The sequence below is a fragment of the Rhodanobacter sp. MP7CTX1 genome, from assembly GCF_014205795.1.
Taxonomy (GTDB): Bacteria; Pseudomonadota; Gammaproteobacteria; order Xanthomonadales; family Rhodanobacteraceae; genus Rhodanobacter.
In genome coordinates, this window is the sequence record NZ_JACHCN010000022.1 from 1 (window position 1) to 57,671 (window position 57,671).

The 57,671-nt window shown below is 62.0% G+C and carries 47 protein-coding genes and 1 pseudogene (1 of these 48 running past the window's edge); 17 read left to right on the forward strand and 31 right to left on the reverse strand.

Annotated features, from left to right (window positions below; translation table 11 throughout):
- Positions 1–101: 101 nt before the first annotated feature.
- Positions 102–479, forward strand: a complete 378-nt coding sequence (locus HDE77_RS18915; protein WP_343206140.1) for an SDR family oxidoreductase — start codon at positions 102–104, stop codon at positions 477–479.
- A 112-nt stretch (positions 480–591) separates the two neighbouring features.
- Here the strand turns inward: HDE77_RS18915 and HDE77_RS18920 are convergent, their stop codons facing one another.
- Entirely contained in the window at positions 592–1,935 is a 1,344-nt protein-coding gene (locus HDE77_RS18920; protein WP_221444375.1) for a M48 family metallopeptidase, read from the reverse strand.
- 184 nt (positions 1,936–2,119) lie between these two features.
- On the opposite strand from HDE77_RS18920, the gene HDE77_RS18925 reads away from it, so the two are divergent.
- The 5 genes from HDE77_RS18925 to HDE77_RS18945 all read left to right on the forward strand — a co-directional run bounded on the left by HDE77_RS18925 (position 2,120) and on the right by HDE77_RS18945 (position 10,605).
- Entirely contained in the window at positions 2,120–5,710 is a 3,591-nt protein-coding gene (locus HDE77_RS18925) for a patatin-like phospholipase family protein (protein WP_184419478.1), read from the forward strand.
- A gap of 316 nt (positions 5,711–6,026) precedes the next feature.
- Positions 6,027–6,671, forward strand: a complete 645-nt coding sequence (locus HDE77_RS18930) for a GIY-YIG nuclease family protein (protein WP_184419479.1) — start codon at positions 6,027–6,029, stop codon at positions 6,669–6,671.
- A 125-nt stretch (positions 6,672–6,796) separates the two neighbouring features.
- The gene (locus HDE77_RS18935) at positions 6,797–7,543 is read left to right on the forward strand and encodes a DUF1223 domain-containing protein (protein WP_221444376.1); all 747 of its coding nucleotides are present in this window, start codon (positions 6,797–6,799) and stop codon (positions 7,541–7,543) included.
- A gap of 355 nt (positions 7,544–7,898) precedes the next feature.
- The gene (locus tag HDE77_RS18940; protein WP_184419480.1) at positions 7,899–8,951 is read left to right on the forward strand and encodes a class I SAM-dependent methyltransferase; all 1,053 of its coding nucleotides are present in this window, start codon (positions 7,899–7,901) and stop codon (positions 8,949–8,951) included.
- 241 nt (positions 8,952–9,192) lie between these two features.
- The gene (locus HDE77_RS18945) at positions 9,193–10,605 is read left to right on the forward strand and encodes an Hsp70 family protein (protein WP_184419481.1); all 1,413 of its coding nucleotides are present in this window, start codon (positions 9,193–9,195) and stop codon (positions 10,603–10,605) included.
- Between the two features lie 43 nt (positions 10,606–10,648).
- Here the strand turns inward: HDE77_RS18945 and HDE77_RS18950 are convergent, their stop codons facing one another.
- From HDE77_RS18950 to HDE77_RS18965, 4 genes are all read right to left on the reverse strand, one after another.
- Complete coding sequence (locus HDE77_RS18950; RefSeq protein ID WP_184419482.1) at positions 10,649–11,350, reverse strand: cytochrome C; 702 nt, start codon at positions 11,348–11,350, stop codon at positions 10,649–10,651.
- A gap of 119 nt (positions 11,351–11,469) precedes the next feature.
- A complete protein-coding gene (locus HDE77_RS18955; RefSeq protein WP_184419483.1) occupies positions 11,470–11,643 on the reverse strand; it encodes a hypothetical protein in 174 nt (57 codons plus the stop codon).
- A gap of 165 nt (positions 11,644–11,808) precedes the next feature.
- Positions 11,809–12,030, reverse strand: coding sequence for a TonB-dependent receptor (locus tag HDE77_RS18960; protein ID WP_184419484.1), 222 nt, complete (start codon positions 12,028–12,030; stop codon positions 11,809–11,811).
- A gap of 265 nt (positions 12,031–12,295) precedes the next feature.
- On the reverse strand, positions 12,296–13,186 hold the full coding sequence (locus tag HDE77_RS18965) for a LysR family transcriptional regulator (RefSeq protein ID WP_184419485.1): 891 nt from the start codon (positions 13,184–13,186) through the stop codon (positions 12,296–12,298).
- A 120-nt stretch (positions 13,187–13,306) separates the two neighbouring features.
- Between HDE77_RS18965 and HDE77_RS18970 the strand changes: the two genes are divergently transcribed.
- Both HDE77_RS18970 and HDE77_RS18975 read left to right on the forward strand, forming a co-directional pair.
- Positions 13,307–14,047 (forward strand): SDR family oxidoreductase, encoded by a 741-nt coding sequence (locus tag HDE77_RS18970; protein ID WP_184419486.1) that lies wholly within the window; start codon positions 13,307–13,309, stop codon positions 14,045–14,047.
- A 55-nt stretch (positions 14,048–14,102) separates the two neighbouring features.
- Positions 14,103–15,006, forward strand: a pseudogene (locus HDE77_RS18975) (SDR family oxidoreductase).
- A gap of 147 nt (positions 15,007–15,153) precedes the next feature.
- Here the strand turns inward: HDE77_RS18975 and HDE77_RS18980 are convergent.
- From HDE77_RS18980 to HDE77_RS18995, 4 genes are all read right to left on the reverse strand, one after another.
- Positions 15,154–15,897, reverse strand: coding sequence for a TlpA disulfide reductase family protein (locus HDE77_RS18980; protein WP_184419487.1), 744 nt, complete (start codon positions 15,895–15,897; stop codon positions 15,154–15,156).
- Positions 15,898–16,009: 112 nt separating this feature from the next.
- Entirely contained in the window at positions 16,010–16,555 is a 546-nt protein-coding gene (locus tag HDE77_RS18985; protein ID WP_184419488.1) for a cytochrome b/b6 domain-containing protein, read from the reverse strand.
- Positions 16,552–17,664 carry a catalase family peroxidase gene (locus HDE77_RS18990; protein WP_184419489.1) on the reverse strand — a complete coding sequence of 371 codons (1,113 nt, stop codon included), beginning with the start codon at positions 17,662–17,664 and terminating at the stop codon, positions 16,552–16,554. Before HDE77_RS18990 ends, HDE77_RS18985 begins: the two co-directional genes overlap by 4 nt.
- Positions 17,665–17,768: 104 nt before the next feature.
- Positions 17,769–17,951, reverse strand: coding sequence for a hypothetical protein (locus HDE77_RS18995; RefSeq protein ID WP_184419490.1), 183 nt, complete (start codon positions 17,949–17,951; stop codon positions 17,769–17,771).
- Positions 17,952–18,249: 298 nt separating this feature from the next.
- Here HDE77_RS18995 and HDE77_RS19000 point away from each other — a divergent pair, with 298 nt between their 5' ends.
- Complete coding sequence (locus HDE77_RS19000) at positions 18,250–18,924, forward strand: type 1 glutamine amidotransferase domain-containing protein (protein ID WP_184419491.1); 675 nt, start codon at positions 18,250–18,252, stop codon at positions 18,922–18,924.
- Between the two features lie 161 nt (positions 18,925–19,085).
- On the opposite strand, the gene HDE77_RS19005 is transcribed toward HDE77_RS19000, so the two are convergent.
- From HDE77_RS19005 to HDE77_RS19040, 8 genes are all read right to left on the reverse strand, one after another.
- On the reverse strand, positions 19,086–20,015 hold the full coding sequence (locus HDE77_RS19005; protein ID WP_184419492.1) for a M14 family metallocarboxypeptidase: 930 nt from the start codon (positions 20,013–20,015) through the stop codon (positions 19,086–19,088).
- A 601-nt stretch (positions 20,016–20,616) separates the two neighbouring features.
- Positions 20,617–22,110: a glycoside hydrolase family 30 beta sandwich domain-containing protein gene (locus HDE77_RS19010; protein WP_184419493.1), complete on the reverse strand. Its 1,494-nt coding sequence runs from the start codon at positions 22,108–22,110 to the stop codon at positions 20,617–20,619.
- A gap of 41 nt (positions 22,111–22,151) precedes the next feature.
- Entirely contained in the window at positions 22,152–22,541 is a 390-nt protein-coding gene (locus HDE77_RS19015) for a GFA family protein (protein WP_184419494.1), read from the reverse strand.
- Positions 22,542–22,616: 75 nt separating this feature from the next.
- Complete coding sequence (locus HDE77_RS19020; protein WP_184419495.1) at positions 22,617–23,273, reverse strand: DUF6629 family protein; 657 nt, start codon at positions 23,271–23,273, stop codon at positions 22,617–22,619.
- A 384-nt stretch (positions 23,274–23,657) separates the two neighbouring features.
- Complete coding sequence (locus HDE77_RS20630) at positions 23,658–25,283, reverse strand: hypothetical protein (RefSeq protein WP_255482821.1); 1,626 nt, start codon at positions 25,281–25,283, stop codon at positions 23,658–23,660.
- Between the two features lie 158 nt (positions 25,284–25,441).
- Entirely contained in the window at positions 25,442–26,197 is a 756-nt protein-coding gene (locus tag HDE77_RS19030; protein ID WP_184419522.1) for an NrdJb, read from the reverse strand.
- Positions 26,198–26,329: 132 nt separating this feature from the next.
- On the reverse strand, positions 26,330–27,220 hold the full coding sequence (locus tag HDE77_RS19035) for a hypothetical protein (protein ID WP_343206139.1): 891 nt from the start codon (positions 27,218–27,220) through the stop codon (positions 26,330–26,332).
- 6 nt (positions 27,221–27,226) lie between these two features.
- On the reverse strand, positions 27,227–29,389 hold the full coding sequence (locus tag HDE77_RS19040; RefSeq protein ID WP_184419497.1) for an adenosylcobalamin-dependent ribonucleoside-diphosphate reductase: 2,163 nt from the start codon (positions 29,387–29,389) through the stop codon (positions 27,227–27,229).
- Positions 29,390–29,738: 349 nt separating this feature from the next.
- On the opposite strand from HDE77_RS19040, the gene HDE77_RS19045 reads away from it, so the two are divergent.
- Positions 29,739–31,136 (forward strand): Do family serine endopeptidase, encoded by a 1,398-nt coding sequence (locus tag HDE77_RS19045; RefSeq protein ID WP_184419498.1) that lies wholly within the window; start codon positions 29,739–29,741, stop codon positions 31,134–31,136.
- A gap of 145 nt (positions 31,137–31,281) precedes the next feature.
- Here the strand turns inward: HDE77_RS19045 and HDE77_RS19050 are convergent, their stop codons facing one another.
- On the reverse strand, positions 31,282–31,545 hold the full coding sequence (locus HDE77_RS19050) for a hypothetical protein (RefSeq protein WP_184419499.1): 264 nt from the start codon (positions 31,543–31,545) through the stop codon (positions 31,282–31,284).
- Here HDE77_RS19050 and HDE77_RS19055 point away from each other — a divergent pair.
- The 6 genes from HDE77_RS19055 (at position 31,544) to HDE77_RS19080 (ending at position 42,236) form a co-directional block, all read left to right on the forward strand.
- On the forward strand, positions 31,544–32,791 hold the full coding sequence (locus tag HDE77_RS19055; RefSeq protein WP_184419500.1) for a substrate-binding domain-containing protein: 1,248 nt from the start codon (positions 31,544–31,546) through the stop codon (positions 32,789–32,791). The genes HDE77_RS19050 and HDE77_RS19055 overlap by 2 nt on opposite strands.
- Before the next feature lie 17 nt (positions 32,792–32,808).
- Positions 32,809–33,510 (forward strand): HAD family hydrolase, encoded by a 702-nt coding sequence (locus HDE77_RS19060; RefSeq protein WP_343206141.1) that lies wholly within the window; start codon positions 32,809–32,811, stop codon positions 33,508–33,510.
- An 87-nt stretch (positions 33,511–33,597) separates the two neighbouring features.
- The gene (locus HDE77_RS19065) at positions 33,598–34,980 is read left to right on the forward strand and encodes a leucyl aminopeptidase family protein (RefSeq protein ID WP_184419502.1); all 1,383 of its coding nucleotides are present in this window, start codon (positions 33,598–33,600) and stop codon (positions 34,978–34,980) included.
- A gap of 884 nt (positions 34,981–35,864) precedes the next feature.
- On the forward strand, positions 35,865–38,765 hold the full coding sequence (locus HDE77_RS19070; RefSeq protein WP_184419503.1) for a TonB-dependent receptor: 2,901 nt from the start codon (positions 35,865–35,867) through the stop codon (positions 38,763–38,765).
- A 134-nt stretch (positions 38,766–38,899) separates the two neighbouring features.
- Complete coding sequence (locus HDE77_RS19075; protein WP_184419504.1) at positions 38,900–40,783, forward strand: sulfotransferase; 1,884 nt, start codon at positions 38,900–38,902, stop codon at positions 40,781–40,783.
- 133 nt (positions 40,784–40,916) lie between these two features.
- The gene (locus HDE77_RS19080) at positions 40,917–42,236 is read left to right on the forward strand and encodes an aspartyl/asparaginyl beta-hydroxylase domain-containing protein (protein WP_184419505.1); all 1,320 of its coding nucleotides are present in this window, start codon (positions 40,917–40,919) and stop codon (positions 42,234–42,236) included.
- A 69-nt stretch (positions 42,237–42,305) separates the two neighbouring features.
- Here the strand turns inward: HDE77_RS19080 and HDE77_RS19085 are convergent, their stop codons facing one another.
- The 12 genes from HDE77_RS19085 to HDE77_RS19140 form a co-directional block, all read right to left on the reverse strand.
- Positions 42,306–44,564 carry a carboxy terminal-processing peptidase gene (locus HDE77_RS19085; RefSeq protein WP_184419506.1) on the reverse strand — a complete coding sequence of 753 codons (2,259 nt, stop codon included), beginning with the start codon at positions 44,562–44,564 and terminating at the stop codon, positions 42,306–42,308.
- Between the two features lie 8 nt (positions 44,565–44,572).
- The gene (gene lipA / locus HDE77_RS19090) at positions 44,573–45,583 is read right to left on the reverse strand and encodes a lipoyl synthase (protein WP_184419507.1); all 1,011 of its coding nucleotides are present in this window, start codon (positions 45,581–45,583) and stop codon (positions 44,573–44,575) included.
- Positions 45,584–45,594: 11 nt separating this feature from the next.
- A complete protein-coding gene (gene lipB / locus HDE77_RS19095; RefSeq protein ID WP_184419508.1) occupies positions 45,595–46,263 on the reverse strand; it encodes a lipoyl(octanoyl) transferase LipB in 669 nt (222 codons plus the stop codon).
- A gap of 98 nt (positions 46,264–46,361) precedes the next feature.
- Positions 46,362–46,652: a DUF493 family protein gene (locus HDE77_RS19100; protein ID WP_184419509.1), complete on the reverse strand. Its 291-nt coding sequence runs from the start codon at positions 46,650–46,652 to the stop codon at positions 46,362–46,364.
- A 127-nt stretch (positions 46,653–46,779) separates the two neighbouring features.
- Positions 46,780–48,039, reverse strand: coding sequence for a D-alanyl-D-alanine carboxypeptidase family protein (locus tag HDE77_RS19105; RefSeq protein ID WP_184419510.1), 1,260 nt, complete (start codon positions 48,037–48,039; stop codon positions 46,780–46,782).
- Between the two features lie 61 nt (positions 48,040–48,100).
- A complete protein-coding gene (locus HDE77_RS19110) occupies positions 48,101–49,027 on the reverse strand; it encodes a septal ring lytic transglycosylase RlpA family protein (protein ID WP_184419511.1) in 927 nt (308 codons plus the stop codon).
- Positions 49,024–50,034: a lytic murein transglycosylase B gene (gene mltB, locus HDE77_RS19115; RefSeq protein WP_184419512.1), complete on the reverse strand. Its 1,011-nt coding sequence runs from the start codon at positions 50,032–50,034 to the stop codon at positions 49,024–49,026. The genes HDE77_RS19110 and mltB overlap by 4 nt, the downstream gene beginning before the upstream one ends.
- Before the next feature lie 109 nt (positions 50,035–50,143).
- Positions 50,144–51,259: a rod shape-determining protein RodA gene (gene rodA, locus HDE77_RS19120; protein ID WP_184419513.1), complete on the reverse strand. Its 1,116-nt coding sequence runs from the start codon at positions 51,257–51,259 to the stop codon at positions 50,144–50,146.
- The gene (mrdA, locus tag HDE77_RS19125) at positions 51,256–53,235 is read right to left on the reverse strand and encodes a penicillin-binding protein 2 (protein ID WP_184419514.1); all 1,980 of its coding nucleotides are present in this window, start codon (positions 53,233–53,235) and stop codon (positions 51,256–51,258) included. Before mrdA ends, rodA begins: the two co-directional genes overlap by 4 nt.
- Positions 53,236–53,245: 10 nt before the next feature.
- Positions 53,246–53,731: a rod shape-determining protein MreD gene (mreD, locus tag HDE77_RS19130; protein WP_184419515.1), complete on the reverse strand. Its 486-nt coding sequence runs from the start codon at positions 53,729–53,731 to the stop codon at positions 53,246–53,248.
- Positions 53,728–54,723: a rod shape-determining protein MreC gene (mreC, locus tag HDE77_RS19135; protein ID WP_184419516.1), complete on the reverse strand. Its 996-nt coding sequence runs from the start codon at positions 54,721–54,723 to the stop codon at positions 53,728–53,730. Before mreC ends, mreD begins: the two co-directional genes overlap by 4 nt.
- Positions 54,724–54,732: 9 nt before the next feature.
- A complete protein-coding gene (locus HDE77_RS19140; protein ID WP_184419517.1) occupies positions 54,733–55,779 on the reverse strand; it encodes a rod shape-determining protein in 1,047 nt (348 codons plus the stop codon).
- A gap of 305 nt (positions 55,780–56,084) precedes the next feature.
- On the opposite strand from HDE77_RS19140, the gene HDE77_RS19145 reads away from it, so the two are divergent.
- Positions 56,085–57,020 carry a carbohydrate kinase family protein gene (locus HDE77_RS19145; RefSeq protein ID WP_184419518.1) on the forward strand — a complete coding sequence of 312 codons (936 nt, stop codon included), beginning with the start codon at positions 56,085–56,087 and terminating at the stop codon, positions 57,018–57,020.
- Between the two features lie 75 nt (positions 57,021–57,095).
- On the opposite strand, the gene glpK is transcribed toward HDE77_RS19145, so the two are convergent.
- Positions 57,096–57,671: the 3' portion of a glycerol kinase GlpK gene (glpK, locus tag HDE77_RS19150; RefSeq protein ID WP_184419519.1), read on the reverse strand. It continues 924 nt past the right edge of the window; 576 of the gene's 1,500 nt are visible here — the last part of the coding sequence; the start codon falls outside the window, past its right edge; it ends in the stop codon at positions 57,096–57,098.

Below are 57,671 nucleotides of genomic sequence, written 5' to 3' on the forward strand. Positions count from 1 at the left end.
AACGGTGGCTCAGGTGAATGTTTGGTCGCACAAACATCTTTACCTGAAGTCACCGTTCTTTTTTATCCGGGCTCCCCGGACTTCCGCGAAGAACCATTTTCATCTCCAGCGAATCCGGCGTGATGACGCCGCCGGAAATGGTGCATTACGGCGTGACCAAGTCCTCGCAACTGGCGGTGTCGCGCGGCATGGCCGAGCTGACCAAGGGTACCGGCGTCACCGTCAACGCGGTGCTGCCCGGACCGACGCGCTCGGAAGGCATCGTCGAATTTCTGCAGAAAGTTGCCAGCCCCGGCGTCAGCGCGGCCGAGGCGGAACACGAGTTCATCGAAAAGCATCGCACCAGCTCGCTGCTGCAACGCCTGATCGAGGACCACGAAGTCGCCAACCTGGTCGCCTATCTCGCCAGCCCATTGTCGGCGGCGACCAATGGCGCCGCGCTGCGTGTCGAGGGCGGCCTGCTTCGCTCGATCGTCTGATCGACCTTGGTTCGGGCCGATACGTTGCAAAAAAAAAGGGTACAGAATCACCGAGTGACTCTGTACCCCTGTTTGCCGACCCGGAGCCTTCCGTGTCAGCGCTGCCAATACCTCAACGCGCGCCTGCGGGCACGACGGCGTCCGTGGCCCGGATATCCGCATCGTCGAGATGTTCGGCCTTCCAGATCATGGCGCGGTGGATGCGATTCCAGCCGCTCGGATGATCGAAGAACACGAACTCCTCCACCGTGCCTGGGTGCATCTTGCGATACTCGGACAGCTGCACGGCCGCCCGCGCGAAGCCGTCCGGCTCGCGTGCGGCATTGAGGCCAAACGCATCGGCCTCCGCCTCCATGCTGCGCGTAATCGTGCTGTTCACCGGCGTCATGAAGAACATGAAGATCGCGAACAAAGCCGCCAGTAGCGGCAGCCCGGCCACATCGCCGGCGCCGCGAATATCCCAGCGCGCACCCCGACGACGCTCAACCCAGCCAAAACTCCAGTACACGAAGGCAAATCCAAACACGATGATGACGGCGAAATACAGGATGCCCTTGTACTCATGGTTGAGCACGTAGTGACCCATCTCATGTCCCAGCACCGCCTTGATCTCCGCTGGCGTACTGCGGTTCATCAGATTGTCGTTGAGGCTGATGCGCGTGGTGCCGAACATGCCGCTGACATTGGCACTGATGCGCTTGCTCTGGCGGGACGCATCGAACCAGTACACATCGGTGGCGGGGATGCCGTTGGCGCGCGCCATCGACAGGATTTTCGCCTTGAGCGGGCTATCCGGCAGCGACTTGTAGGTGTTGAAGATCGGCGCGATGTACACCGGCTCGACCGTGCCAAGAAATACGACAAACAGGATCGACACCGCGGCACCCCATAGCCACCAGCTGCGGGTGGCCTTGCGGATCACCGCATAGATGATCACCAGCGCGATGGTGCCCAGGATCAACCCGACCAACAGCTCTTTTGCCTGATCGCCGAGCCACTGCATCAGGTTCTGGGTGGACAGTCCGTACTGGCGTTCGCGCACGAAGTTTTCGTACACGTTCCAGGGCAGGATCAGCAACGTCGTCAGGATGATGTATTGCACTGAGTAGATCGCGGTTTGCAGCCAACGCAGGCGCGTCATGCGCTCGGCGAGGTTGCGCATGCGTGCCGACAGCCGCGTGCCGAGCAACAACCAGGCGATGCCCAGGGCCCACAGGCAGTCCCACAGGATCAGCCAGTAACCACCTTCGAAGTACGCATCGGATTTCGCCCGGGCTGCCGGTGACAGCTCATCCATGTAGGCCGTGGTGGCGGTATCCACATCGAAGTGCGTCGCGATGCTGGGTGCTGCTGTCGCGCTGGCTGCTGGCGCGGATTCAGGCGTCTGGATGGCCTGAACAGAGGTCACACCCAACGTCAGGACCGCCAAAAAAAGGATGGCAAGGACACGCTTCATATACGACTCCCCCGGTTGAAGTTGTCCAAACGTAGCGGAACCGGGTGACCGCCGCCAGCCGGCCACCCTCGGCATGTTGGCTAGCGGACGAATCGCAGGCACTTGCCCGGACGACCAAACCGGCGCATAACGGCGGCCGCTGCATACCTGCTGGTTTTATGCGCGTGTCCAGGGGAGGCCGATCATGGATCAGGCAAGGGAAACTCGGGCGCCGCGCCGCAATATCCCCGCGCACGAGCAAGCCGCGCTGGCACACCGGCGAAAACTCAACAAGATCGATCTGGAAAAGCCCGCTATCGGGCTGGCGCTGTCCGGTGGTGGCGTGCGCAGCGCCACGTTCTGTATCGGTCTGCTGCGGGCGCTGGCTAAAAACGGTGTGCTGCATCGCTTCGACTACCTGTCGACGGTATCGGGAGGCGGCTATGCCGGCTCAGCATTCGGACGTCTTTTCAGTCCCAAGGTAAGCCCGGCCGACGTCGAGAAAGGACTGGCCGATGATGGGTCGTTGCTGCTCTGGTGGCTACGCAGCAATGGTCGCTATCTCGTGCCCGCTGGCGCGCGCGATCTGTTGCAGACGTGGGCCAGTCAACTGCGCGGCTTCATCGCAACGCAGTTCGAGGTCACCACGCTGCTCGGGCTGTTGTCATGCCTGATCGTACTGCCCCATATGCTGGGCCACCGATGGGATGCCTCCTCCGTGCTGCTGCTGCAAAGCACCCTGTGGTGGGTGTTGATGTCGATAGCGCTCTGGGCGGCGATCGTCACGGCTTTCGTCTACTGGTGGTCGCGCGACCCCGGCGATGGCTCCGCCTGGGGGGATGTCGTGATCTGCCTGAGCACATCGGCGATGGCCGTCTATCTGCTGGGTCCGATCTTGCTCACGACCGATGGCGGTCAAGGCAAAACCGTGATGGTGGTGCTCGGCAGCATCCTTCTGGCCGTGCCCGTGGCCAGGATATGGTTATTGATCCGCGGCACGCACCCGGCTCAGGACCGGGTTCACTACACGATCGAACTCAGCACGGCACTGAAGTATGTCCTGCTGTTTTTTGCCCTGGGCATGGCTGACCTGATCAGCTGGTTTCTGGCGGATCAGGTCGGACAAGGCGCAGTGCACAGCTCGGTGCTGACCAGCGCCGGACTCGCCGCCATGCTGGTCGCCGTCGCCCGCTTTGCGCTGCCCATGCTGCAGTCACGCGTCGGCAAGACCAGTCTTGCCCAGCTTCCCCTCGCCTTTATGGCGAACCTCTGCGGCCTCATCCTGATCGCGCTGCTGGTGTTGTTCTGGCTCAGCGCGTTGCAGTACTTCGTGTTTATCGCGCGGCTTTCGGCCATCAATACCTGGATGCACTGGTTGACTGCCATCTTTCCGGGCATCACGCACGTATCGGCGGCCGATACATGGCTGCGCTGGCTGACGGTGTGGATCCCTTGTCTTGCCTATGTCTGCCTGACCGGCAGCAATCTGCAGCTGATCAATCGCTCGTCGCTGCATTCGTTTTATCGCTCGCGGATTGCGCGTACCTACGTCGCCGTAGGCAACAGTCCGGACGCCGAAAAGAAAGAAGGACCAACTCGCTTCCAGGTATCGCCGCTGGCACCGAAGAGCCCCGGCAATGCCGACAAGGTAAGGAAGCTGACGGAACTGCTGGACGGCGACGATATCGATTTGCCCAGCTACGTCCCGCACGCCTACGGCGGACCGATTCATCTGATCAACTGCTGCATCAACCAGACCATCGACGATCGCACCGATACCTACAATGCCGACCGCAAGGGTATTTACCTGACCGTGAGCTCGCTCGGGCTGGAGACCGGCACCAAGCTGCCGCAATTGCACGAAGCGAGCACCAATCCGCTCAAGGACAACACGCTGTCGGAATGGATAGCGATCTCCGGAGCGGCGGCCGGTTCGGGCATGGGATCGTTGACCCGCACCGGCACCGCGGCGATGTTTTTCCTCAGCGGCTTCCGCCTCGGTTACTGGTGGCGCAACCGGCTCAACATGAAGAATTTCTGGTGGTCGTACCTGGGCAAGTCGCGCGCCGCCATGCAGGAAATGCTGGCCCGTTTTCCGGGACTGCAGAGCCCGGTCTGGTATCTGTCCGATGGCGGTCACTTCGACAACAGCGGCGTCTACAGTCTGCTCAAACGCGAGCTGGGGCTGATCGTCCTGGCCGATTGCGGCGCGGATCCAGCCTATGTGTTCGCCGACATGGAGAACCTCATCCGCAAGGCGCGCATCGACCTGGAGACGACGATCGATTTCATCGATCCGGATAGCCTGCCAATCGGCATCGGCGAAGCGCTTTGCGATCGCTTCGGCACTCCCGACAGCATCATGCCCACTCCGGGCAATCAGCACCTGCTGCTCGCGCGGATCACTTATCCGAGCGGCGCGTCAGGTTGCCTGCTGGTGGTCAAGCCGCGGCTGTACTGCGAGCTACCGCTGGATGTTGCCGGTTATGCCGACCGGCATCGCGATTTTCCGCAACAAAGCACGGCCGAACAGTTCTTCGACGAATCGCAGTGGGAAAGCTACTGCCGGCTTGGCGAAGTGCTTGGCATGTCGATCGACGCGCGCTTGCTCAACGTGCTTCCTTCGCTGGCGGTAAACGGTACGATCACCCGCTCGAGCGCGGTCTCCGACGAAGAGCAGAAAAGCACGCTCACGCGACGCCAGCGTGTCGGTGCAACCATCGGCGCCTCACTCAGTTTTGGCGCGCTGGCAACAGTCGCCATAAGCGCCTGGCAAGCCTGGGATTCGCATCTCCAGCAAGACCAGAGTGGCCAACGGCAGCTCAATGCCACCCAGCGCGATGCCGACACGCTGCAAACCGAGCTTGAAGCGAACGCTCCGTATAACGCACAGATGCACGTCAAGCTCTACGCGCTGCTGCAGGAGTTCGACGCTGCCCGAAACCTGGAGGGTTCGGCCGCGGCCGTGAACGAGCTGGCCGACACCCTGAATCGAGCGTGCGGGCATCTCGACAAGGCCAATCCACTGGCGGAGCGCTGCCTGACGGATTACTCCGCGTTGCGGGCGGCGGCGACGGCTCCGTCGAGCTGGCAAAAGTCCATGCAGGACTACCTGAGCGCGACACCGAGCTCGATCTTCCCCGTCACCAGCTTGTTCCCATCGATCGGACACAAGCCGCCAGAGAGTATCGCCGAGACATCCAGCGCGCCTGCACCGGGTGCAGCCGCTCCTGCTACGACCCAGGTCATGAACAGTGCGGCTCCGGAAGTCAGCGAGGCGCCGTCGCCACCGCCGCCGCCAGCCGAACCCGTGCCAGAAAACGCACCGCCACCCCCGCCCGAACGCGCGACAAAAAGCGCGCCTGCGGCAGCTGCACTATCCCAGGCTGCGCTCGACACGATCGCCCAGGCCTGCAAGGGAACGTCGCTTGCGCAGCCCCAGCAGCTCATTGTCTACACACACATCTACAGCAATAGCCAACTCGAGACTGCCACGAACCTGCTTCAACAGTTCGGCAAGTTCGGCCTGACGACACCCGGCATCGAAAACGTGTCCACGACGGCCGCACGCAAAGGCCGCGGAGCGCTCGCGGCGTGGAACAAGCCGGTATTCCTCTACAGCAGCTTCAACGATCAGGCGCAAACCTGCGCGCGTTCCCTGGCCAGCTGGCTGGGTACTCAAGGGGGATTCCAGAGCGCGACACCCGCCGCGATACCGCTGCACATGCGACTACACGGCGACCCCAACGTGATCGAGTTCTGGATCCCCGCTCCCGGCAATCAACCATCGCCTTGAGCATGCTCCGGTGGGCAAAGCTCAATCGAAACGCGAACAAACTTCACCCTGCGTCGACCACCGAAAATCTAAAAGAACACTCGTCACTCCTAACCCGCAGGATTGACGGGCCTGTGCGAAAAAACCTGTGGGAGCGACTTCAGTCGCGATTGCCGGAGAAGCCCAACGTAGTGCAATCGCGACTGAAGTCGCTCCCACAAGACCGCGCACAGGGTGCGCTCCTACACCCGCGCGAATCGGCTGGGCTTCGTTGCTGGCCTCTCCGGCCACGGCAGATTCTGAGCGCACTTTCCCACCGATCCCGAGCACTCCCCGCGTGAACGATGAAGTCGCCTATCCCCGCTTCGCCAGCCGCGGACGCACATTCGTCTACGTATTGCCATGCCGCAATGAGGACATCCTCAAGGTCGGTTTCTCGCGCGATCCGCTGGAGCGGATGCGTACCCTGCATCCGCGCTTTTTCGAGTTCTTCGACCTCGAGCGGGCCTTGCTGATCGAGACCGACCACCTGCGTGATGCCCGCCGCATCGAACGACTGTTCATCACCCGCTTTGTCGACTACCAGGCACCTGCGCCGTTGGTCGTGCCACGCGCGGCCGCCGGCTACACCGAGTGGTATCGCGGCATTTATCCGATGGTGACCGAACTCGCCCGAGGCGAGTGCGAGCAATCCGCGCTCACCCTGCACGCTCCGTTGTCCACCTGGCTGCGCGAGCGCTTCGGTGAATGGAGCGACCGACTGTTCGACTGGTCCGCGCGGATGCTCGAGATGATCGAGTACGAACGCTTCAACGTGCCGCTCGAGGAAAATACCCAGCGCGGCGAAAGGGCGCTAAGCCATGTGCTCGACGCCTACACCGCGTTGGGAGTGGACGTGCAGCCCCTGGTACCACGTGCGGTGTGGAGTTGGTATCAGAGTCGGGACGCGCTTGCGTTCGGAGCGCCCGTGTTGAAACGATAGACCACCGGACGCGCGTCCCTGGACCATGATGTACGGGTTCGTTGGCTGGCGCAGATACGAGGTAACTTTCCCCACGCCGTGACGAATAACCGGAGTATCCACACACAACCATGATCCGCCCTGCCTTGCGTATCGGCTGGAGAGCCATCGTCATGACAACCCGTTCACTTTGGAAATTCCTTCTCGGCGCCTTCGCGCTGTTTGCCATCGGCGAGGCTGCTTTCGCGCAACGCCCGCCTGCCCCAAGCCCTCTCGTGGTCGTCGAACTCTTCCAGAGCCAGGGCTGCTCGTCCTGCCCGCCAGCCGAGGCCAATCTCAATGCGATCGCGGGAAAACCGGGCATTCTCGCGTTGTCCTTCGGCGTCACCTACTGGGACAGCCTTGGATGGAAAGATACGTTCGCCACCGAGGCCTACACCGACCGGCAATGGGCGTATGCAAAGCATCGCAAACGCGACAATGTGTGGACACCGCAGGTCTACGTGAACGGTCACGCCGACTTGGTCGGCAACGATCGTACGCAGCTCGATCAGGCTATCGCCCATGCGAATTCGCAGGGGCCGCAACTGAGCTGGGAGAAAGACCAGCTGCTGGTAAGCGCCGGCAAACCCACGGCCACCTGTGACGTGTGGCTGGTGCGCTACGACCCGCGAACGATCAACGTCGCGATCGGCGCGGGCGAGAACAGTGGTCGCACGCTGCCGCATCGCAATGTCGTGCGCGAGCTGGTGCATCTGGGCACTTGGGATGGAAGCCCGCAATCATTCGCCGTGCCGCCCTCAGCGCTCAAAGGCCTCTCGACCGCGGCACTGGTTCAGGTCAAAGCAGGCGGCGATATTCTCGGGGCGTCCATGGACTCCGCTACGCGCTGACGAACGTTGCTGTCCGCACCGTGTGCGCGCGCAAAATCAAGGGCAAAAGGCAAAGGCGCCAAGGCCGGCCTCAGTGACTTTGACCCTTGTTTCCAGGTACCTTCAGACGCGACCGGCGCTACAATCTGCAGTCTATGGCGCAGTCATGCCGGCATGGTGACGTCAGCACCGATGCGCAATGCATCGGTGACGAGGAACGCGTATCCGCTATACCTGCAAGGTCCCCCACGCGCCGGCGACGGCGTCATTACAGAGAGTATTCACGGGTAGGACGAGGTAGCCGGTTCCGCAGCCGCGGCGGCCCGGAACTACAGCTTGCACGCCGCATCCCCTGTCTGCAGTGGAGTGCATCCTCATGCCCATCGACGAAGCAAAACTCAACGCATTTCTCGGCAAGGCTGTCGGCGATCTCGGTGCTGTCTTCAGTGCGGCCCTGGTCACCCTTGGCGATGAGCTCGGCCTGTACAAAGCGCTCGCCAAGGAAACACTGACCCCGTCCCAACTCGCCGAACGCACGAATACCAACGAACGTTACGTGCGCGAATGGCTGGGAAACCAGGCCGCCGGTGGCTACGTCGATTACGACGACGTAAACGGCACGTACCGGCTCAACGAGGAACAAGCCTTGTGCCTGGCCGACCCTGAAGGTCCGGTCGATCTTCCGGGCGCGTACGAAGTGGCGCAGGCGCTGTTCCATGCCTACCCGCGTGCCCGGGAGAACTTCCGCACCGGCGCTGGCATGGAATGGGGTGAACATCATCCATGCCTGTTCCACGGCACCGAACGCTTCTTCCGCGCCGGTTACAACGCCAACCTGTTGACCTCGTGGCTACCGGCGCTGGACGGCGTGGTCGAGAAACTGGAACGCGGCGCACGTGCAGCCGACATCGGCTGCGGCCATGGTGCCAGCACCGTACTGATGGCCAAGGCATTCCCCCAGTCGGAATTCATCGGCTACGACTATCACGCCCCATCGATCGACGTGGCCCGCAAGCGCGCAGCGGTCGCAGGCGCCAGCAACGCCCACTTCGAGCAGGCCGATGCGACCAACTACCGCGGTCGAGAATTCGACCTGATCGCGTTCTTCGATTGCCTGCACGACATGGCCGCCCCCAATGAAGCCGCCCGCCACGCGCGCGAAGCGTTGCACCCCGATGGCACCTGCATGATTGTCGAACCGTTCGCCGGCGACAGCACAACGGAAAATATGAACCCGGTCGGTCGTGTGTACTACGCCGCCTCGTCGCTGATCTGCGTGCCCGTGTCGCTGGCCCGCCACGGACCCGCGCTCGGTGCGCAGGCCGGCGAAGCGCGTCTACGCAAGGTGGTGGTCGATGCCGGCGGGTTCACCCGCTTCCGCCGCGCTGCCGAGACGCCGTTCAACATCGTGCTGGAGGCACGGGCCTAAGCCAGGCGGGAATTCTCCCGACGACAACACTGCACTCACCGGCGATAGCCGGTTCAACTCTTGGCCGCGCCAGGCACTCCCGGCGCGGCATTTGCGCCAGTAGCCGGGACGCAGAGGACTCTAGCTACCCAGCAGTGACCGCTGAAACAGGCCTTGATTGCGGGGCGTTCGACGAGGTTCACAACTGGTTTCCGCGAACCCGCCATACTGTCGGGTTGCCATGCCAAGACAGCGTGACCCTATGCACATCGGTATCGATTTCGGCACCAGCTACTCGGCCGCCGCGGCCATCATCGACGGCGAGCTGACCCTGGTGCGTTTCGGCGACGCCGAGCAGTTCCGCACGGCGGTGTTTTTCCCCGAGCTGGTGCCGGACCCCAACGCGTTTGAACTGACTCCCGCACTGGAAGCACAGCTGGAGAACCAGCTGCGCCTGGCCAGGAGCGGTGAGCGCCAGCAGGCCGCCGCCGCCGCCGCGCGCGGGCAGGCACCGGTGGTGCGTAGCGAAGGTGAGCTGCACCGCGAAGCATTGCGCGTGGTACGTCGGCAGTGGATGGAGGAACAGACGCGCGCCGCCACCGCTTCGGTCGCCAGTTTCCAGCACGCACTGTTCGGCGAGGACGCGGTGGAAGGCTATCTGGAGAGTGGTGGCGGCAATCTGATCGAGTCGCCGAAGTCGATGTTCGGCTATCGGCTCGACCCGCAGGTGCGCAAGGTGATCGTGCATATCGCTACGCATATCATCGAGCACATCCGCCTCACCGCCAGCCGCCAGTTCGGTGTGCCGGTGCGTGGCGCGGTGATCGGGAGGCCGGTGGAATTTCGCAGCTCGATGGGCGCGCAAGGTTCGCAGCAGGCGATCGAGATCCTGCGCGAAGCGGCCGCCGTGGCTGGCTTCGACAGTGTGACGTTTCTGGAAGAACCCGCCGCCGCCGCGATGCACTACCACAAGAGTCTGCAGCAACGGCAGTACGCGCTGGTGGTCGACATCGGCGGCGGCACCACCGACGTGGCCCACGCACAACTCGGTGGCGGTGAAGCGCCACGCATCGCGCGCAGCTGGGGGCTACCCAAGGGCGGCACCGATCTCGATGTGAGCGTGAGCCTGCACAGCTTCATGCCACAGTTGGGCAAGGATCAGATCAGCATGCCTGCGCATCGATTCGTTGATGCGGCCAGTGTGCACAACCTGCCCAAGCAGCGCGAGTTTCGCCAGCAGAACTATCGCCTCGTCGACGAACCCTACGGCTCGCGCCTGCGCGCACTGCAGGAGCCCGGAGCCACGACGCGCCTAAATCAAATGGCCGAGCGCAGCAAGATCACCTTGAGCACGTCGGCAAGCCACCGCGCCGAGCTGGACTTCATCGAACACGGCCTCGCGGTCGAACTCAGCAGCGAAGACTTCCACACCGCGATCGAAGCATTTCTCGGCCAGATGGAACGCACCCTAGCGACTGTACGCAGCGATCTGGACGAACTCCCTGCCAGCATCTTCCTCACCGGCGGCACCTCACGCTCGCCGCAAGTCAGCGAGCGCGTGCAAGCCTGCTTCCCGGAGATCCCGCTGGTGCAAGGCGACCCCTCGCTGGGCGTCGTGTCGGGGCTCGCGGTGGCGGCCAGCGAGGTCACCGTTTCACTGCGCGGGGCGATTTAACCACGTCCGCCGCCCTTGCCGATTTTCACGTGATCAACTGTCGTCACGGCTCAAGCGAGGCCGCGTAGGCAGCCGCCGCAATCATGTCTCTGAGCGTGAGGTGCAATACCTCCTGCTGCATCGGCGCCGCTGCCTCACCACGCCGGTTACCCAGCGCGAACTGCACCAGTTGCCGCGTGATATAGGTCGGCGAACGGCCAGCCAGCGGCGGGATATTCGCCACCCCACGTAGATCCGCGCCGTGGCATGCCGTGCAGGCAATGGTCTCGCCCGCGCCGGTTGACACCAGCAAGCGGCCGCGTGCGATGCTGCCCGGCGGCACGTAGGCGACGAAGCGCGCACGTGCGTCGCCCATTCTCACATCCTCTGCATTCACCGGCAGCTCGATCACCCGATCACCAATCGCCTCGATACCTCCGCCCATCGCGGGTACCAACATCCATGATTCGATGTGCGTCTTGGGCACCCACGCAGCCTGGATGATTTGGGCCCGGCCCGACGCCAGGCGCAAGCGGCAGAAATACGCGGCCGCCTGCTGGAGATCCGCATCGCTGACGCTAAGTGCCTCGGCATGCATGTCGCCATTCGCGCGCGAGCCGTCGCCAAACGCCTTCAGCTGCTCGAGGATGTAGCCGGCAGGCAGTCCGGTCAACGATGCGGTGTGGGGCATCCCTGCGCCGGTGGGCGCATGACATCCGGAGCACGGCACGGCCTCGCCGCGGCCCGTGATCACGATTTTCGGCATCGGCGGATGATCCTGCGGCCACCAGTCCGGCACTATGTGCGTGAGCTGTTCACGGCTGTAAGCGTGGGGGCTACCGGCAGACGTAGCAAAGCCTTCGGATCAGTGGGCGGGCTGCGCGCCTACAGCGCTTTCTCCTGGGCGTCGTCCCACGGAGTCGCCAGCCAGTTCATCGCCGCGCGCATTTGCGCGCGAGCGTCCTGCGGTGCATCTGCGGACGCTCCGCGCGCCGGCATTGCCGCCAACGCCACAAACATCCAACATCCGGCCTGCACCGTCCGAAGACGCACTTTCATGCCACACCCCCGTTGACTGCAGTCCTAGCCGCCGGCAACGCCTGGCCGCACCCAACCCTCACGGATGCCGATCATACGTCCAACCCCAAGGGGTACCTACAAAAGGAGACCGATGCAATCAGCTTGAATCAACTACATCCGCCCTCTTTGATGGCGGCCATTCCATCAACTGGCATTCGTCCACGTCGACTCGATGTCGACTTTCACTGCGTCATCAACAGCCGCCGCGAGAACGCCATGCATGTCGTGGACGCAGCCGTGCCGCATGCCAGCGAAATCACCGTCATGGCGAAACGTCGCCGTCCAATTGACGCGGCCTGCGCTCGCCGGCTGGTAGTCGGCTTCGTAAGTGAACCCGTTGCTGGTCTTGCCGGAGACATTGCTCATGGCTAAAGCCTCATGGCGTGATTGAGCGACCAGCATAGGCCTTTGCAAGAGCGATAGCGCCTGCTGCGACTGGCGAGCTCAGCAAGCTGTCCCTATCGGAGGCGCTCGTTATCGGTGGCGTTGGTTTGACCACCCTCATCTCGCCCATTGATCCGGCCCGCAAATAGCTTCCCGAATGCCCTTCGACTCCGCTGCGCTACGCTCAGCGTCTGCCCCGGACTCGATCCGGGAGCGAACGGCTCACAAGTGATATTTGTGGGCCTGATCAAGCACGACTCGCCAACTCCCGCGTAAGCCAGTCAATGAAGACGCGCACGCGTGACGAGAGTTGCCGGCTATGGGGATAGAGCAGCGAAACCGGTGTCGGCGCCGGTGGATATTCGGCAAGCACTTTGACGAGGATGCCGGCCTTGAGGTCGGCGTCGATGTGATAGCGCGGCATCTGGATCAGGCCCAGACCGAGCCTGGCAGCAGCGGCATAGGTTTCGGCTGCGGTCACGGTAAGCGTCGCGGGTAGAACGACGTTGCGCCGCTCGCCGTTGATCAGGAATTCGAGGGGCAAGGTCGTGCCTGTGGCCGACGACATGAAGCCGATCGCGACGTGTCCGTGGAGATCGTCGAAAGTGGCAGGCGTGCCGTAGCGAGCAAGGTAGTCCGGGCTCGCGCAGGTGACCTCCTCGAGCAACGCGACGCGTCGCCCGACCATCGCGCTGTCTTTCAGATCACCCGCACGCAGTACGCAGTCCACACCCTCGCGCACCAGATCGACCAGCCGATCACTTTCGCCCAGATGCAGCTGCAGATCCGGGTACTCCGCCAGGAACGCAGGCAACGCAGGCAGCACGAAATGACGCGCGAGCGTGCCGTGAACATCCACCCGCAGCAGCCCTCGTGGCTTCGCATTGCTGAATACCGCTTCGGCATCTTCGACTTCACCCAGGATGGCGACGCAACGTTTGTAGAACGCCTCGCCGTCCAGGGTCGATCGAACGTTGCGCGTGGTTCGCTGAAGCAGTCGTACGCCCAGCCGTTTCTCCAGTTCTTTGATCGCCTGAGTGGCCGTCGAGCGGGGCAACTCCAGATCCTGCGCAGCCTGCGTGAAGCTTTGCCGCTCCACGATTCGGGTGAACAACCGCATGACGTCCAGACGGTCCATCTGCGCCTCCTATTGTTCGCTCACAACGAATAGTGTTGCCAATTTAGCAGAGATTATTTGCTCATGGCGAAAGCCTAAAGTCTCGCCACATACCGGCATAGGGCCGGTCGGAGAAATCACATGAGCAAGCAGAATCAGCAAGTCGCCCTGGTCACCGGCGCATCCCGCGGTATTGGTGCGGCCATCGCGCAGCGTCTGGCCCGCGACGGTTTCACGGTCATCGTCAACTACACGGAAAGCGCGGAACCGGCCGAAGCGCTGGTCCGCACCATTCAGCAGGCTGGCGGCCAGGCATTGGCAGCGAAGGCCGATGTGAGCAGCCCGACGGATGTCCGCCGCCTGTTCGATGCCGCGGAAACAGCTTTTGGCGGCGTGGACGTCCCGGTGAACAACGCCGGCATCATGAACCTGGCGAACATCGCCGACGCCGATGACGCGTCGTTCGATCGGCAGATCGCAGTGAACCTGAAAGGCACCTTCAACACGCTGCGTGAAGCCGCCACACGCCTGCGCAGCGGTGGCCGCATCGTGAACTTCTCATCCAGCGTCGTAGCCCTGCTGCAACCGGGCTACGCGGTCTATGCCGCCACAAAGGCCGGTGTCGAGGCGATGACCAGCGTGTTCGCCAAGGAGCTGCGCGGGCGCGACATCACGGTCAACGCGATTGCACCGGGGCCCACGGCCACCGACCTGTTCCTCAAGGGCAAGCCAGCAGAACTGGTTGAGCGCCTTTCCAAACTGGCCCCGCTGGAACGCCTTGGTCAGCCCGAAGACATCGCCAACACGGTGGCCTTCCTCGCCGGTCCTGATGCCGGCTGGATCAACGGTGAGGTGTTGCGGGCCAACGGCGGAATCATCTGAATATCCTGCGCCGCATCACGAATGCGGCGCTCACCCGAACCACAGGAACCTCATCATGAAACAGTTCATCGTCATCACCGGCGCATCCAGTGGATTTGGTGCACTCGCCGCCCGCGCGCTTGCCCACGCCGGGCATACGGTCTACGCCAGCATGCGCGAAAAGCACCGGCCGCAACGCGCCGCAAGTCGAAGAAGTGAACAAGTATGCTGCGGAACATCACGTGGATCTGCGCGCCGTCGAGCTGGACGTTGCCAGCGAAGCATCGGCTAATGCGGGTATTCAAAAGATCCTCGCCGACTGCGGACGTCTGGACGTCGTTATCCACAATGCTGGCCACATGTCGTTCGGCCCGGCCGAGTCGTTCACGCCGGAACAGTTTGCCCAGCTCTACGACGTCAACGTGCTCAGCACACAGCGCGTCAATCGCGCCGCCCTGCCGCACCTGCGCAAACAAGGTCGCGGCCTCGTGGTTTGGGTTTCCAGCAGCAGCACGCGCGGTGGTACGCCACCCTATCTATCGCCGTATTTCGCGGCGAAGGCGGCGATGGATTCACTCGCCGTCAGCTACGCCAGCGAACTCACACGCTGGGGTATCGAGACCTCGATCATCGTGCCGGGCGCGTTCACCAAAGGCACCAATCACTTCGCACATTCGGGTTCGCCGGCCGACAAGGATCGCGCCGCCGAATACGACAACGGACCTTACGCCGGCGTCCCAGACCAGGCACTCAAAGGTCTCGCCGCGCTTGAACCGGCCGATGCCGATGCGAAATCAGTCGCCGACGCCATCGTAAAAGTCGTCGACATGCCGTTCGGCAAGCGCCCGTTCCGCACACATATCGACCCCTCCGAAGATGGCGCGGAAATCGTCAACGGTGTCGCCGATCGTGTGCGCGCGGAGATGTTCCGTCGCATTGGTCTTGAGGATCTGCTGCATCCGCGGGTGAATAAGCTTTAACAAGCTGTGACATCGGGGCGTTCGTTGGGCAAGGTGGAAGGGAACCCTTGCCGCCTTGTTCCCGTCTCCCACTGTCATGCGCGACAGCAACTGCGCAGTGCTGAATACCATGCGATACCGAGCCTGAGCCGCTTATCTGCGCTTGTCTTATTTTGCCGAAGCCACTCGATTGCGCGCGACCCAGCGCGCTATGTCATCGCTTGTCAGTGGCTGCCCCGGTTTGTGCATATCGTGGCCTGAAGATATGGCAATCAACCTGCCTTTGCCATCGACGAGCGCGAGCGTGGGTAAAAACCATATATCGAAGTCATGCGTGAACAGAACGGCGTCTGGCGCAACGCGCCAATTGAAACTCCACTTCTGGGAGAACTCACTGATGTACTCGACCGGATCCGAAGTCACTGCCAACGTTTGAATATCACCATGCGTGGCCTTGAATGCATTTAATGCAGGAATCTCTTCAATGCACGCACCGCAATCGACGCCAAAGAAATCTATGAGGGTCACGCGGTTTGCGAACACCTTGCCCGTCAGCCGCATCCCATTGACTGAGGTCACATCAAGGTCGGGAATCTTTTCACCCAAAACAGCAATGCTCGCTCGACCGGCAGGAAGAGGGTGCAGCTCCAGAGGCTTGCCAATCGTCAGGACGGCGATGTTTCGATGCATGGTTCCTAGCAAGTAGGACGATTCCCCCTGATCAACGCGTCGGAGAAATTCGGCACCACTCATTCGCCTACCGTCAGGCTGACGGAATACAAGCCGGACGCTTGGAGCAAGCCCAAAATCATGACGGATTGCATCTTCATTGGCCCAGTGAACGCCGGCGAATGCTGAGGCCACTGCAGAGCATGCCACTGAAAAAATAATTAGCTTCAGCCAATTAACCATTTCAGCCTCACTTGGCGGCAATCACGAGTTGTTACTTCTACACCGCCAGCCCATGACGTTCAATCGATCGGTTAACGCCATTTCGCCCCCGTTGCCAGCGGCCGAATCATGATCAGCGCAAACGAATCCCGGTCATGCTCGACAACACGCCATCGCGACGAATCAGTCCGTGATAGAGCGCCGCACTCATGTGCGCCAGAAACGTCAGAAACAGCAGCACGGCCAGCCACGCGTGCGCGTGACGCAACACGGCGAACGCGACGGGGCTGACCGGAAAGATCGGCGGCAGACGCAGCGATTCGCTCAGCATCACCGGATAGCCGCCGGCCGAGAGCATGGCCCAGCCGATCAACGGCATCGCGAACATCAGCGCGTACAGCAGCCAGTGAGAGGCCAGTGCCGCCACCTTCTGCAACGGCGGCAGATCCACGGGCAGCGGCGGCGGTGGATGGCGCAGGCGTACGGCCAAGCGCACCACGGCCAGGATCAGGATAGCGATGCCCAGTGGTTTATGGATGCGGATCAGCCAGTCGTGACGTTCGGATACCGACGCCACCATACCGACGCCGATGAACAACATGGTCAGGATCATCGCCGCCATCAGCCAATGCAGCACGCGCGCGGCCAGCGTGAATTGGGCCGAACTGGAGTAGTTCATAACTTGGTCTCCGGCTTCGGAAGCGCGGCGGCGGTGCCCGGCAGATGGGCTTCCTCGCTGGTACGACGCAGATAGGAAGTGGCATACGCGGCCGAGCGGGCGGGCAACAGCGGATCGTCCGAAGCTTCAATGCCGGCCGGAAGCACGAGCGGGTCGTAATTGATGTCGCGGCAGGGGCCACTTTCCTGCGGCTGGGTGCTTTCGAGCACCAGCGTACCGGCATCGATATCGCGGCGATCGGACGGCCACGCTTTCGTCGCGTCGTTGGTGGGGTCACCCGGATTGGCGAGTGTCACCAGCAGATGCCAGCGCAGCGGACCCTGCGCGAGGCGGCGCGTCAGGTCAGCGTCCAGATAATCCGTACCACTGGGAGTGGCCGCATCACCCGCGGCGTCGGTGGACTCCGGCTGCATGCGCCAGCGCACCGGATGGCGGACGCCATTGGCATCGACAAAGACAAACGCATTCAGGCTCAGATAGCCCTCGGTAGCAAAACTCGCCGAAGGCTTGGCCGTCTTTACCCAGCCAAGGAACGCCGCGGCTTCCGGGTGCGAAGCGAAGAATGCGCCTACCTTCGCCCCGTCTGGCTTGCCCGTGGCCGGATCGGGCTGTTGAGCTTTCAGCAGATCGTAGAAAGCTTGCGGGGTAGTGACCGGAAAGACCGGCATGCTGTTCATGCCCGTTCGCCATTGCTGCCCGTTGGCCAGTGCAAAGCGCAACGCCATGCTGCGAAACGGTACGCTGCTGTCCGATGCATAGGGATCGCCGGCGGGAACCGCAAAGCGACCCACCACCGGTGTGCGACCGGGCGCGAACACCTGTGCATCGGAATAGGTCTGGGCCTGGCCACTGCTCAGGAAATAACCTGTCACGCAGACGCCCTTTGCATGGTTGCGGCGATAGCCCGGAAACACGCCAGCATTGGCCTGCAACTGATTTATCAGCCGCGCAGGCGTCAGTCGCTGTGGTGCCAGCCAGCCACCCACATAGCAGAAGGCGACAACGGTCACTGCCACCACCGCCCCGATGACAGCGAATCGCCCGATAAGGGCTGGCCCGGTGAGCCTGGCGGGCTTGCCCGACGGCGTGGGTACGAGGGGATCGTTCATGGAATCTGCTCCCGGTCAGTCATGCCCTCTTTGTCGGGCATCATGACATCAACATCATTACCTGAACGTTGCCGGCGCCGACCTCCTGGTGAACAGCCGCTGGCTTATCGAGGTGCGCGCAGGGTCGAGTCGCGCAAAGCAGCCTCGTGCTGAATTTCATCCAGGCAGGCGGTCCCTTCGGAGTCCGATGCGCCATGTCCCGGGCGATGCATGCCGGTCGGCGATATCGCGGCATCTGCCATACCATCCTTGCTGCCATTGACGTCGGTAGAGGCGATTGTGCTCATGGTTCAGCCCTGAAAATTTTCAGCATCATACTGATTATTGATTGGGGCGAAATAGACATGGGATTCGGTCTCGCGGGGTGATCACGAGATAGTTGCCCGGTCCCCTCACCTGCGCGCCCGGCCGCAACGCTGACTCGATATGCGGGATCAAACCTTTACGGCCTTCACTCGATCGTACGGAAAGTGGGCGTAGCGTAAAAGAAGTTGGGTCCACAAATCGTCCCGACTTCCAGGGTTCGCGCTCCCCGCTCCGGTTAGCGCTACTCATTCGAGCGCCATTTCGCCGAAGGAGAAATGCATGAAGATCCTCATGGTACTTACCTCCCACGACATTCTGGGAAACACCGGTCGGAAGACCGGCTTTTGGCTGGAAGAGTTTGCTGCGCCTTACTATGTTTTTACCGATGCGGGGGTCTCCGTCACGGTGGCGTCCCCGAAGGGCGGCCAGCCTCCCATCGATCCCAAGAGCGACGACCCCGACAATCAAACGCCGGCGCAAACGCGCTTCAAGGCGGACAAGGCGGCGATGGCCGTGTTGGCCAATACGGTGCGCCTGGATTCGGTCTCATCCAAGGATTTCGATACGGTGTTTTATTCCGGCGGCCACGGTCCGATGTGGGACCTTGCGGAAGATCCGGTTTCCATCAAATTGATCGAATCGTTTTACGACAGCGGCAAGCCCGTCGCCGCCGTCTGTCACGCGCCAGGTGTACTTCGCCACGTGAAGTACAAAGGGGAGCCCATCGTAAAAGGGAAACGCGTAACGGGCTTCACGAACACCGAAGAGGAGGCAGTTCATCTGACCAAGGTGGTGCCGTTCCTGGTCGAAGATGAGTTGCGGCGTCTCGGTGGATTGTTTGAAAAGAAAGATGACTGGCAAAGCTTTGCCATCATCGATGGACGTCTTGTCACGGGCCAGAATCCTGCCTCCTCCGAGGCAACAGCGAAGGCGCTGCTCAGCATCATGAAATAAGTGGGAAGCAATCGTGCGGCGTTGTGTACGCCGCAACGTAGGTTGGGGTGAGCGCCAGCGATGCCCAACACTCTCGCAGCAAGGGCGTTGGGCATCGCTGGCGCTCACCCCAACCTACGCCGCTAAAGAACGCCGTGCGCCGGCCTTCGTTGGTACGCGACTTAAGCCCCTGCAGGGTGCGCCAACGCGAAATCGATCGCCGCACACACCGCGGCCACCTGGGCGGCGTTGCACTGCTCGGCCGTGGCGCGTGGGCTGTCGGGATAGACCTCGGTGGTGGTCTTGTAGGGGGCATCGGTGACACCTCCGCAGAGTCCGAGCTTTGCCAGCGCGTACTCGATGACACCGGGCGAGACCATGGGTGAACCGATGATCTCGCCACGACTATCGGGCGGAGCAATGTGGGTGACTTTCGCCACCGCCTCGATGATGGCCCGCTGGAACTCGGGTTGCGGATGCGCACTGTCGTCGACCAGATAGAAGCCGTCGGGTATGACATCTGGTTCGTAAGCCAGGCCATCGCGGGAGGCCAGCGCCGGGCGAAATTCGGACTCGTCGCTATCGGTGGTTTCGTGCAGGTCTATATGCACGAGAACGCGATCGCGGAAGGGCGCGACCAGGCGCATGAGGGCGGCCGACTCCTGCGCCGGACTGTTCTCGCGAAACGATCGGTTCGGGTCCACCGCATTCGCGTTCCAGCGATGAATCCGCTCATACGCCCACGGGCTGATGCACGGCGCAACGATGAGGTTCACCTTGCCGGCATAGTCCAGCGCATGCTTCTGGAGGAATTGCAGCGCGCCGTGCACGCCGCTGGTTTCATAGCCATGCACGCCGCCCGTCACCAGCACACAGGGCAGCTCGTCGCGCCAGTCGCGGCTCTTGATCGCGAATACCGGATAGCTGTCGGGGCGGTAGTCCAGACGGCCGTACTCGGATACATCGAAGCGCGAGCCCAGCGTCTCGATCACACTCAGCACGTCGCTTGAGTAACTGCGCTTGATGGTTTGCCGCGCTCGCCATTCCGCCACTTCTGCTTCGCCCCAGGGGCGTCCGGGTGTGCCGATGAGATAGGGGTTTGGGGTCATCATCGCGTTGCTCGCTTCGCTGTGGCATCGGGAGTAGCGAAACACTTTAGCACCGGACCGACATGCCGACAGCTGCTGAGCGCGATCGTGGATCCGTTCTGTTGCACCGAAAGTGGCAAGGAACATGGCTTCCCGAATGCCCTTCGACTCCGCTGCGCTACGCTCAGGGCGAACGGTTTGTACGTAGGCTATAAATGCCCTTCGACTCCGTTGCGCTCAGGGCGAACGGTTTGTACGCAGGCTGTCGTGTTCCTCCCGATGCGACCGAACGAGGTAGCCTCTTCTTGGCGAGCCTTCGGAGGCGCATTCACCGAGCGATGCCAAGCTTTGCTCCTCCCCCTGCTTGCAGGGGGAGGTTGGGAGGGGTGAAGCTTTTGATCTTGTGGGCGAAGAGCAACCCCACCCCAGCCCTCCCCTGCAAGCAGGAGAGGGAGAACAACTGCACGCCACGCTGACCTCTGCACGGCCCTCAAGCGTAGGTTGGGGTGAGCTCCAGCGATGCCCAACACTCTCGCAGCAAGGGCGTTGGGCATCGCTGGCGCTCACCCCAACCTATGCAGGCGCTCTGCTCCCCCCGCTTCCAGCGCAGCTCAGGCTCACCCGCCTAATCGGGGTCCCATACAAAAGTGCCCACACTTTGCGGCGGCATCGTGTATTGGAACCGGGTTTCGTCCTGCGTCACGACAACCCGGCGCGGCGTCGTATTGCTGTTTACCATCACCAGCACGACCGATCCGTCGGGAGCATTCTGGAAGGCCACATTGTCGAGTCCCTTGTCTGTCGCATTGGATCCCACCCGCACCGCACCGGGCAAGACGAATCGACTGAAGTGGGCGATCGCATAGTATTCATCGTTACGACTCACCTCACCCGTGCGCGAGTCAATCGTAACCACGCCTTTGCAGGCGTCACACCCGCCGAGATGCGGACCATGTTGCTCGTCGAGCGCCAGGTTCCAGTACACGACGCCACGCGCCCAATTCCTGAGCCCGGCGATCAGCAGGTCTCGCGAGAACCACAGCAATTCACCGTTTTTGCTGGACTCCCAGTCACCACCGGAACACTCGGTAATGTAGGCGTCCTTCCTGGGAAACGCGCGATGTACCTGGCTCTGCGTAAACGGGCTGCCCTGGTAGCAATGCCAGGCGACGCCATCGACATAGCGCGCGACATAGGGATCGGCCAGCATGCCCAAGGGTTGCTCTGGCTCGTCCCAGTTGTGGTCCCAACCAAGAATGAGTGTTTTTGGCTTGCGGCTTGCCAACGCCGGACCCAGATACTGCGCGGTGATGCGCGCCCGTGTGGACAGCGGTAAATCCATGCTCGGGTAAGTCAGCGGTATGAAGCCTGGCTCATTTTGCAAGGTCAATGCGAAGATCGGGATGCCGTACTTGCGGTAGGTGTCGACGTATTTGACGAGATAGTCCGCGTACGTACTTTCGAACTTCTCCAGCAACTCCCCACCCAGCAGGTTTTCGCTGATCTTCATCCACGCCGGTGCGCTCCATGGCGTCGCGATGATGTGCAGCTGTGGATTGACCGACAAGACCTCGCGCGTCATCGGTATCACGTCACGCAAATTGGAGGCGACATTGAAATGCTGCAATTGTGGATCGACTTCGCCGGCGGGTAGATCATCCAGCGTGTAGTGCTGCAGCGAGAAGTCCGAGGCCCCGATAGTCAGCCGCATCATGTTCAGATCGAGGTTGGGCGGTGGGCCAAACAGTTCCTGCAACAGCGCGCCACGCTGTCCATCACTCAGCTTGTTCTGCAGCAACCACGCCGACGAATCCGTCAGGGCCGCCCCGAAGCCGACGACGGATTGATATTTCCGGTTGATGTCGATGACCACATCGGCACGTAACGACTCGTCGGCGCTCATCACAATGTCGGGCTGCCGTACCAAACGCAGTCGGCGATCGGCTGTACTCAACCACAGCTCGACAGTGGGCATCGTCGGATGGACCGTCGAGATAACCCTGGGCCTTGCCCTGGGTTGCGTGCGGCGCGGCGCATAAAGGGCAGCCAGTGCGAACAGGCTAATCAACGTGATGGATGCAATAGCTATCCAGCTGGAAACAGGTTTCGACTCATCCATGCCTTATTGTGCCTTGGCCGGGTCCCTGCATCGAGTGCGCCTCAGAACCAGTAGTCAGCGACACATCGGCCGTCGCGTGGCAGATCATCGAACGTATCCAGCCCATCGAAGTGATCGATGGGAATCTGAGCCACGGCTTCGGGCTCGGCAAGACGGAGGTTGACGGCGGTGCGGCGACGCCCCGCCTCATCCGTCTCACGGCCACGCCAGCACACGATGCACCCACAGACCCGGCAGAAGTGGAACTCGATCGCGTTGCCACGAACATAGGCCTGCGTCCGCCCCGAGACGCGAATGCCCTCGTCCACATAGTCGTAGGCCCAGAGCACGCCATAACGGCGGCAGACCGTGCAGTTGCAAGCCGTAGCCCCATCAGGCTGGCCGTCGAACTGCCATTGCACCGCACCGCAGTGGCATGAGCCTTCGATCATCGTTGCTTCCCGTGGCTTGGGCCCATGATAAGTGAATCTGGGCTGCCCGGCTCCGGCTCCCTGGATCTTTGGAACTCAATGGGAACCGAACAGTTTCCGTTTGTGTTGCGGGCGCCTGAAATGGAAGTAGATCAGGATGCTGACCACAGCGGCATAGCTACACCACACCGAGGTGAAGGCATATTGCTTGAGCCACATTACCAGCAGCACACCGACCAGGTTCACTGCGCCGAGCGCGATGATGTATCGGTATCCCGAAAAGAACAGCGAGCCGCAAGTGGCGATCACGTAAAGGACGGCGATCGTCATGATGTTGGTGGCGTCATTCGCGTAGACCACGCTGTAATCGTGTACGTAGATCGCGGTATTGAAATTCAGCAATGCCCAAAGCTGATAAACGGTGAGGCCGGCGCCGAGCACCAGAAACGGCAGCACCATGAGACGGCGATGTCGCCCCGGCTCGATCAACCAGACGCTCAGCGGGATCAGTAGCGGCAACACGCCTTGCGCATAAAGCATGTACACGAAGCCCCACTGTTTGAGGCCACCGAGGGTGGTGTCGCCCATCAAGGCCAGCCACACCGCGCCTTCGGCAAACTGATGGAATGCAAACAACAACGGGATCGAGGCAAAAAGCCATTCCTTGGGATGCCGCGCACACCGGAGGGTGGCAACACCGACGCCAGCGATCAGCGCGCTGCTGACGAAGCTGGCGGTTGCAGAAAAGCACATAGATACCCGTATTCATTGATAGTAAGACGGCGCAGTGTTGACTATCCGAGTATCGATAGATAGCGATTGAAGTGGACCTCGCGCGCCTCTGCTGACCGCTTTAACTTCCCCTGCCCCGATTTCCACATACGATTCGGTTACCTTCCATGGTCACAGGGGTACGGCATGACACGAAGCGAACGCTTGTTGTTTGGACCTGTATCCGCTGCCATTTTTTGTATCGGCGTCGCCGGGTTGGCACTGATGGTCCCTGGCTACAGTCACGTCCACCAGACGGTGAGCGAGATCGGAGAAGTAGGCTCGCCAGCCAGAATCCCCTTCACTGTCATGCTGGCTTGCGTTGCCGCTTGCACCCTGATTTTTGCGTCGGCTATCCGGGACTCCTCATCGCAGGCCGGGCGCTCCAAGGTAGCGGCGTATCTGACAGTCTGTTCGGCGCTGTCTGCCCTGGGAGTGGGCATCTTCGCCTTCCCCCACCCTCTCCACAATGTCTTCGGCCTGTCCGAGCTCATCGGTTACCAGGCGCCGCTGGCCCTTGCGCTTGCCTGCCCGGTAAAGCATAGGCACCCAGTAAACAGGAGAGAGCCTCGTTCCACGCCGCTCAAAAAAGCCAGCCTCAACCAACTTCTCAGCAGTCTTTGAGGATTCATCAACGGAGCAATTCCAAAGAAGAGCAAGCGAATCTAAGGACTGTTGCGCCTTCTTACGCTCAAGCCTCTCCAAGTATGGCTTGAGCGAGGGGTTTTCGGCACATAAGGTCTGGTCGTAGCGAGCCTTTGACACTATAGGAAGTGCAGAGCGGATCGCCGAGTTAGTGAATAACGCAAAGGCCTCAGGCTCAGAGTTACCTAGCTCGTACATCTTCAACTGCTCATCGCGAGCAGCCACTAAAAGGTGGATCAACTCACGTGGAGCAGTTCTCTTGGATCCATCGGCTGTTCGGGAAAGCATCCATTCCAACGTTTTTGGTTTACTTGCCCCAATGTCAATTTGGGTCGGAAACACCTTATAGAAGAATTCGTTTTGCAGCTCCACTGTCGCTAGAATTTCGTCCTTCGTGACTCCGTAGTAAGCACACAGCGCTTCATTTACAGTTAGCCTCCGTACTATCAGATTAAGCAAAGATTGCGAAGTCCAAGATAGCGTTAGAGTTCTTGTTATGTGGCTGGCCTCCCTAAAACCATTAGCGACAATTTTTCGCCAAATATCATCCCGCAAGAAGATCTTCACTTTGATATGTGAAAGCCCCAGCATATCGAGGTATGTCCTGAAAAGCGCCCGAAGCGCATTTCCCTCCAAGATGTCAGAGTCGGCGAAAGCCACGTCGAGTCGATCAAGCACCAGCCAAACCGTGATGCTGACTTGCCTAAAGGCGAGATTTAACGTTTCAAGAAGGGCATCGAGCGACCGGTAGCCAAGCCCATGTTGTTCACTTGTCGGTTCAGCGAGCGTTATTTTACCCGTGTACTTATATCCACTGTGCGGATCTTCCACAGTCGTTTCTATACTTGGAATATATTTCCAAATATATTCATACACTGCCTTCAAACGGCTAACCAAAGTATGATTTTGTGCGAGCAGACCGTTGGCTGAAAGCACCTCAATAACCTGAGCTGCGTTTGCGTTAGACGTTTTTGACGCTGTTAAATGGTGACGGAGATAATGTGCTGCTGTGGCGAGGAAGTACAGCTTCCACAGCGCGCGGAGGCTCTCTTCAGATAGCGGCGGTATTGTTATGAGATCGCGGAATGCCGTCGCGCCTCGGGGGTTTTCTGCACGTATAAAAACGGTTCTACGACCCAAGCGAAGCTCAGGTTCCTTTTCTACTAACAGGGAATACAGCGCGCTTTTACCAGCTCCTTTCGCGCCAAAAACTATATCGACTTCACCGGAAAGTAGTTTTCGCCACTGCTCGGTTTCTACGAAGTAAGAACGAAGGTGGTCTAACTCCTCTTCGGCAATTCTGCTACCGAACCCCGCGCCTGCCAGAACGTCCTGTTGGCCTGTCATCTTGGTTTCCATCGCCACTATTAGCTAAGCGAACGTGAAAGCATGGAGTCTCAAAATTCACCCTGCCACTGCAACGGCAACATGAACTTTCGGGACCACTTCTTATCGAGAAAAGCGACTTTGGCGTCAGTCATCTCGGCCATCATTGCGTAAAATGCTCACCCGCACTTCGAATACCCACAATTCAAACAAGTCTGGCACCCATCCATCAGCACCAGCGCCTGCGTGTTGCACTTCACGCACAGCGTGGCACCAGGCGGAAACCCTGAGGATTCCTCGGCGCTTTTCGCGACTGAAGTCGCTCCCACAGAGGCGGCGTTTACGTCAGAGTTTTTTTTTGCGCCGGCCGCTTCGTACGCGGCGCGCTTCTCGGTGATCAGGCGGCGGGTGGCGTCGTCCATTTCCGGATCGTGGATCAGGCCGATGTTCTTCATGTGCTGTTCGATCACGCCGCCGATCTCGGCGACGATGCTGGGCATGTAGACGCCGCCGGCTTTGAAGTAGCCGCCGCGGGGGTCGAATACGGCTTTCAGCTCTTCGACGATGAAAGTGACGTCGCCGCCTTTGCGGAACACGGCGGAGAGAATGCGGGTGAGCGCCACGATCCACTGGAAGTGGTCCATGTTTTTCGAGTTGATGAAGATCTCGAACGGGCGGCGCAGTTCGTGCGGCGTACCGAGATTGAGCACGATGTCGTTGATGGTGACGTACAGCGCGTGCTCGAACAGCGGTGATTTGATCTTGAAGGTGGAGCCGACCAGGGTCTCGGGGCGTTCCACGCTTTCGTGCATCTGGATCACTTCAGCCATCGGCGCCTCTTTGGGCGCAGCTGCAGTGACCGCGGGGGCGGCAACCTTGTCTTCGGGTTTGACCACGTTGTAGCCGGTGATCTTCTTGTCGATTTTGATTGCCATGTTCGCTTCTTCTGTCGGTGACGTGCGGTGTGTTGAAAGCCTGACCTGCACTGTGTTGCGCTTCACGCACTCATCGGTGCGGAGAGAAAAACATCCGGCCCGACCGTCAGGCCGGGCCGGATGCGGTATCGCTTACTTACGTTTTGCAGCGGCCTTCTTGGCGGCAGGTTTACGTGCCGTCTTGACGCTCGCTTTCTTGCTGGCAGTGGACCTCTTTACCGTCTTGGCGACGGCTTTCTTGCTGGCGGACTTCTTTGCTGCCGCCTTCTTTGGTGCGGCCTTCTTGTTCACACCTTTCTTGGTGCTGGCCGTCTTTTTGCTGCTGACCTTCTTGGTGCTGACCTTCTTTGCAATCTTCTTGGCAACTTTCGTGGCGCCGCTCTTCTTGGCAACCTTCTTGGCCTTGCCGACAACCTTCTTGACGGCCTTCTTCACCGCTTTCTTCGCGGCGGCAGCCTTCTTGACGATTTTCTTGGCGACCTTCTTGGCTGCCTTCTTCACGACCTTCTTGGCGGCTGCCTTTTTCGGCGCAGCTTTCTTGACGGCCTTCTTCGCGGCAGCCTTCTTCACGGTCTTCTTGGCGGCTGCTTTCTTAGGCGCGGCTTTCTTGGCAGCGGCCTTCTTCGGCGCAGCCTTCTTGGCAACGGCCTTCTTCGGTGCAGCCTTCTTCGCAGCGGCCTTCTTGGGCGCAGCTTTCTCCGCTGCAGCCTCTTTCGCCGGAGCGGCCTTCTTCTTGGCAGCTGCCTTTTTCTTCGGTGCGGCAGGTGCCGCAGGTGCTACGGGCACGGCGGCGACCGGTGCCGCGACCGGCGGCGCCGGGACGCTGACGACGGGCACTTCGGTAACGACCGGTGCTTCGTTGCTATTTACTTCAATGGCGGTATCAATGGACATGCTGATGTTCCCCTCCGATGGACTTCTTGAGTTGTCACGCGCCCAAGACGGGCGACGTTTCAGAACTGGCAGTAATTCTTCTGGAACGTACGTGCTCGCGGAGCTTGCAGGAAAATCTCCGCGGCGCACACGTGCCTAGAATTTACCGTAGTAGCCTTCCTTCAGGGCATCGAAGAGATTGGCGGCGGAATGCATTTCACCGTCGTACTCCACCTGCTCGTTGCCTTTCAGTTCGACAACGCTACCGTCTTCCAGCTCGAAGCGGTAGAGGGTGCTTTCAAGGTCGGCTTCTTTCACCAGCACGCCCTGGAACGCAGCAGGGTTGAAACGGAACGTGGTGCATCCCTTCAGGCCCTGCTTATAGGCGTAGAAGTAGATGTCCTTGAAGTCTTCGTAGGGGTAGTCGGTGGGCACGTTCGCGGTCTTGGAGATCGACGAGTCGATCCATTTCTGCGAAGCGGCCTGGATGTCGACATGCTCTTTCGGGCTGATGTCGTCGGCGGAAACGAAGTACTCCGGCAGCTTGCTGGCGACGTCGTCGGTGAACACCTTGGCGTCCGCATTGATCAGTGCGCGGTAGGCGAGCAGCTCGTAGCTGAGCACCTCGACCTTTTCCTTGGACTTCTTGCCCTCGCGGATCACGTTGCGCGAATAGCTGTGGGCGAAGCTCGGCTCGATACCGTTGCTGGCGTTGTTGGCGAGCGACAGCGAGATCGTGCCGGTGGGTGCGATCGAGCTGTGATGGGTGAAGCGCGCGCCGGTTTCGGCGAGCTGCTCAACCAGGTTCGGCGCCACCGTGGCGATGCGCTGCATGTAGCGGCTGTACTTCGCATGCAGCACGCGGCCGGGGATGCTGTCGCCGACCTTGTAGCCGTCGGTGACCATTTCCGGACGCTTGCGCAGCATGTCGCCAGTGACGGTGAAGTCCTGCGTGAGGATCGGGGCCGGGCCCTTTTCCTTGGCCAGATCCAGCGCCATTTCCCAGCCGGCCACGGCCATCTCGCGCGACACATCTTCGGTGAAGCTGACCGCATCGGCGGTGCCGTAGCGGTGCTTCAGCATGGTCAGCGTGGAGCCCAGGCCGAGGAAGCCCATGCCGTGGCGGCGCTTGGATTCGATTTCGTGACGCTGCTGCGGCAACGGCAGGCCGTTGATCTCGACTACGTTGTCGAGCATGCGGGTGAACACTTTCACGACTTCGCGGTACTCGTCCCAGTCGAAACGCGCCTTGGGGCCGAACGGATCGCGCACGAACGTGGTGAGGTTGATCGAGCCGAGCAGGCACGAACCGTAGGGCGGTAACGGTTGCTCACCGCAGGGGTTGGTCGCGCGGATGTGCTCGCACCACCAGTTGTTGTTCATCTCGTTGACCTTGTCGATCAGGATGAACCCGGGCTCGGCGTAGTCATACGTCGAGACCATGATCATGTCCCACAGATGCCGCGCACGGATCGTGCTGTAGACCTTGCAGGCGACCAGGCCGTCTTCGCGATCGACGTAGTTCTCGTGGGTCGGCCATTCGCGCCAGACCACCTTGGCCGGATCAGCGAGATCGATCTCGTGCTGTTCCTTGATGTGCACCGGATAGACCAGCGGCCAGTCGTGGTCGTGCTCCACCGCTTCCATGAAGCCGTCGGTGATCAGCAGCGACAGATTGAACTGACGCAGGCGGCCATCTTCGCGCTTGGCGCGGATGAACTCTTTCGCGTCCGGGTGGCTGATGTCGAACGTGCCCATCTGCGCACCGCGACGACCACCGGCCGAGGACACGGTGAAACACATCTTGTCGTAGATATCCATGAACGACAGCGGGCCGCTGGTATACGCACCGGCGCCCGAGACGTACGCGCCGCGCGGACGCAGCGTGGAAAATTCGTAGCCGATGCCGCAGCCGGCCTTCAGCGTGAGGCCCGCCTCGTGCACTTTCTCCAGGATGTCGTCCATCGAGTCGCGGATGGTGCCCGACACGGTGCAGTTGATCGTGGAGGTGGCCGGCTTGTGCGCCAGCGCGCCGGCGTTGGACGTGATGCGGCCGGCGGGGATCGCACCGCGGCGCAGCGCCCACAGGAAGCGCTCGTACCAGTGACCGCGCAATTCGTCGGTCGCCTCGACGTCCGACAACGCGCGCGCGACGCGCTGATAGGTCTCGTCGATGGTGGCGTCGACCGGCTCGCCGGACTTCGCCTTCAGACGATATTTTTTGTCCCAGATGTCATATGACGCAGGTTGCAGCGGAATGTCCACGGCGGCATCACGATTTGTGGCTGAGTTAGTGGCTGGTGCACGCACTGTGCTCATCGGCTTCCTGACCTCCCGTTGCGGCCTTGCGGCCCGGTTGTTTTTATGTGGTACAGCGGCATCGTTCAGTGTGCATTTGCGGCGATCGACAAGCCATGAGGATTGCCCTCCGACCTATCCGCCGAATGCCTTCGAAGACTACGACTCCCCCTGAAAGAGTGCGACGCTCGGCACCAGTCCTTGTTTATCCGGTAGCATCCAGACACAAGATGTTGTGGTTGCTACCAGGTGGGCAAGTTACCCCCGACGACGCTGGATGTAAAGTACTTGCGACGATCAGGGGGTGATGGAACCGGGCTGGCGGCGGCTGGTCGAATGAGCGCAAACCCCGACGCCCAGGAGGATCTTCATGTCGCAGCGCCGTTTCCGTCTTTTGCATTGGCTTTCCAGCTTGTTTGCCGCCGTCCTGATCGGGGTTTGGCCCGGGACTGGCCGCGCCGCCCTGCCACCGGCAATCAACGGCCAGGCGATGCCGTCGCTGGCACCGATGCTTGAGCATGTGACGCCGGCGGTGGTGAACATCTCCACCAAGACCCGGGTTCAGGTACGCGCCCCGTATTTCAACGATCCGGTCATGCGCCAGTTCTTTGGCCTGCCTACGACGCCACGCGAGCAGGTGCAGCAGAGCCTGGGTTCGGGCGTGATCGTGGATGCGGCCAAGGGCTATGTGCTGACCAACAATCATGTGGTCGGCGGTGCCGACGACATCAGCGTGACCCTGCAGGACGGGCGCACGTTGAAGGGTAAGCTGGTCGGCACCGATCCGGAAACCGACGTCGCCGTGGTGCAGATCACGGCCGATCACCTGCAGGCGCTGCCGCTGGCCGACTCAAGCCAGTTGCGCGTGGGCGATTACGTGGTGGCGGTGGGCGATCCGTTCGGGCTCGGCCAGACGGTGACCGCCGGCATCGTTTCCGCGCTGGGCCGCTCGGGCTTCGGCGAGAAGTCGTCGGGCAGTACGGGCTACCAGAACTTCATCCAGACCGACGCCTCGATCAATCCCGGCAACTCGGGCGGCGCGCTGGTGAATCTGCGCGGCGAGCTGGTGGGTATCAACACGATGATCTTCTCGCCCTCCGGCGGCAACGTCGGCATCGGCTTTGCGATTCCCAGCGCGATCACCAGCGAGGTGATGACGCAATTGCTGGCGCACGGCAAGGTGGAGCGCGGCAGCCTGGGCGTGCAAACACAGCAGATCACCCCGCGCATCGCCCAGTTGCTCGCGCTGAAGAGTCTCAATGGGCTGGTGGTCACCAGCGTCGGCGACGACTCGGCCGCCGAGCACGCGGGCCTGCAGCCGGGCGACGTGCTGACCACGCTCAACGGCAAGCCGCTGAGCAGCGTGCAGCAATTGCACAATGCCGAAGTCCTGCTGCCCCTGGACAGCACGGTACAACTCGGTGTGCTGCGCGGCGGCCAGTCGCATCAGGTCAGTGTGACCCTGAGTGCGGAAAAGCTGGCCAACCTCGATGGCGGCCAGCTGGATCCGCGACTGCGCGGGGTGCGCTTTGCCGAACTGGACCCGGACTTGCGTAGCCAAGGCGTCAGTGGGGTGGCGATCAGTGCGGTGCAGCCGGGTAGCAGTGCGGCGCGCGCCGGGCTGACTACTGATGACGTGGTGATTGGGGTTGGGAGCCAGCGGATTACCAGTCTGCATATGTTGCGGGGGCTTGCCGGGGTGAAGCCGCGGCAGTTGGTGTTGGTGGTGATTGATGCTGATGGGTCACGGTATGTTGTGGTTGATTAGTGCTTTGGGGTGTGGATCGCTGCGGGGTGGCCCTTCGACTTCGCTGCGCTACGCTCAGGGCGAACGGATTAAAAAAGGCGCTCAGAGCGAACGGATCGGAAAAACCCGTGCAGGGCGAACGGATCGGGCGTCCAGGGAGAACGGATCAAAAAACGCTCAGCGAGAACGGATTGAGCGTGATATTGCGGGCCGACTGAACAGCTGAGACAACGGGCCAAAACAGCCAGGAATGGCTTTTCGGCCCTGTTCCGCCGCACAAACTGGCGCACTGCCCCGCGCAAACGCATGAAAGTGCTTGATGTTTTGTGTTCAGGCCGATGAAATACGATGTCTGCTTCACCGTCTGTGCGCCTTCAACACGCCATACTGATCTCACCACACTACTGATGCCGGGGTTCTCCACCACCATGTCCGTCCGTCTTACCCGTTTGCTGTCCTTCACCCTGATCGGGGCCTGCCTCACCACTTCCGCCTTTGCTGCCAAGACCCCTACGCATTCGACGACGCACAAGGCCGCTAGCTCCTCGAAAGAATGCGCGCTGATCTGGCGTGGCGACGTCGCCACGGCGCAGGGTGTTGTCACCCAGGTGGCGCTGGCGTGGCAGAAGGCCGGTCACGGCTGTATCGGACTGCAGCCGTTCAACACGGCTTCCGGTCTGGACGCGGTGGCGATGGGTAGCGCGGATCTGGCCGGCAGCGCTCGCGCCAGCGACGCCAGCGCCGAAGATGCGAATCTCACATTTACCCCGGTGGCATGGGATGCCCTGGTGCTGATCACCCAGGCGTCCAACCCGATCAGCAGCCTCTCGCTGAAGCAGGTGCATGACATCTACTACGGCAAGATCACCAACTGGAGCGAAGTCGGCGGCTCGAATGCACCGATCGACCTGTACGCGGTGGCCAGCCCCGGCGATGGCGTCGAGTACAGCCTGCGCGAACTGCTGTTCGGCCGTGGCGACCAGTCCGTCGCCGCGCCGCGGCTTTACGTCAACACGCATCAGCTCGAAGCTGGCGTGAACCTGAATCCGAATGGCCTCGGTGTCGCCACGCTGGCCGACATCAGCAGCAACCCCAACATCAAGGCGATCCCGATCAACGGCGTCGCCCCGAACGCCACCAGTATCGGCAATGGCAGCTATGTGCTGTTTACCCCGCTGTATCTGGTGAGCAATCCGCGTAGCCCGAAGGCCGCCAAGGTCAGTGAATTCATCGCGTTCCTGCAGACCGATTCGGCGAAGGCCGCGATGCGCCTGCACGCGGTCCTGCCGTACCAGGATGGCGCCGCACTCGTTGAAGCGGACAGCGCCCGTCGCAGCAAGATTCTCGCGGAAACCGGCGAGACGGCACACCCGATCAACCGTGCGCCGCCCGCACCGGCAGAAGCAAGCACCACATCACGTGTCGCGGCGACCACTGCCGTAAGCAACTCGATGGCTTCGGGGCAGGCCATGGATCATCGCAGCGATCAGGCCGGCGGCACGAGCAAGAGCTCGGGCAGCAGCAAGGACGGCGCAACTTACACCGTGGCCAAGGGCGACACGCTGTCCTCGATTGCCAAGACGCATTCGGTCGAAGTGAGCCAGCTGCGCGAGTGGAACAACCTCAAGGGCGACAACATCAAGCTTGGCCAGACGTTGCGCGTCAGCAGCAACTGATCAGCACAATGGGTGACGTGCGGATACTTGCACTCACGCTGGATCTGGACGACACCCTGTGGCCGGTGCTGCCGGCACTGGAGCGTGCCGATCATGCGGTCGACGCGTGGCTGCGACAGCACCACCCTGACGTAGCTCGCGCATGGCCGATTGCGGCCATGCGCGAGTTGCGCGCCCAGGTAGCCGCCGAGCGGATCGACCTGGCGCACGACTTCACCACCCAGCGCCAGCTCACCATGCAACAGGCGTTTGCGGCCTGCGGTATCGCCGCCGCGCCGATCGACGACTTGTGGGAAATCTACTTCGCGGCGCGCAACAGCGTGGAGCTCTATCCGGACAGCCTGCCCGCACTTCAGCGGATCACCGCACGCTGGCCACTGGCAAGCCTGACCAACGGCAACGCCGACCTGCAACGGGTCGGCATCCACACCCATTTCGCGCATCACATCTGCGCACGCGACACGGGCACCGCGAAGCCGGACGCGCGAATTTTTCTGGCCGCCGCCGAGCGGCTTGGCGTGTCTCCGGCGCAGATCCTGCACGTCGGCGACGATCCGGAAATGGACATGGTCGGCGCACGTGATGCCGGCCTGCGCACGGCCTGGATCAATCGCAGCGGACAGCCCTGGCCTGCCGACTTGGGGCCTGCGCCCGAGCTCGATCTGCGCGACATGACCGCGCTGGCCGACTGGCTCGATGCGCAGCATCCCGCGACGTAGGCAAGCACCCGCCAAACGCGCATTATTGGCGACCTCAACGCCAGCTATCCCACGGCATCCATGCCGCCGCCAGCACCAGGAACCCCCATGTCTGCCCTGATCGAACGCCAGTCCGGCGCCCGCGACCACAGTATTGCCATCGAGACCACCGACGCGGCGCACTTCGCCGCCACGCGTCGACGGCTCACGGCCGCGCAACGCCGCTGGCTGGCCGACAGCGGCTTCGTGGCAGCCCCCGGCACGTTTGCGCTGCTCGCCGATATCGATGGCAAGCTGGTGCGCGTACTGGTCGGCGTCGATGCGCAGGACGCACTCGGGGCATTGGCCGCCCTGCCGGGCGTCTTGCCCGAGGCGAGTTACCACCTGGCCGCCGAGAACGTGTTGACCGATGCGACACAGGCCGCCCTGGGCTGGGCGCTCGGCGCCTATCAATTCAACCGCTATCGCAAGCCCAAACGCGCGCCGGCCCGACTCGCCGTAGACGCCGCCGATCTGCAACAGCTGGCGCCGCTGGTGGAGGCCACCGCGCAGGTGCGCGACCTGGTCAACACACCGACCGAGGACATGGGTCCGAAGCAACTCGCCGAGGCCGTCAAGCAACTCGGCAAGACGCACAAGGCAAAGGTGCGCGAGTGGGTCGGCGACGAATTGTTGAAGGCGAACTTCCCGACCATCCATACGGTGGGCCGGGCCAGCGAGCGCGCACCGCGAATGGTCGAGCTGAGCTGGGGCAAGAGCAGCGATCCGAAACTGGTGGTGATCGGCAAGGGCGTGTGCTTCGACACCGGCGGCCTCGATCTCAAACCCACCGATGGCATGCGCAACATGAAAAAGGACATGGGCGGCGCCGCGCACGCTATCGCGCTGGCTGCGCTGATCATGCAGGCGAAGCTGCCGGTGCGGCTGACCCTGCTGATTCCGGCGGTGGAGAACGCCGTGTCCGGTAACGCCATGCGCCCGGGCGATGTGATCACCACGCGTGCCGGCATCAGCGTGGAAGTCGACAACACCGACGCCGAGGGGCGGCTGGTGTTGTGCGATGCGATCACCTACGCCGGCGAACAGAAGCCCGACCTGATCGTCGATTTCGCCACGCTCACCGGCGCCGCACGCGTCGCGCTCGGCCCGGACCTGCCGGTGCTGTTTGCGAACCGCGACGAACTGGCCGAAGGCGTGCTGGCCGCCGGCCGAACCGTGAACGACCCGCTGTGGCGGCTGCCGCTATGGCGCCCCTATCGCAGGATGCTTGACTCCGCCGTCGCCGATATCGCCAATGCCGGCCCCTCGCGCCATGCCGGCGCCATCACCGCGGCGCTATACTTGGAGCGCTTCGTGCCCGATGCCACACCATGGCTGCATCTGGACACCTATGCCTGGAACGATGCCGATCGCCCCGGTCGCCCACGCGGTGGCGAGGCGCTGGGTCTGCGGGCGTTCTTCGCCTTCCTGCAGCAACGCTATCGCGGTTGAGCGCACTCAAGGTGCTCTTGTGGGAGCGACTTCAGTCGCGATCGCTTCTTGGTGCAAACCTCAGGAGCATCGCGACTGAAGTCGCTCCCACAGTCTTTTGCGCCCTCGGGCAGGCCACGCGTAGGTTGGGGTGAGCACAGCGATGCCCAACAGGCCTGCGGGGAAGCTCGAGGTAATTGTTGGGCATCGCTGCGCTCACCCCAACCTACTTTGCTGACGGATTCGACCGTTTAAAACAGCGCCTTGGCGCTGTTTTTTTTGTGCCAAAGCAATCGCCGTGACGGTGGTAGCACACAAATGTTACAGAGTCGTTGTCTTTGGGCAGCTGGCCGTGTGATCCTACGGTGGCTCTTTGCTGCTGGCGCATAGGGCGCTCATTCTTGCGAGCCGGCCTTGCATGGCGCGATCTGCAAGTGCCCAGCCAGCGGTGTTTTACCCGATGTAGAGCGGTTCGTGACGCCAAACGTGCCATGGGGAGGGAATATCGGTGTGCAATGCCGACGGCAGATGGATCGATTCAAGAGATCGTGTACGCAAGTCTCTGCGCGGCTCCAGCAGCCAGGTGCATGGCAGCCGCAAGCCTGTGCGCATCATCCGCAGCCATGGGAGCAACGAACGCCTCGTTCATGACATCGCCTAAAGACCACTCTCGATATCTCACTTGGCAGCAGCATCGATACGGGTGCCATCGGCACCTGCAAAGAAGGGGGACGAACAACCAGCGGGCCGCACTGTATCCCGCTCGAGTTCAAAGCACGCAGATCATTTGAAAGCAGTGACTGCCATGACTTTCCGCACGCGGGGCGCGTCGGGAGCCATGACCGGACTGCCGAGCAAGTCTTGTATTGGGGGGTAACGATGAAAAACACCACTGGGGACAACACATGAAATACAACCAGAATCACTTGTCATTGGCAGTTCGACTGGCACTGAGCGTGGGCTTCATGACCACCGCTGGCGTGGTCCAGGCACAGCAGCAAACCAGCACCAGCGATACCAGCACCACGACCACGACCACCAGCACCACGCAGACACCACCGGCCACGCCCGAGGCCAGCAAGGCCAAGACACTCAACGCGGTGGTTGTCACCGGCTCGCTGATTCGGCGTGTCGATCTGGAAACGGCCAGTCCGGTCGTGACGCTTGATCGCACCAATATCTTGAATTCCGGTAAACCGACCCTGGGTGACGTGCTGCAGCAGCTCCCCAGCGTTTCCGGTAACGCGACGAACCCATCGAACAACAGCAACGGTGGTGGTGGTGCCAGCCCGACATTGGAAGGCGGTGATGGCGCCTCGCGCATCTCGCTGCGCGGCCTGGGTGAAAGCCGCACGCTGGTGCTGATCGATGGTCAGCGCATGGCCAATGCCGATCTGAACATGATCCCGCAAAGCATGATCTCGCGGGTGGACGTGCTGGCCGAAGGTGCTTCGACGGTCTATGGCTCGGACGCCATCGGCGGCGTGGTCAATTTCATCCTGCGCAAGGATTACACCGGCGCCGAGTTCAGCCTCAATGACGGCATTTCCAGCCATGGCGATGGCCAGCGGCGTGGCTTCAACCTTACCGTGGGCGACAGCGGCGAGAAAGGCAGCATCGTCGCCGGTCTGGATTACAACAAATACGATCCCGTGCTGACGACCAAGCGCGGCTTCTCGACGTCGCCACTCTACCTGTCCAGCGGCAAGGTCAGCGCGGCAGGCTCCAGCAGCCTTCCGACCGGCCGCATCCAGGTACCCACAGGCATAGCGAACCAGTACGGTTGCGCGATCAACTCCACGGGTACTTCGCTCGTCACGCTGGCGCAAGGCAATGGGTCGAGCCTCAGCGATTACCGCTGCCGTACGTCCGACGACACGTTCAACTACAACGCCTATAACTACATCCAGACGCAGCAAGAGCGCGAGGACGTCTTCGCACTGGCCACCTACAAGTTGTCGGACAACGTGACGTTCTTCGCCGACATGTTCTTCAACCACACTCTGTCCAGCGGACAGGATGCGCCAGCACCCACCGGCGTGGGTGACGGCTGGACCGTGCTGTCCAGCAACCCGATCAACCCGTTCGGCGTCACCTTCAGCGCCAACACCATTCCCGGCGACCCGAACAGCGGCTACGGCTTCAACACCCGGCTTACCGGACTGGGTACGCGCCTGCATACCTTCACCACCGACAATGCCCAGATCAACACCGGCGTGCGCGGTGCCTTCGGCAACACGTCGTGGACCTGGGACGCCTCGGTCGACTATGGCCATACCAACCGCGAGCAGCGCGACTACAACGAAGTCAACGTCGCTGCATTCCAGAACGCGATCAACAATGGCGTGAACATCTTCGACCAGGCCGATCCGACCGTGTCCAAAGCGCTGGCGGCTGGCGTGGATACGCCGATCTACACCCTGGACAAGACCACCAAGCAGTTCCAGTACGACTCCAGTGGCGAGATGTTTGATATGCCAGCCGGTGCGGCGCAGCTGTCAGTAGGCGCCCTGTACCGTAAGGAATCGATGAACTATCAGGTGACCAGCGATGCGATCCTCGACCCCACCACCGGCACCTGCCAAGTGCTGCAGGAAGCTTGCGGCTCGCCGGGCCGAGGCAGCTACGACGTCAAGGAGCTTTACGCCGAAGCCCTGTTTCCGCTGCTCTCCGAGCAACCCTGGGCACACTCGCTGAATCTCGACCTGGGCGTACGCTCGTCTGACTACAGCACCACCGGGACAACCACCAACGGCAAGATCGCGATCGAGTGGAGGCCCATCCCCGACCTGCTGGTACGCGGCACGATTTCACAGGTGTTCCGTGCGCCCAATCTCGATGAGCTCTACGACGGACGCACGATCGGTGGCCCGACGCTGAACGATCCTTGCGCCGGCCTCTCGGCGGCCGAGCTCGCGCAGCATGCCGCTGCCTGCCAGTCCGTTCCGGTCAACTGGGCCGGCAACCCCAACCCGCAGGTTACTGCCTACTCCTCCGGCGCCGCAGCGGTGGGCGCCAGCTTGAAGCCGGAGAAAGGCAAGTCCGTCGATTTCGGCCTGGTCTACGATCCGCAGTGGTTGCCGGGCCTGTCGACCTCCGTCGATTTCTGGCACATCTACCTGACCGACCTGCTGACCCAGATTACCGCTCAGACGGTGGTCAACTCCTGCTACGCCAATGGCGATAGCCCGTACTGCTCGTACATCAACCGCATTGGCACCAACAGCCAGAACCCCGGTCAGATCCTTTACATCGCCACCCCCGTGGTCAATCTGGGCAACCTGAGCACGACCGGCATCGACTACACCCTGAACTACCAGATCCCGCACTTCAACATAGGCAGCGTTGATCCCGGTAACTTCAAGGCCAGCCTGAATACCACGTACATCTCCACCTACAACAACGACGCCACCCCGGGTCAGCCCGGTGCCCAAACGATCAACTACGCCGGCACTTACACCCAGCAGTTCGGCAACATTTCACGCTGGCGCGCCACGGCGACGTTGAACTGGCTCATGGGCAACTGGAGCGCCCAGTGGCAGACCCGTTACATCAACCACCTCACCAACCTCGGTGCCGACGCGGTGACCCTCGCCAACGCACCGATGGCTGCGGTCACGTATCAGGCGCTGCAGGTTGGCTATGAGATACCGATCATCCACACCCGTTTTGATGTGGGTGTGGACAATATCTTCAACAAGATCCCGCCGCTGATCTACCAGAACGGCTTGAACTACAACGTGGACACAGCGACCTACGACACCCTCGGGCGTTACTACTGGGCCCGTGCCACGGTCAAGTTCTGATCGTTGAACGAACAGGGGCCGAGACGCAGTGTCTCGGCCCTTTTTGATTGAGAGCCCGTCTATCATCTCCCCTTGGCTCGCGTTGCCTTCGGGCTTCGGGGAGAGGATAAACAGGCTCCAGGTGCAACGACAGGATGACCGATCGACAAAGCCCGTCTGACGTGAACGCTCAGCGCCTCACGACGGCCATTTCAGCAGCCTACAACGCTGGAGAGATGGAACGAGTCATCGCCCTCGCCACGCAAGCCGGCGAATCAGGTCAGAGCAACGAATTCATCCAGCTGCTACTCGGCACGGCGCAACAGGCCAGCCATCTTTACAGCGCATCTGTAGCGACCTTTCTGCGGCTGACCGCGGACCATCCGGCAGTCTCGGCGTACTGGAACAATCTGGCACTCGCGCAGCAACAACTCGGCGATGCGGCAGCTTCCGAGCTGGCCTTCCAGACCGCCAGCTCGCTGGCACCTGACGATGCCGAGATCCTCTACAACCTTGGACTGCTCTTGATCAGTGAGCGACGCTGGCCCCAGGCCCGCGAGACGCTCATGGACGCCGTCCAGCTCAACCCCGATTTCATCGAAGCGCGGCTGCAGGCTGCTTACGCCTGCTACATCTGCGGCGACAACAGCGGGCAGGAAGTCATGTTGACCGGCGCCGCTGAATGGCCAGCGCAGCCAGCTGACCAGGCGATGATCCTGGCAGACATGCTTTCAGTGCAGGGCGATACCGATGCGGCCTTGCGCGCACTGGCGATGGCCACGTTGCCCGAAGCGTCCGAAGCGGAGGCCTCACGACTGCGGCTCGCATCGCACCGCGTTGGGCTGTACGAAAGAAGCAACCAGCTGACACTGGCCCGCGAGACGTTGCTGCAGTTGCCGCTGGACCTGCTCGACATGTTGCCAGCCGAAGACGTGCGCACGCGCAGCGCCTGCTGGAGCGCACACGCCGCCGTGGCGTTGCGCGATGGCCGCCATGCGGACGCTGCCGAACTGTATCGCCATGTGCTCGCCATCGCTTCCGATGAGGAAAGCACCGCCAGCGCAAGCTTCGGATTGGCCCAGGCCTGCGACCGGCAAGCGCGATACGTCGAGGCCTGGCAAGCAGCCGAGGGTGCCCACACCGCGCAACTGGGCACCGCACGCGAGATCGTCCCGGAACTGCTGGCCGCCGACAGCAAGCCACTGCAGATGGCGGAGCGCATCGTCAGCCACCTCGAGTACGCCCGCTGGACGTCCCTGCCCGCGCCGCAAGGCAGGCAGAACCCGGTCTTTGTCGTCGGCTTCCCGCGTTCGGGCACCACCCTGCTCGAACAGATGCTGGATGCGCACCCCGATTTCCGCTCGATGGACGAGCGCGCCTTCATCCACGAATTGACCGAGCGCATGGAGTTGGTCGGCCAGCATTACCCGGCGGATCTGGCAAACCTGACCCGGACGGATGCCGACCAACTGCGTGCCGTCTATGCGCGAATGGTCGGCAAAGTTCTTCCCGACCTTGGCGTCAAGCGACTGGTCGACAAGAATCCGCTCAACATGCTGTGCCTGCCGATGATCATGCGGCTGTTTCCCGAGGCGCCGATCATCCTGTGCCTGCGACATCCCTGCGACGTGCTCCTCAGTTGCTACTTGCAGCCGTTCCGCTCGCCCGCCTACATGGTGATGTGCTCGTCACTGCAGCGGTTGGCGGAAGGCTACGTGCAGGCGTTTGAGCAGTGGCACAAACAGGTCCAGGTGTTCAGTCCGCACCTGCTCGAATGGCGCTACGAATCGGTGGTCGGCGACTTCAACGCGAACGTCGCCAGTCTCGGCGAGTTCCTCGAACTCGAGGATGCCTCGCCGATGGCCCTGTTTGCCGAACATGCGCGTGGCAAGCGGTTCATCAGCACGCCGAGCTACGCCCAGGTGACCCAGGGCATCAGCAACAAGGCGGTCAATCGCTGGCATGCCTACCGCGACATGTTCGAGCCCGTGCTGCCGACGCTGCGCCCCATCATGCAGCGACTGGGCTATGCCGAGTGACGCTTGCCATCGGTCCCAATACGCCGATCAACCTTGGCAGCTCGCCGAACTTGCGCAGTGTCCCGCGTATGATGACTACGCGCGGCGTCACCCGTTTTTGCGCCACCGTCCCATACGAGACGAATGAGCATCGATGAGCACCCCACCCGAGCACTCCCTTGAAATCCACCGCACGATCGCGCGGCAGCACGCGCAACGAGGTGAACTGGACGCCGCGGAAAAATCCTTTCTGAGCCTGCTCGATCGTCAGCCGCAGGATGTCGAGGCGCTGACGTTTGTGGCCGATCGCCAGTCCGCGCGCGGCGAGCATGCGGCAGCCATTCAACGACTGCGCATCGCCGTGCAAGTACAGCGGGCCGAGCCGGCCGTATGGGTACAACTTGCCTCGGCACAATTGGCGATGGGGGATTTCGCTGCAGCCGCGACCAACTTTCAATGCGCGCTTTCGCTGGCCCCGCGGATGTTCGTGGCTCGCCTGCAATTAGGTATCGCGCTGGAGCAACTGGGGCAATCACACGAGGCACTGAAGGCCTATTTCATGGCCATCGAAAGTGCGCGGGCATTGGGCCGCTGGCTGGACGACGCCACCACCGCGCCGGCCCTACGCCATCTGGTGAAGTACGCGGTGAACTACGTCAATGCGGGACGCCATGATCTGTTCCGCCGCGCACTGGATCCGCTGCGTGAGCGCTACGGCAGCACTGAGCTCACGCGTGTGGAACGCAGCCTGGCGATCTATTTTTTCGAACAGCCGGCGAATATTCCCGATCCGCGACAGAAGCCGAAGTTTCTGTATTTCCCCGACATCGCCAGTCAGCCGTACTACCCGCGCAAACACTTCCCCTGGCTGGAGACGCTGGAGGCGGCCACCGCTACGGTGCGCGACGAACTACGCGCCGTGTTGGCGGAAGGGTCGCTGGAGGCGTTTCTTGGCAACACCCCGGCACCGACCGGCCAAGGCATGTTGCGTTCGTCCAGCGATCAGGAGCCCGCGTGGGATGCCTACTTTTTCTATCGCCATGGCGAGCGCTATGACGAACACTGCGCGCGCTGCCCACAGACGACGGCCCTGCTCGATGCGCTGCCACTGGTACGCATTCGCGACCATGCACCGGAGACGCTGTTCTCCGTGCTGAGCCCGGGCACGCACATCCTGCCGCATACCGGTGTCACCAACACGCGGCTGGTGACCCATCTACCACTGATCGTACCGCCCGATTGCGCGATCCGCGTGGGTGGGGTGGAGCACGTCTGGCAAGAAGGTCGCTGCGTGACTTTCGACGACACCTACGAGCATGAGGCGTGGAACCGCAGCGAGCAGACGCGGGTGGTGCTGATCCTGGACAGCTGGCACCCCGACCTCAGCGAGGTGGAGCGTGCGGCTGTGACCGACCTGGTCGAGGCGATCGGCGATTTCAATCAGTCCTGCGAAATACCGGTCGCACCGAATTGAAGCGCATCAGATAGTCGACCATAAAAAAGGGCAGCGCCGTCGCGCTGCCCTTTTTTTACCTGCTTGCTGTCAGTGCGTCACGGCGGGCGGCGGTGCAGCCGGGGGTGTCGCCGGTGGAGCGATTGCCGCGGTGTAGCTGCTGCTGAATTTTCCGCCATACGGCAGGACTTCGGCAGCCAGCTTCGGATCGGCGTTGATCATGCCGACGGCGTCGTACAGGATGTGCGCGGTCTCGTTGAGCTGCACATCCTTCGCCTTCTTCGCATCGCTCTCTGCCTTCAACTCGGTCTTCAGACTGCGCTCGTTTGCGTCGAGGCCATCGTCGAGGCTGCGGTCGTCACTCAGCGATGCATCGCTGCCGTCGATCGCCTTGTGGCGGGTGCGGAACGAGGCCTGCATCACGTCCAGCTGCTTGCGCTCGGTTTCGCGCGCGGCGAGGTTGAGCGAGATCGAGGTCTTGTCACGCATCATCTTGTACTGCGCCAGTTCGTCCAGCATCAGATTCCATGCTGGCGACTTAGCCACACGCGTGTCGTGCATCTGCTGCAACGGCTGCAGGTAGGCGCCCATGTCGGCCACCGTCTTGTACTCGGCCGGCGCGATCTGCGTCCACTGCAGCGCGTTGTCGTAGGTCGATTCGCCGAAGTCCTTCGCGTCCCCATTTTTCGGGAATCCGATATCCGGGGTCACACCCTTCAACTGGGTGGAGCCGCCGTTGATGCGGAAGAACTCGGCAATGGTCATCTTCAGCTCGCCGAACTGCGGCTTTTCGCTGTCGCCATTGCTGAAGTGGTCCAGGTCGATCAGGTTCTGCACGGTGCCCTTGCCAAAGGTGGGCTCACCGACGATCAGGCCACGATGGTAGTCCTGGATCGCGGCGGCAAAGATCTCCGAAGCCGACGCCGTACCGCGGTTGACCAGCACCGCCAGCGGACCGCTCCAGGCCATGCCCGGATCGTCGTCGCCGTCCACCTCGATCTTGCCCTTGGCATCGCGCACCTGCACCACCGGCCCCTTGTCGATGAACAGACCGGTCAGTGAATTGGCCTCGGCCAGCGAGCCGCCGCCGTTGTTGCGCAGATCCACGACTACGCCCTGCACGCCGGCAGCCTTGAGTTCGCCGAGCAACTTGGCAACGTCGCGGGTCGCGCTCTTGTAGTCCTTGTCGCCTTCGCTGCGTGCGCCGAAATCGGAATAGAACGTGGGCAGTTCGATCACACCGATCTTGCGGGTGACGTCACCGTCCTTGATGTCGACGATCTTCTTCTTGGCCGCCTGCTCCTCGATGCTGACCTTCTTGCGCACCAGGGTGATGATCTCGTGCTTGCCATCAAGGCCGGCATCGGCCGGCAGGATTTCCAGGCGCACGGTGGTGTCCTTCTTGCCGCGAATCCGTTTCACGACATCGTCCAGACGCCATCCGATCACGTCGACGATCGGGCCTTTGTCGCCCTCGCCAATGCCCAGCACGCGGTCACCGACATGCACTTTGCCGGACTGATTGGCCGGGCCGGCCGGCACCAGTTCGCGGATCTGCGTGTAATCGTCGCGTGCCTGCAGTACGGCACCGATACCTTCCAGCGACAACTTCATCTCGATGTCGAAATTCTCAGCCGCGCGTGGGCTCAAATAGTCGGTATGCGGGTCGGTGGTTTCGGCGTACGCGGTCATGAAGGTCGAGAACGCATCCTCGCCATCGAGCTGCTTCACACGATCGATATAGCCGGCGTAACGCTTGTCCAGCGTCTTGCGAATCTCGTCGTCACTCTGGCCGGCCAGCTTCAGGCGCAGCCAGTCGTTCATCGTGCGCTTGCGCCACAGGTCGTCCAGCTCGGCCTGGTCCTTGGGCCAGTCGGCGTCCTTGCGGTCGAACGTGTAATTCTCGTTGGTAGAGAAATCAAAACCCTTCTTGAGCAGCCCACGTGCATAGGTCATGCGTTCGACCGCACGCTGCACATACAGGTTGAAGATCGAGAACGGTGCCGACAGATCCTGATTCCAGATCGCATCGTCGAGCTTGGTCTTGAGCGGCGCGAACTTGGCCATGTCGGCCTGGGTGAAGAACACCTTCTCGGCATCGATCAGCTTGAAATAGGCCTTGTAGATCCGCGCCGACATCGCATCGTCGAGCGGTTGCGCGTCGTAGTGGAAACGGGTCAGGAATCGCGCCGACAGCTGCGCAGCCTGCGCTTCGGTGGTGGTGGGCGTGAGCGGCCACACGGAAGCCTTGCGATTCTGGTCGCCGGCACCAAGGTCAGCCGCCGACTGCGCGTAGACGCAAGTCAGGGAGAGAGCAAGCAGCAAGGCCAGCAGGGAGCGCGATTTCATGAATATTCTCAAGTTGCCTCGGTGACGCCGGCTGCATGGGCCTGCAGATCGGCATGATAGGACGAACGTACCAGCGGGCCGGACGCGACGTGATGGAAACCCATCGCCTCACCCGCTACGCGCAGCGCATCGAATTCTTCGGGAGTCCAGTAGCGCATCACCGGATGATGGTGTGCCGTGGGCTGCAGATACTGGCCAATAGTGATCATTTCGACGTCATGGGCGCGTAAATCCCCCATCGTCTCGATCACCTGATCCCAGGTCTCTCCCAGACCCAGCATGATGCCGGACTTGGTCGGTACCTCGGGGTGCTGCGCCTTGAAGCGCTTGAGCAGATCCAGCGACCACTGATAGTCGGCGCCCGGACGCACTTCGCGGTACAGATGCGGCACGGTTTCCAGATTGTGGTTGAACACATCCGGCGGAAAATCCTTGAGCACCTCGAGCGCGCGCTCCATGCGGCCCTTGCCACGAAAATCGGGCGTGAGGATCTCGATCCTGATGTTCGGGCTGGCATGCCGCACGGCGCGGATGCAGGACGCGAAATGCTCGGCGCCGCCATCGCGCAGGTCGTCGCGATCGACCGAAGTGATCACCACGTAGCGCAGGCGCATATCGCGGATCGTCTCGGCCAGGCGCGCCGGCTCCAGTGCGTCGGGCGGCTGCGGGCGGCCATGTGCCACGTCGCAGAACGAGCAGCGACGGGTGCACACTCCACCGAGGATCATGAAGGTCGCGGTACCCTTGCTGAAGCACTCGTGGATGTTCGGACACGAAGCTTCTTCGCATACCGTCACCAGTGCGTTCTCGCGCAGGCGCGCTTTCAACTGCTGCACGGCGTTGCCCTGCGGCAGCCGCACGCGGATCCAGCTGGGTTTGCGCAGCGTGGGTACAGACGTGTCGAATCCCGCCCGATTGAGCGCGATCTTGTCGTTTCCGATCTGCTTTTCGCCAGCAGGGAGGCCAGCGACGACGCTGATCGGAATGACTTTGGAGGGGGATGCGTTGGTATCGCTCATATCGGCAAAGCCTAGACCGCTACGCGAGCGGGTAGTTCAGGAAGAACGGGGGCGGCCGGCTCGGCATCGAAACCGAACTGGCGGCAGAATTCGCCGATCAGCACATCTTCGACGTCCGCCAGTCGCGACGGACCACCCAAGTCTACCATCTGCGTGACCGCCAAACCCTTGTAACCGCAAGGATTGATGCGATGAAACGGCTCAAGATCCATGTTCACGTCGAGCGCCAGACCGTGAAAACTGCAGCCGCGCCGCACCCGCAATCCAAGCGCGGCCACCTTGGCGGCCCCGACGTAGACGCCAGGAGCCCCATCCACTCGTGCGGCGTCAATATCCCAGTGCGCCAGCGTATCGATGATCGACTGCTCGATCTTGTTGACCAGCTCGCGCACGCTGACCCCGGCGCGGCGCAGGTCGATCAAGGGATAGCCGACGATCTGGCCGGGGCCGTGATAGGTGACCTGACCGCCGCGATCCACCGGGACCACCGGAATATCGCCCGGCACCAGCACGTGCTCCATCTTGCCGGCCTGGCCCAGGGTGAACACCGGGTCGTGCTCCAGTAGCCACAGCTCGTCAACGGTGTCCGCCACCCGATTGTCTGTAAACGCGCTCATCGCCCGCCATACCGGCTCGTAGGGCTGGCGGCCAAGGCGACGGATCTTCAACGGCAACGACATGGGGGACCTTGGGAGATGATGACGAGAGCGCACTCGGTGCACGATTTATGGTGCCGCCAGGCTGATCGCGCAAGGTGCCCTTCGGCACAGATGAGGATTCACAGGGTGTAGCGGATATCCGGGCTTTCACGCAGCGCACTGTGCGCTGCCTCGTACTGCTCGCGGTTTTCGCAGCGAAAACTCACCGTGACCGAGACGAAATTGCCGTTGCCGGAATGCCGGTGCCGCACGCTTTCGTGCAACACATGCAGGCCGGCACGTTCCAGCAACTGCGGCACGTGGGTCGGCAGATTCGCGCTGGCGTTGCCGACCGCGGTGATCTCGAACTCGCCGGGAAACTGGAAACCCTGGCCGTCCTGCTTCGCTTTGCTGAAGTCGATCGGTTGCATTACTTCATGTCCATTGTTGCCGGGCCATTGTTGCCGGCCCATTGCTGCGGGCCCGTTACTCCGGGCCCGTTACGTCAGGTCGATGACTCGACACTCGTTACGTCGGGCCCGATTACCTCGGGCCCGATTACTTCTGGCCTGGGGCCTGTTCGGTGTTGCCCTTGCTGCTGTGGAACCACAGCATGATGCTATCCCACAGGCGCGAGAAAAAGCCCCCCTGCGGCGCATCGTTCAGCGAGACCAGGGGTACCGTCTGCACCGGCTGGCCAGCCAGCGTGATGCGCAGCGTGCCGACCTGCTGACCCTTGCTGAACGGCGCGATCAGCGTCGCCGGGATATCCATGATGGCCTTCAGCTGGTCGTACTGGCCGCGCTTCACCGTGACCAGCACGTCATGCGCGACGCCAAGCGACAACTGGTCCACCGCACCCTTCCACAGCCGCGGCGTGGCCAGCGGCTTGCTGGCGTCATACAGCTTGTGCGTCTCGTAGAAGCGGAAGCCGTAGCTGAGCAGCGCCATCGCCGAATCGGCACGCGCCTTCTCGTTGCTCGCGCCCATCACAATCGCAATCATGCGCGAATCGCCCTGCTTGGCCGAGGCGGCCAGACAGAAACCGGCAGCCGCGGTGTGACCGGTCTTGATGCCGTCCACGCTCGGGTCGCGCCACAGCAAGGTGTTGCGGTTGCCCTGCTTGATGCCGTTCCACTCGAACTGCTTGATCGCGGAGATCGCATAGTCCTCCGGGAAATCATGAATCAGCGCGCGCGACATGATCGCCACGTCGTGCGCCGTCGTGTAGTGGTTGGCGATCGGGTAGCCGGAGGCATTCTCGAAGTTCGAGTTGACCATGCCGAGCTGCTTGGCGTACGCGTTCATCAGGCCGGCGAACGCGTCCTCGGTACCGGAGGTGTGTTCTGCCAGCGCGATCGCGGCATCGTTGCCGGACTGGATGATCAGGCCGTACAGCAGATCCTTCAGCGGCACCTGGCTGTCGAGCTTGAGGAAGCTGGTGGAGCCATCGGTGCCGGCACCACCGCCGCGCCAGGCGCGTTCGCTGATGGTGACCGGATCGGTCATGTGGATCTTGCCGTTGGCGACCTCGGCCGACACCACGTAGTCGGTCATGATCTTGGTGATCGAGGCCGGCTCCACGCGCAGGTCGGGCTCCTTGCTCGCGAGGATCTGACCGGTGGCGTAATCCATCAACACCCAGCTCTTGCCATCGACATCCGGCGGCGGCGGCACCGGCGCTTCGGGCACGACCGGGCGTGGAACGGCGGCGGCGACGGGATGCGGCGGCGCTGGCGGTGTGGTCTGGGCGACAGCGACGCCAAGCAGCAAGGTGGTAGCGGCAAAGGGAAGCAGGATGCGGCGGAAAAGATTCATCGTTGTGTTCAGTCCAGTTTTTGAATGCCGGCGAAGGGGGCGCCAACATGATAAATACCGCTCAGTCTACCGCGACCTGCGGTCGGGGCAGACCCATGTCCTCGATTCGGGCGGTGACCTGATCGGCGCTGTCCACGTCAGCCAGCGGCCCAACCCGCACGCGACGGACGTTGCGGCCATTGACCTGCGCCTCGATCACCCGCACCGGTGCGAAATTGGCCTGGCGCAGGCGCTGCGCCACGCGCTCGGCGTTGTCCGCATCGGAAAACGCGCCTACTTGCAGATAGATTCCCGGGTTCCCGCTTGTGACCACGGGCGGTGGCGGCAGTTCCTGCAGCGGCTGACCCGGATCGATCCCGCGTACCTCGACCAGCCCGGTGCCCTTGGGCCAGATGCCGAGCTTCACCGCCGCCACGAAGGAAAGATCGATCACCCGATCTTCGTGGAACGGGCCGCGGTCGTTGATTCGCACGATCACCGTCCGGCCGTTCTGCAGGTTGGTGACCTGCGCATAGCTGGGCAGCGGCAGCGTCTTGCTGGCCGCAGTGAATGCGTACATGTCGTAGTTTTCGAGGCTGGACGTCTTGTAGCCGTGGAACTTGTTTCCGTAGAACGAGGCTATGCCGCGCTCGTCATAGCCGCGTGCGCTGGGCAGGACGCGATAGGTTTGCCCGAGCACGGAATACGGCGTCTTGTTGCCGTACAAGGAACGCGGCTCCGATTTGGGTACCGGCTCGACCAGCTTGCTGATATCCGGCGGCGGGCCGCCCGGCACGCTGTCGCTGCCGTCGCGATAGCGGCTGTCCTGGGATTTGCTGATGTCGTCGTTGAATGGGGTGCCTGCGGAGCCGGCAGCACCGCTCGACGCAGGCGATGCCTGCCCGTAGCTGTGCGACGCCCCACGTACAGGCCGCGGCTTGTTGCTGCTGCACCCCGTCAGCAGCAGCGCTGCCAGCAACATCGCCGGGACGATGCTGCGTACGTTCATCGTGAACCATCCGCTTGATGCACGCCGGAAATGATCGCCTGCGCCAGCTGGTTGACCGCCATCGCATACAGCGGGCTGCGGTTGTAACGGGTGATCGCATAGAAATTCTGGAAGGTGAACCAGTACTCCGGCCCGCTCGCTCCCTGCAGGGTTTGCAGGCTGGTTGGCTGCCCTGGGTTCAACGTCTGCAGCGGGCCGTAACCCCATGCCTCGATCTGCTCCAGCGGCCACTGCGGCGTCGAGTCCTTCACTACGATCGGCTTTGCCCCTGCATCCGGCTGGGCCCGCGCGGCGACCAGTCCGCCGCGTTCCCAGCCGTGTTTCGCGAAATAATTGGCAACGCTGGCAACGATGTCCGGTAGCGAGTTCAACAGGTCGATGCGGCCGTCACCGTCTGCGTCCACTCCATAGTCGCGGATGCTGTCAGGCATGAATTGGCCCCAGCCTTGCGCACCGGCATAGGAGCCGGTGAGCGTGTTCAGCGGGCCGGCGAGTTGGCTATCAGGCAGCTCCAGCAGCGTCTTCAACTCCTCGCGGAAAAACTTCGCGCGCGGCGGGTAGTACAGGCCCAGCGTAACCAGCGCGTCGAGCACTTTGTATTTGCCCGTGACCCGGCCGTAGGACGTTTCCACGCCGATGATGGCCACGATATATTCAGGCGCAACGCCGTACTTGTCGCCGGTTCGCTCCAGCAACTCGCGATGCGCGAGGTAGAACGCAACGCCGTCATCGATGCGCTGGTCGGTAAGGAAAATCGCTCGGTACTCGCTCCACGGCTTCGCCTCGGCCGGGCGGCCCATGGCATCGAGAATGCTCTGCTGCATCTTGGCGCCATCCAGCAGCGCGTTGAGTGCCTGCGGACTCTTGCCGGTGTCCTGCGCCACCTCGCGCACCAACTCGGCCTGGCCCGGATGCGTCTCGGCGAGTGCCGGCGTCAGCACGCAAATCAGCAACAGGATCAACGCGGCGATGAAACGAGCGGGACGCGGTGCGTGGATAGCTGTCATGTAGGGGCTTCGCTTGCGAAATAACGGCGTCGTCGAAAGCCTAACATGTGCATCGCGCGAAGCCTCATTCGCTGTGCGCCATCGTCATGCTGATTGCATGCATGTCTGTTCACTCATGCATCTTGCGATTGGCATGAATCGACATCAGTACGCCGAAACCCACCAGCAACGACACCGCCGAGGTGCCGCCGTAGCTGATCATCGGCATCGGCACGCCAACCACTGGCAGCATCCCGGCCACCATGCCGCCATTGACGAAAACATACACGAAGAAGCTCATGCCGATCGCACCGGCGAGCAGGCGCGAATAGGTATCGCGAGCTTCCATCGCGATCCACAGGCAGCGGCCGATGATGAACGCGTACAGCAACATGATCCCGATCACGCCGATCAGACCGAACTCTTCGGAGAATACGGCGAAGATGAAGTCGGTGGTGTGCTCGGGCAGAAAATCCAGCCGCGACTGCGTGCTCTGCTGCCAACCCTTGCCGAACACGCCGCCGGAACCCACCGCAATCTGCGACTGGATGATGTGCCAGCCATTGCCGAGCGGATCGGATTCCGGATTGAGCATGGTCAGCACGCGATCGCGCTGATATTGGTGCAGGAAGTGCCATGCCACCGGAATCATCCCGCCGACCGCACCGATCACCACGCCGATACGCCACCAGGCCATGCCGGACAGGAACAGCGCAAACGCACCGGCCGCCGTCACCAGCAAGGCCGTGCCGAGATCCGGTTGCTTGGCAATCAGTGCGGCGGGGATCGCGATCAACAGGCCGACCACCGCGATGTCCTTCCAGCTCGGCGGCAATTTGCGCGGATGCAGATACCAGGCAACCATCATCGGCATCGTCAACTTCAGCAATTCGGACGGCTGAAAACGCATCACGCCAAGATTCAGCCAGCGATTGGCACCGCGCCCTTCACCGAGCAGCGCCACCACCACCAGCAAGGCCGTACTGCCGGCGTAAAGCCAGGGCGTCCAGTTGCGCAACGTCGACGGTGGGATCCGCGAAATCAGCAGCAGCAAGATGGCACCCAGCACGAAGCGGCCGGCCTGGCCACCGACCAGTGCGAGGCTGCTGTCGCCTGCGCTGTAGAGCGTCACCAGGCCGACGCCCGCCAGGATGAACAGGCCGAACGCCAGCGGCAGGTCGATCCGTGGTCGCGTGAGGATACGGCGCATGAAGCGGCGCACACGGACGTGCATGGTTTCAATCATGGCGTGCCTCCGTCGATGCTGCTTGCTGGCGGCGGCATCGTCGACGCATCTTCCACCGGAATGTCTTCATTGCCCGGTATCGCTGCCGTTGCCGGTATCGCCAGCGGCGTGTCCGTGGGTGCCGCTGATCCCTTGGCTGCCAGCCACGCATCGAAGATCTTGCGCACGATCGGGCCTGCATCCTGCGCGCCCCACGCACCGGCTTCGAGCAACGCGACAGCGGATATCTGCGGATTGTCCGACGGCGTATAAGCCTCGAACCACGCACGATGGCGCGTCGCCAGATAGGCGGTGTTCTTGTTGGTGTTGTAGGCCTCGGACGTACGCGAGAAGCGCTCGGCGGTGCCGCTCTTGCCGGCAATCAGATAGGGAAAGCCGTTATTCAGTCCCACTGTCTTGCCGGTACCGCCAGTAATCACCGCGCGCATGCCTTCGTCGATCACGTCCCAGTGGGAAGCCTTGGTGATCAGCGAGGGACCGCTGGGCGGATTGGGCAGCATCTGTGCCTGCTCGTCGGTAACCGCCTTGGTGGCCATGCCCACGCGTGGCAGGTAGGGCACCCCATGACCGGCGAACGTGGCGACAGCGTGCGCCAGCTGCAATGGCGTCACCTCCCAGTAGCCTTGTCCGATGCCCGCGATCACGGTTTCGCCGGGATACCAGCCAGCCTTGCTGTGTTTGGCCTTCCACTCGCGCGAGGGCAGGATGCCCTCGGATTCGCCCAGCAGATCGATGCCGGTCTTGCTGCCAAAACTGAAACGACTCATCCACGCGCTGAGCCGGTCGATGCCGAGATCGAGCGCGAGTCGGTAGAAGTAGGTGTTGGTCGACAGCTCGATCGCGCGCACCATGTTGACCGTGCCGTTGCCGCCACGCTCATCGTCGCGGTAGCAACGCGACTGCCCAGGCAGGCAGAATTCGCCCGTGGAAAGCACCGTGTCTTCGGGTCGGCGCACACCATCCTCAAGGCCGCCAAGCGCGAGGAACGGCTTCACCGTGGAGCCGGGCGGATACACGCCTTTCATCGCGCGGTTGATCAGTGGCTTGCCCGGATCATTGGTCAATGCGCTGTAGTCGGCCTTGCTGATGCCGTTGACGAACAGGTTGGGATCAAACGTCGGCACGCTGACCATCGCCAGCACCTGACCATTGCGCGGATCGATCGCTACCGCAGCACCAGGGCGGCCATCAAATGCCGCATCGGCCGCCTTTTGCATACGCGAATCGATACTCAGGTACAGATTCCTGCCAGGTATCGGCGGATGTGTCTCGAGCACGCGCTGGGTCTGCCCGTCGGCATTCACCTCGACCAGCTCGTAACCCGGCGTGCCATGCAGCACATCTTCATAAGATCGCTCGACACCACTGCGACCGATATGACTGGTGCCCTTGTAGCGATCCGGGTCGAGCCGCTCCAGATCATTCGCATCGATGCGACTGACGTAGCCCACCACATGCGCGAACAATCCACTCAGCGGATAGCGTCGGGTCAGATACGGCACCACGTCCACGCCCGGGAAACGCCAACGATTCACCGCGAAGCGATCGATCTCATCTTCGGTCAGGTGCAGTTTCAATGGCACGCTGTCGAAGCGACGGCTTTGCTGGAGCTGCTTCTGGAACGTATCCAGATCATCCTGGCCCAGCGGTACCACTTCGCCGAGTTGTGCGAGCAGCGCCGACATGTCCTGCACCTTGTCCGGCACCACTTCGAGCCGGAAGGCCGGCACGTTGTCAGCGAGCAGCACGCCGTTGCGGTCGTAGATCAGCCCACGCGCTGGCGGAATCGCGCGTGGTTTGACGCTGTTGTTGGTCGAGCGGGTAACGAACTCATCGTGTCGAGTCACCTGCAGCAACATGTAGCGACTGACCAGCAGGCACAGTCCCAGCAGCAGCAAGACGAAGCCCACCACCGCACGCCGCCGGAACTGCGCACTTTCGCCACGGTTGTCCTTGATCGATCGCCGGAGTTTCATCAGCGTGGCATCACTGAATGCGTAAACGCGCGCGCAGGTCGTCGAGCAGCAAGAACAGGAACGGCCACAGCAGGGCACCGATAAACGGCGAGATCCACCAGCTCGCCGGGGGCAAGGACGCGCCAGCCAGCACACGCACGATCAGCAGCAGCAGACGATCGTTCAACAACAGTGCCAGGACCGCAAGCGTCTGCTGCCACATCGGGAAAAACCGCAAGCGCGAACGAAAACGCAGCGCAATGAAAACCAGCGCGCACAGGCGCAACGCCTGCTCACCGAGCACGACGCCGTTCAGCAGATCCGCGCCAAGCCCGATCGCAAACGCCAAACCCAGCGTGACCCGATCCTCCGACTCCAGCGACCAGTACAGCAGGATCAACGCCGGCCAATACGGCTTGAAAGGCTCCAGCACGCCGGGCAGCGGCACCAGCATCGACAACAACGCAAACACCAGCGTGCCGATGAACCACCACAGGCTCAGGCGCTGTCGATTCATGGCTGCACCCCTGGCGTAGCGGGTGGTGTCGACGGCTTGATGGAAGGCGCGCTGGATGGATGAGCTGGCGCGGCCTGCGCATCGCCCATGACAGGTGCCAGGTCACTGGGTGGGCCCATTGATTTCACCGGCGTCGGCGGACCATCCGGCTCGGCCTGATCGTGCAGCAACAGTACGTCTTCGCTGCGGTCGATATCTGCCGCCGGCTGTGCCTGCGCCACCATGAACATACCGGTGGACGCGGGCGCCACCGAGCGGATCTCGCCGACCGGGAATCCGGGCGGGAAGCGTCCACCCAGGCCGGACGTCAGCAGGTGATCGCCGACGCGCACGTCGGCGGCCAACGGAATGTTCGGTAAGGTCAGCTGGTTGCCATCACGCGAGCCATAAGCGACGGTGCGCAAGCCCGAGCGCTCGATCTCCACCGGGATAGCGTGCGCCGGATCGGTCACCAGCATCACCACCGAGGTGGTCGGCAAGACCTCTTTCACCTGCCCCATCACGCCATGCGCGTCGATCACCGGCTGGCCCGGCTTGACGCCGTCACGGGCACCCATGTTGAGCGTCACCTGATAACGGTACGCGCCCATATCCACGCCAATTACTCGCGCCAGCTGCACGTTCAGCTCAAGGCTGTGTTGGGTATCGAGCAATTCCTTCAGGCGCTGGTTCTGTTCGGCGACCGCGGCCATCCGGTTCAACTTGGCGTTGGCCAGCAACAGATCCTCACGCAGACGCTGGTTCTGCTCGGTCAGTCGCTCGCGATCGGCGAATGCCACGCTCAACGTGCGCACCCCCACGGCAGGCAATCCGGCAAGCCGATACACCGGCTCCACCACGACGGCCGCCCCATAACGCAAACGCCACAGCCAGCCACTGCGATGGTCGAGAACCATCAGCACCATGGCCAACGCAAGATAGAAGATCAGCCGCAGCGTGCCGGCAGCATTGCCGGCGAACAGGGGCGAGGACTCATCGCGCGCTCGCGCCATGGCCGCGCGTTATTCGGGCGCGAAGAAGTCGCTGCCGTGCTGATCGATCAGCTCCAGCGCTTTGCCGCCACCGCGTGCCACACAGGTCAACGGATCATCCGCCACCTGCACGTGCAAGCCGGTCTCTTCGGAGATCAGCCGGTCCAGATCGCGCAGCAACGCGCCGCCACCGGTCAGCACGATGCCGCGTTCGGCAACGTCCGAGCACAGCTCCGGCGGGGTCTGCTCCAACGCCGACTTGACCGCCGCCACGATACCGGCGAGCGGCTCGTGCAACGCTTCAAGAATTTCGTTGGAGTTGATCGTGAACATGCGCGGCACGCCCTCGGCGAGGTTACGGCCGGAGATTTCGATCTCCCTGACTTCGCTTTGCGGAAACGCACAACCAATCTGCAGCTTGATGCGCTCAGCCGTGGACTCACCGATCAGCGTGCCGTGATTGCGCCGCACATAGTTGATGATCGCCTCGTCGAAGCGATCGCCACCCACGCGTACCGACTGCGAGTAAACGATGCCGTTGAGCGAAATCACCGCGACTTCCGAGGTGCCGCCGCCGATGTCCAGCACCATGGCGCCACGCGCCTCATGCACTGGAATGCCGGCACCAATCGCGGCAGCCATCGGCTCTTCGATCAGGAATACGTCACGCGCGCCGGCACCTTCGGCCGATTCCTTGATCGCACGGCGCTCGACCTGGGTCGAGCCGCACGGCACACACACCAGCACGCGCGGGCTTGGCCGCAACAGCCGGGTCTTGTGTACCTGCTTGATGAAGTGCTGCAGCATCGCCTCGGTCATGGTGAAGTCGGCGATCACGCCGTCCTTCATCGGTCGCACCGTGGCGATGTTGCCCGGGGTACGGCCGAGCATGCGCTTGGCCTCGGTACCTACCGCTGCGATCGTGCGCGGACCTCCGGGACCACGATCCTGACGAATCGCCACCACCGAAGGTTCATTCAGGACGATGCCTTGTCCACGCACATAGATCAGCGTGTTGGCCGTGCCGAGGTCGATGGAGATGTCGTTGGAAAAGATCCCGCGAAACTTCTTGAACATGGGTCCGCCGTGGGTCGGCTTGGCTAAAAAGTAAGCTCGCCAGTCTAGTCAGCGCAGCACGCATGCGCAAGGGCAATCTCGTTAAGAAATCCTTTTACAACACGACCATAAGCGCGTTTTCTGTGTCTCGGAGTGAGCTGCAGGCCGATCAAAAAGTCGCCATCCCGGTCGGATGGCGGTACGATTCCACTCTTTGGCCGCGGCCATGGGCTCGACCCCGGTCCGGCCTTGACCCAAACCACCCTTTTCAGGTCCGGTTGCGCTCTGTCGCGACCCTCTACTTTATCCAGGGGCACCCGCACATCATGTCTGCCGTTATCTGCGGATCGCTGGCCTACGACACCATCATGGTGTTCCAGGACCAGTTCAAGAATCACATCCTGCCCGATCAGGTGCATATCCTGAATGTGTCCTTCTTGGTGCCGCGGATGCGTCGCGAATTTGGCGGCTGCGCCGGCAATATCGCCTACAACCTCAAGCTGCTGGGCGGCGACCCGCTGCCGGTAGCGGCGGTGGGCCAGGACTTTGCGCCCTATCGCAAGCATCTGGAGCAGTGCGGCATCCGGCTCGAGCGCGTGCGCGAGTTCGATGACCAGTTCACGCCGCAGTGCTTCATCACCACCGATCTGGACAACAACCAGATCACCGCTTTCCATCCCGGTGCGATGTCCAGCGCGCAAGAGAATCATGTGCGCGACATCCCGCAAATCGATTTTGGCATCGTCGCTCCCGACGGCCGCGAAGCGATGCTGCAGCATGTGGATGAATTCGCTGCACGCGGCGTGCCCTTCATTTTCGATCCGGGCCAGGCGATGCCGTTGTTCAGCGGCGAAGAATTCCGCTCGATGATCGAGAAGTCGACGTATGTGATCGTCAACGACTACGAATCGCAACTGCTGCAGACACGCACCGGATGGAGCGCTGCCGAGATCGCCGAACGGGTGACGGCTTACATCGTGACCCATGGCCCGCGCGGCTCGATCATTCATGTCGGTAGCGAGATTCATCAGATCCCGCCGGCACGCGAACGCCAGGTCGTCGACCCCACCGGTTGCGGCGACGCTTACCGTGCAGGCCTGATCTTCGGCATCATGGGTGGCAAGGACTGGCCAACGGTTGGCCGTATGGCCTCGTTGATGGGCGCACTGAAGGTGGAACATCCAGGCACCCAGAACCAGCACTTCAACTACGCCGAGTTCGCCGCGGCCTTCCTCGATCAATTCGGTTACGCGCTGGATTGATGTTGGTTTCGCAAGAGTGAATAGCGAGGCTCCCGTGCTGTGCAGGGAGCCTCGCTTGTTTTAGCGGGTGCATACTCAGGGGACGCGGAAACCGATGGTCGCGTGCACGGCATCGCACCACCCGCGATAGAGGCCTTCGCGCGTGGCTTCGTCCATTTTCGGACGGAAGCAGCGGTCCATCTGCCAGAGCTGGGCGATTTGCGCGCGACTTTCCCAGAAGCCGACCGCCAGACCCGCCAGGTAAGCCGCACCCAGCGCCGTGGTCTCGGCCACTCGCGGACGCATCACCGGCACACCGAGCATGTCGCTCTGGAACTGCGCCATGAAATCATTCGCGATCGCGCCACCATCGGCGCGCAATTCCTTCAGCGGAATCCCGGCATCGGCTTCCATCGCCGCCAGCACATCGCGCGCCTGGTAGGCCATCGACTCGAGTGCTGCTCGCACGACATGCTCCTTGCGGGTGCCGCGCGACAGGCCGAACATCGCGCCACGCACATCGCTGCGCCAGTACGGTGCTCCCAACCCGACGAACGCCGGCACCAGATACACGCCTTCGCTGGACGACACACTTTCTGCGCAGGCCTGCGAATCGCTCGCCTGATCCAGCATGCGCAGGCCATCGCGCAACCACTGCACCACGGAGCCAGC

What these genes read in the sequence shown, in the direction of transcription:
- mltB (WP_184419512.1), bottom strand. Translation starts at nt 50,034, where the DNA reads ATGACAGCTATCCACGCACCGCGTCCCGCTCGTTTCATCGCCGCGTTG.
- HDE77_RS20630 (WP_255482821.1), bottom strand. Translation starts at nt 25,283, where the DNA reads ATGACAGGCCAACAGGACGTTCTGGCAGGCGCGGGGTTCGGTAGCAGA.
- HDE77_RS19045 (WP_184419498.1), top strand. Translation starts at nt 29,739, where the DNA reads ATGTCGCAGCGCCGTTTCCGTCTTTTGCATTGGCTTTCCAGCTTGTTT.
- HDE77_RS19050 (WP_184419499.1), bottom strand. Translation starts at nt 31,545, where the DNA reads ATGGTGGTGGAGAACCCCGGCATCAGTAGTGTGGTGAGATCAGTATGG.
- lipB (WP_184419508.1), bottom strand. Translation starts at nt 46,263, where the DNA reads ATGTCGTTGCCGTTGAAGATCCGTCGCCTTGGCCGCCAGCCCTACGAG.
- HDE77_RS19110 (WP_184419511.1), bottom strand. Translation starts at nt 49,027, where the DNA reads ATGAACGTACGCAGCATCGTCCCGGCGATGTTGCTGGCAGCGCTGCTG.
- HDE77_RS18970 (WP_184419486.1), top strand. Translation starts at nt 13,307, where the DNA reads ATGAGCAAGCAGAATCAGCAAGTCGCCCTGGTCACCGGCGCATCCCGC.
- HDE77_RS18920 (WP_221444375.1), bottom strand. Translation starts at nt 1,935, where the DNA reads ATGAAGCGTGTCCTTGCCATCCTTTTTTTGGCGGTCCTGACGTTGGGT.
- HDE77_RS18945 (WP_184419481.1), top strand. Translation starts at nt 9,193, where the DNA reads ATGCACATCGGTATCGATTTCGGCACCAGCTACTCGGCCGCCGCGGCC.
- HDE77_RS19080 (WP_184419505.1), top strand. Translation starts at nt 40,917, where the DNA reads ATGAGCACCCCACCCGAGCACTCCCTTGAAATCCACCGCACGATCGCG.
- HDE77_RS18955 (WP_184419483.1), bottom strand. Translation starts at nt 11,643, where the DNA reads ATGAAAGTGCGTCTTCGGACGGTGCAGGCCGGATGTTGGATGTTTGTG.
- HDE77_RS19100 (WP_184419509.1), bottom strand. Translation starts at nt 46,652, where the DNA reads ATGCAACCGATCGACTTCAGCAAAGCGAAGCAGGACGGCCAGGGTTTC.
- HDE77_RS19145 (WP_184419518.1), top strand. Translation starts at nt 56,085, where the DNA reads ATGTCTGCCGTTATCTGCGGATCGCTGGCCTACGACACCATCATGGTG.
- HDE77_RS18990 (WP_184419489.1), bottom strand. Translation starts at nt 17,664, where the DNA reads ATGAACGATCCCCTCGTACCCACGCCGTCGGGCAAGCCCGCCAGGCTC.
- HDE77_RS19000 (WP_184419491.1), top strand. Translation starts at nt 18,250, where the DNA reads ATGAAGATCCTCATGGTACTTACCTCCCACGACATTCTGGGAAACACC.
- HDE77_RS18960 (WP_184419484.1), bottom strand. Translation starts at nt 12,030, where the DNA reads ATGAGCAATGTCTCCGGCAAGACCAGCAACGGGTTCACTTACGAAGCC.
- HDE77_RS19010 (WP_184419493.1), bottom strand. Translation starts at nt 22,110, where the DNA reads ATGGATGAGTCGAAACCTGTTTCCAGCTGGATAGCTATTGCATCCATC.
- mreD (WP_184419515.1), bottom strand. Translation starts at nt 53,731, where the DNA reads ATGAATCGACAGCGCCTGAGCCTGTGGTGGTTCATCGGCACGCTGGTG.
- HDE77_RS19015 (WP_184419494.1), bottom strand. Translation starts at nt 22,541, where the DNA reads ATGATCGAAGGCTCATGCCACTGCGGTGCGGTGCAATGGCAGTTCGAC.
- HDE77_RS18995 (WP_184419490.1), bottom strand. Translation starts at nt 17,951, where the DNA reads ATGAGCACAATCGCCTCTACCGACGTCAATGGCAGCAAGGATGGTATG.
- HDE77_RS19055 (WP_184419500.1), top strand. Translation starts at nt 31,544, where the DNA reads ATGTCCGTCCGTCTTACCCGTTTGCTGTCCTTCACCCTGATCGGGGCC.
- HDE77_RS18985 (WP_184419488.1), bottom strand. Translation starts at nt 16,555, where the DNA reads ATGAACTACTCCAGTTCGGCCCAATTCACGCTGGCCGCGCGCGTGCTG.
- HDE77_RS18950 (WP_184419482.1), bottom strand. Translation starts at nt 11,350, where the DNA reads ATGCCGAAAATCGTGATCACGGGCCGCGGCGAGGCCGTGCCGTGCTCC.
- HDE77_RS18965 (WP_184419485.1), bottom strand. Translation starts at nt 13,186, where the DNA reads ATGGACCGTCTGGACGTCATGCGGTTGTTCACCCGAATCGTGGAGCGG.
- HDE77_RS19005 (WP_184419492.1), bottom strand. Translation starts at nt 20,015, where the DNA reads ATGATGACCCCAAACCCCTATCTCATCGGCACACCCGGACGCCCCTGG.
- HDE77_RS19040 (WP_184419497.1), bottom strand. Translation starts at nt 29,389, where the DNA reads ATGAGCACAGTGCGTGCACCAGCCACTAACTCAGCCACAAATCGTGAT.
- HDE77_RS19085 (WP_184419506.1), bottom strand. Translation starts at nt 44,564, where the DNA reads ATGAAATCGCGCTCCCTGCTGGCCTTGCTGCTTGCTCTCTCCCTGACT.
- HDE77_RS19030 (WP_184419522.1), bottom strand. Translation starts at nt 26,197, where the DNA reads ATGGCAATCAAAATCGACAAGAAGATCACCGGCTACAACGTGGTCAAA.
- HDE77_RS19075 (WP_184419504.1), top strand. Translation starts at nt 38,900, where the DNA reads ATGACCGATCGACAAAGCCCGTCTGACGTGAACGCTCAGCGCCTCACG.
- rodA (WP_184419513.1), bottom strand. Translation starts at nt 51,259, where the DNA reads ATGATTGAAACCATGCACGTCCGTGTGCGCCGCTTCATGCGCCGTATC.
- HDE77_RS19065 (WP_184419502.1), top strand. Translation starts at nt 33,598, where the DNA reads ATGTCTGCCCTGATCGAACGCCAGTCCGGCGCCCGCGACCACAGTATT.
- HDE77_RS18940 (WP_184419480.1), top strand. Translation starts at nt 7,899, where the DNA reads ATGCCCATCGACGAAGCAAAACTCAACGCATTTCTCGGCAAGGCTGTC.
- HDE77_RS18980 (WP_184419487.1), bottom strand. Translation starts at nt 15,897, where the DNA reads ATGGTTAATTGGCTGAAGCTAATTATTTTTTCAGTGGCATGCTCTGCA.
- HDE77_RS18925 (WP_184419478.1), top strand. Translation starts at nt 2,120, where the DNA reads ATGGATCAGGCAAGGGAAACTCGGGCGCCGCGCCGCAATATCCCCGCG.
- HDE77_RS19105 (WP_184419510.1), bottom strand. Translation starts at nt 48,039, where the DNA reads ATGAATCTTTTCCGCCGCATCCTGCTTCCCTTTGCCGCTACCACCTTG.
- lipA (WP_184419507.1), bottom strand. Translation starts at nt 45,583, where the DNA reads ATGAGCGATACCAACGCATCCCCCTCCAAAGTCATTCCGATCAGCGTC.
- HDE77_RS19020 (WP_184419495.1), bottom strand. Translation starts at nt 23,273, where the DNA reads ATGTGCTTTTCTGCAACCGCCAGCTTCGTCAGCAGCGCGCTGATCGCT.
- HDE77_RS19070 (WP_184419503.1), top strand. Translation starts at nt 35,865, where the DNA reads ATGAAATACAACCAGAATCACTTGTCATTGGCAGTTCGACTGGCACTG.
- HDE77_RS19140 (WP_184419517.1), bottom strand. Translation starts at nt 55,779, where the DNA reads ATGTTCAAGAAGTTTCGCGGGATCTTTTCCAACGACATCTCCATCGAC.
- mrdA (WP_184419514.1), bottom strand. Translation starts at nt 53,235, where the DNA reads ATGAAACTCCGGCGATCGATCAAGGACAACCGTGGCGAAAGTGCGCAG.
- mreC (WP_184419516.1), bottom strand. Translation starts at nt 54,723, where the DNA reads ATGGCGCGAGCGCGCGATGAGTCCTCGCCCCTGTTCGCCGGCAATGCT.